Raw genomic sequence first — 44,875 nt, 5'->3', positions numbered from 1 at the left:
CGCCTTGTCCTGATTTAGTTAATCCACTATAAAAAACAGTCGGGTTTGATTTTCAGCCGCTCAAAGTCAGAAATACCTTTCAGTCAACCTGAATCAGTTGCGGCGGCTATTTGTTTTCGCCGTATTTATCGTGCAGATTTCGGATTTCTTCTTTCAACCATTCATCCCAATCGGGGCGTAAACAGCGGAGCTCTTTGTTCCAATACAGACAGTCCCAAGCCATGCTGCGCGAGGCTTCGGTATCGCGCTCGAACATTCGGGCGACAAAAGGTTCGAGCGTTTGCGCGCTTTTGAACATACCGCCGTATTCTCCGTAAGTGCGGCAGGTTTCGGGATGGAGCATTTCCATCAGCGTTTCAATGTCGCTCTGCAACGCAAGCCATGAACCGTTTGACTCGTCCAACCCAAGCACATCGCGCAGCCAATGTCTGATGTTTTCCAAAGCTTGAAAACGCGGGTCATGCCACAGCAGGCGCAGGGCGGCAAGCTGACTTTCGGCTTCCGTCCGACCTTGCGGGTTTTCATGATCAAAAAGGGAAACGAGTTCGTACAACGCACGATTGCGCTGCTTTTCCTGCAGCACAAGTAAGATGTCGCAGACTTGTTCGGGAGTCTGCCAAAGAGGAAGTTTGGAGAGGGTCATGGGCTCGGAGGTCGTCTGAAAGTCAATGAACATGACTAAAGCACTTGATTCATTTGATTTTCGCAATGAAATCGCTTTTGAATCGAAAGCATAAAAATCCGCCCAAGGTCGTCTGAAAACCGATTTCAGACGACCTCTCTGCCTTAAACCATCAACCGCAATATCGGCAGTCCAATATGTCTTTGCGGATGTCGTTCAACAGGAAGGCTGCGGTGTCTTCGTGTTCCGCCTGCACGAAGGTGAAGAGTCGGGCGATGATTTTGCCGATGAAGACTTTTTGCAAGGCACAGGCGTCGGTCAAGGTGCGTTCCTGCAGGAAGCTGCGGATGTCTTCGGGCAAAGTGTAGTCGCGGGCAACGGCGGCAAAGCGGGCGTCGGTTTGCAGACGGTCAAGCAGGGTTTGGTTTTTGTCCAACTTAATGCCTGCTTCTTTTTCTTCGGCGGTGGCGCGGACGAACTGGTCGTAAATTTCGGCATAAAGCATATCGTTCGGACCTTCGAAGATGGTGAAGGGGCGGATGTCGATAGCGATATTGCTGGCGGTGTGTCCGCGTTCAAAACCCTTTGCGCCCAAGAGTTTTTGCAACATTTGCGCGGCGGCGTATGTGTATTCTGTGGCGAGGGTTTTGATGATGTTTGCCTCCATCAGCTGATGGGCGACGGGGGCAACGGGCGAAACGCAATGGCAGACGTAGCGGTAAAGAATCTCGGAAACCTGATGGCGGCGTTGGATTTCGCGGCGTTCATAATCGACGAATTTGATGTCGTGGCGGACATATCGGTTCAGGTTGTCAATGATGTATTCCATGATGCCGTGCGTCATGCCGATCAGTTGCAGGCGGCTGCGGATAAAGATGTTTTGGAACGCGCGCAAACCGGCGGCGTCGCTCTGCGAGAGTTTCATGACGGCGGCAGCAGGCATTTCTGCATCAATGCGGTTGACGGCGTAACGGACGGCGCGCAGGCCTTCGGATGCGAGGGCTTCGTAGCGGATGTATTGCTTGGGAACGAGCAACAGGTTGATGACTTTGGAGAGTTTGCCGTTTTTGCGCTCTTTGGCGGCGACGAGGAGAAAGTCGCTTTGCGAGTTGCCCTGCCAATATTTCGCGGCGTTGACGTAAATCGTTTGTTCGTCGATGTATTCGTAGTAGGACTGCATTTCGCGGGCAATCGCCGCGCCGGAGGTTTCGGGTTCGGTAATGCCCAAACCGCCGCCCTCGCCTTTAAAAACCATGTCCAAACCTTGCGCGACTTGCGCTTCGTCGCCAAACTCTTGCAGAGGCTGCAACACCAGCGCGCCTTCGATGCCGGTACGCAGGGTAACGGGCACGCCGTAATGCCCCGCAATCCGCAGGACTTCTTGGATTTCAAACTGGCTGCCCTTGCGGCCGCCGTGTTTTTTGTCGAGGAAGGGCAACAGCAAACCCGCCTGCTTCAAGGCAAGCCATTTGTCTTCGGGCAGGTATTGCATGAGGTTGAGGTCGTCTGAAAAAATGCGGCGGAATGCGGATTCGATGTGCTTTAAAAAAGCAGCCGTGTCCATAGTTGACGGCTGCGCGCTTGATTCGGTGTGTGTCATCATGATTCTCGGTTAATCGGCAGTTATTAGAGTTTAGAGCTAAATTTCTAGGATTTATACCACAAACCCGTTTAAGCGACAATGATTATCAAGTGTGGACGGATTTTCAGCGTGCAAACGCATGATTACGCCGCCCCGATAAACCGATACGGTGCTACCATAGCGCAAAACACCGCCGGAACACTGCCATGTATTCACAACACAGCGAACGCCATTTCAGCAACCGCAACAACTGGCTGCGCGCGAGCGTATTGGGCGCGAACGACGGCCTGATTTCTACCGCCTCACTGCTGACCGGCGTTGCGGCCGCCGCCCCCGATTTCCAAACCCTGCTGCTGACGGGCGTTTCCGCCCTAATTGGCGGCGCAGTCTCGATGGCGGCGGGGGAATATGTTTCCGTATCCAGCCAGTCGGACACGGAAAAAGCCGACTTGCACAAAGAACGCTACGAATTGGAAGCCAATCCTGATGCCGAACTGGCAGAACTGACTGAAATCTACCGCCGCCGCGGTTTGTCCGACGCGCTTGCCGCCGAAGTCGCACAGGCATTGATGGAACACGACGCGCTCTCCGCCCATGCCCGCGACGAAATCGGCATCACCGAAACCTCCGCCGCCAAGCCCATGCAGGCCGCGCTTGCCTCCGCCGGTTCGTTCTGCGCCGGCGCGATACTGCCGCTGCTGGTCGCGCTGACCGCTCCCGCCGCCCTGATCCCTACGCTGGCGGCAACCACTTTATGCGGACTCGCCGCGCTGGGTTACGCCTCCGCCAAACTCGGCGGCGCACCTGTCGCTCCCGCCGTCTTGCGCGTGTGCCTGTGGGGTGTGGCGGCGTTGGTGGTTACGGGTATGATCGGCAAACTGGCGGGTGTAGCAGTTTGAACGGAGGTCGTCTGAAAACTTGTAGCCAAACCCGCCATACCGGTTTTCAGACGACCTTTTTGACAATCAGCGGTTCTCTATGTTTTTATAGAAAACGGCTTATGAAAAAAATCCTCTAAATTCTGTCGTAAGGAATTTAGAGGATTTTTGGTTTTAGGATAGCGTTTTACAAAATTCGCCTATACGGTTTATTCGTCTTCGAATTTTTCCAAAAACTCATCGCTCACTTCATTGAACTTATCGGTACTGTCCAAGATTTTCTCGTTGTTCTCGTCCAATTGCTCTTCATCTTCTTCCGAACCGTGTTTGCCGGAAGCGCGGATTTGGATCAGCTTTTTATAGCCGTCTTCCATCAAATCGCTAAAGAAACGCAGATGGCTTTTCAAAGCATTCAACAGGGAAGCATCGCCTTTGTATGCACCCAATTTATCGGCCTGTGCGATGTAATTGGGAATCGCGGCTATCCACTGCACACGGACTTTTTCGGCTTGGGCGTAATCGCGTTTGTCCATTGCCTGGTTCATGTCTTCCATATGGTAGAGCATAAAATTGGCAATGCACATCAACTCATTGTTGTACTCTACTGCGTTATCGTAGCTGCCTTTGGCGTAATACACGCCCTCTTCCTCATTCCAGCCGCCGCGTTTTGGCGAAGACGATGCGCCACCGGTAGCGCCAAACAGTTTTTTAATGAATTCTAAGATCATAATTTTGCTGCCTTTCTCATAAGTAAAGTACACAGACGGGGAAAAGTATAACGCAAATCTGAAATGCCTGCTGCCTGCACTTCTGCTGCGGCATACCCTTCCCCTCCGTTTTCAGACGACCTCGTTCCCAGAAATAGGTCCGTTTTATACCTTATCACAAACCCTTGCATGTCGTCTGAAAAAGCAGCCGCTGTCTTTGCCGGTTTGCATCCGTTAGAATAACTTCCTGCCGCCAAAGGTCGTCTGAAAACATCCGAACGAACAATCCCTTTTTCAGCAGATACATGGAGTTGAACCATTGAACAAACGCCCGATGACGGCAGACGAAACCAATTTGTTGAATCTTCTTCTGTCCAACAAAAAACCTCAATATGCCCGATTGGAAACCCGTTTTTCCAACAGCGTCACTACGCTCGACGACGGCGCGATGGGCAGTTTTCTGTTTTCCAGCGATACAAACCAAACGCGCCCGCTAAAAATCATCCCAATCGCCGAATACCTGTTTCACGATAAAGACGGCATTCCGGTTTTGGCAACCCTATATTCTTACAGCGACGGTCAACTGCATGAACTGGATATTTGGAAAGCGGACTTCAGCCCGTTATTGGCTTATCCGGACAAACCGTAATATTCAGTCTATCCATTTCAATCGGTTTTTACGGACAAGCATTTTCAGACGACCCTCTGGCATAAAAAGGCCGTCTGAAAACCAACCAAACCATCCTATCCCTTATACCCGCTTTTAATCTGCTAAAATTCCGCTTTTACAACCCACCACGGCAGCCCGAAATTTTTTCCGGCTGCCGCAAGCCATTGTCCCTACGCCATGAACTACCCTATCCCCAAACCCCGTGAAAAATCCCGTTGGCCCAATCTTTCGCAAGGCTCGCTGCCGCTGGCTTTGGCGCGTTATCTGCCGCATAAGCGGCTCAAAGTCGTGCTGACCCAAGATGCGGAACAGGCGTTGCGCCTTCAGACGGCATGGCGGTTTTTCCGTCCGCACGATACGGCGGTGTTCCTGCCGGACTGGGAAACGCTGCCTTACGAGCGTTTTTCGCCGCATCAGGATTTGGTGTCAGAGCGGCTGTCAGCGTTGTGGCAGATTAAGAGCGGCGCGGCGGACGTGCTGTTCGTACCGGTTGCCACAGCGATGCAGAAGCTGCCGCCCGTGCCGTTTCTGGCGGGGCGCACGTTCTGGCTGAAAACGGGGCAGACTCTGGATATAGGCCGTCTGAAAAGCGATTTGGTGGATGCTGGTTACAACCATGTTTCCCATGTCGTGGCGGCGGGCGAGTTTGCCGTGCGCGGCGGTATTGTCGATTTGTTCCCGATGGGCAGCGAGATGCCTTACCGCATCGATTTGTTCGACGATGAAATCGACAGCATTAAAACGTTTGACACCGACACGCAGCGCACCATTTCCCCCGTTTCCGAAATCCGCCTGCTGCCGGCGCACGAATTCCCCACCGACAGCGAGGCGCAAAAAATCTTCCGCAGCCGCTTCCGCGAGGAAGTCGATGGTAATCCGAACGATGCCGCTGTGTACAAAGCCGTCAGCAACGGCCATTTCGGCGCAGGCGTGGAATATTATCTGCCGCTGTTTTTTGAAAACGAGCTGGAAACGCTGTTTGATTACGTCGGCGAAGATGCGCTGTTTGTCTCTTTGGGCGACGTTCACGCCGAAGCCAACCGCTTTTGGAGCGATGTCAAATCGCGTTACTCCATGGCGCAGGGCGACGAAACTTATCCGCCTTTGCTTCCACAGCATTTGTATCTCTCTGCCGATGTGTTCGCAGGTCGTCTGAAAAACTACGGACAAGTGCTGCCCGATGTTTCCGGCAAGGAACACACCCTGCCCGACCTTGCCGTCAACCGCCAATCCGACGAGCCTTTGCAGGCATTGAAGGATTTTCAGACGACCTTTGACGGGCGGATTTTGCTGTGCGCCGAAAGTTTGGGACGGCGCGAAACCATGCTCGGCTTCTTGCAGCAAAACGGTTTGAAAGCCAAACCTGTGTCCGACTGGCAGGGCTTTTTATCGGCACACGAGCCACTGATGATTACAGTTGCGCCGTTGGCATACGGATTCAAACTGGGCGGGCTGAACTCTCCGAGCCAACAGCAACCCACTCCCACCTCCGAGGGAGAAGGCAAAACGGTTGCCGCTCAAACCAAATTTCCCGCAGCCGTAACAAACCCTCTCCCTAGCCCTCTCCCGCAGGAGAGGGAACAGAATGCAGCAGCCATTTCAGACGACCTGAAAACTGAAAGCAGCCTGCACCCCGTCGAAAGTAGTCTGCATGGGCAAATCCAACAGCAGCCTACTCCCTCCCCCGTGGGGGAGGGTTGGGGAGAGGGCAAAGCGGTTGCCGCTCAAAGTGCCATCGCCGTCATCACCGAATCCGACCTCTACCAATACGTCGCCCGTTCGCGCGTCCACAACCGCCGCAAGAAACACGCCGCCGTTTCAGACGGCCTGTTGCGCGACCTTGCCGAAATCAACATCGGCGATCCCGTCGTTCACGAAGAACACGGCATCGGGCGGTATATGGGCTTGGTAACGATGGACTTGGGCGGCGAAACCAACGAAATGATGTTGCTCGAATACGCGGGCGAAGCGCAGCTTTATGTGCCTGTTTCGCAACTGCATTTAATCAGCCGCTACTCCGGCCAGGCGCATGAAAATGTCGCCCTGCACAAGCTCGGCAGCGGCGCGTGGAACAAGGCGAAGCGCAAAGCCGCCGAAAAGGCGCGCGACACCGCCGCCGAGTTGCTCAACCTCTACGCCCAACGCGTCGCCCAATCGGGACACAAGTTTGAAATCAACGAGTTGGACTACCAGGCGTTTGCCGACGGCTTCGGCTACGAAGAAACCGAAGACCAGGCCGCCGCCATCGCCGCCGTGATTAAAGATTTGACGCAGGCGAAGCCGATGGACCGCCTCGTGTGCGGCGATGTCGGTTTCGGCAAAACCGAAGTCGCCCTGCGCGCCGCGTTTGTGGCGGTGATGGGCGGCAAACAAGTCGCCGTACTCGCCCCGACCACGCTTTTGGTCGAGCAGCACGCGCAAAACTTTGCCGACCGTTTCGCCGATTTCCCCGTAAAAGTCGCCAGCCTTTCGCGTTTCAACAACAGCAAAGCCACCAAAGCCGCGCTCGAAGGCATGGCGGACGGCACGGTCGATATCGTTATCGGCACGCACAAATTGGTGCAGGACGACATAAAATTCAAAAACTTAGGGCTAGTCATCATTGACGAAGAACACCGCTTCGGCGTGCGCCAAAAAGAGCAGCTCAAACGCCTGCGCGCCAATGTCGACATCCTCACCATGACCGCCACACCGATTCCGCGCACCCTCAGCATGGCGCTCGAAGGCCTGCGCGACTTCTCGCTGATTACTACCGCGCCCAGCCGCCGCCTCGCCGTCAAAACCTTTGTCAAACCCTTCAGCGAAGGCAGCGTGCGCGAAGCCGTATTGCGCGAACTCAAACGCGGCGGGCAGGTATTTTTCCTGCACAATGAAGTGGATACCATCGAAAACATGCGCGAGCGGCTGGAAACCCTGCTGCCCGAAGCCCGCATCGGCGTAGCGCACGGACAACTGCGCGAGCGCGAGCTGGAACAAGTCATGCGCGACTTTTTGCAGCAAAGATTCAACGTGTTGCTCTGTTCCACCATCATCGAAACCGGCATCGACATCCCCAACGCCAACACCATCATCATCAACCGCGCCGACAAATTCGGACTGGCGCAACTGCACCAGCTTCGCGGGCGCGTCGGCCGCAGCCACCACCAAGCCTACGCCTACCTGCTCACACCCGAATACATCACCAAAGACGCAGAAAAACGCCTCGACGCCATCGCGGCGGCAGACGAACTCGGCGCAGGTTTCACCCTCGCCATGCAGGATTTGGAAATCCGCGGCGCCGGCGAAATCCTCGGCGAAGGACAATCCGGCGAAATGATACAGGTCGGCTTCACGCTCTACACCGAAATGCTCAAACAAGCCGTGCGCGACCTCAAAAAAGGCCGCCAGCCCGACCTCGACGCACCGCTGGGCATCACCACCGAAATCAAACTGCACAACCCCGCCCTGCTGCCCGAAAGCTACTGCCCCGACATCCACGAACGGCTCGTCCTCTACAAACGCCTCGCCGTCTGCGAAACCGTGCAGCAAATCAACGCCATACACGAAGAACTCGTCGACCGCTTCGGCCTGCCCGAACAACCCGTCAAAACCCTCATCGAAAGCCACCACCTGCGGCTTGCCGCAAAAGAATTGGGCATAGACGCCATCGACGCCACCAGCGAAGCCGTCACCGTTACCTTCGGCAAACACCACCAAATCGACCCGACAGAAATCATCCTGCTGATTCAGACAGATAAAAAATACCGGCTGGCTGGAGCGGATAAGTTAAGATTTACAGCCGAGATGGAAAATATCGAAGTCAGGATTAACACCGTGAAGAATGTGTTGAAGACTTTGAAAGACAGGGTGATAGTTAAGTAAGGATGGAGGAAAAAAGGCCGTCTGAAAAAGGTGTAGGCTGCTTTTAAAGGCATTGAAACAGCAAAAAAGTAGTCTGCACTAGGCTGTATTATTAATTATTTTCTTATAATTTATGCATAAGGGGTGTATTATGGATAATTTACTATTTAATTTATTATTTTCTTTTTTATTATTCTTTATATCAAATTGGTTTGGTAAGAGATCAATAAAATTTGGATATTATCAATTGTCATTTGATAGTAGTGAAGAACAACCTATATTTAATATATTGTATCGATCTTTTACTCCTGTTGCTTTTATATTAGTATTGTCAGTTTTTCTAGATAAAATAAATCTTTTTTATTTAACAAAAAATATTTATATAACAACAATATTTTATTTCTTAATAAGATTTATTTTTATCTTAATTATAGGTAGATTAAAAATTACAAACTGGATAAAGCATATTCTAATAGCTTTTATTTCTATATTTGTATCATACATTGTTTATAAAAATTTTATTGAAAAAAGATACTTTCCCTTGCCGACGGAACAAGAAATTACAACGGCATTGTGGTTTGCGGTTATTGGTTACATATATAAAGTTATTAAAGATATTTCAATATCATCTTTAGATAATAATAGAAAATTAAATTATGTAAAGCATAAGCACAATCGTTTTTCTCATAAATATGGTTCTATTATTGAGGAAGCGATTGGGACTGGTATAGATAATAGCACTATTGAAAAGCAAAAAGCATTAATATATTCGATTTTAATTTATGAAGACTTTAATAGACATATATTGTATAGGCTTATGGAAAGATTATTTTTTTGGACTGGTAGAATTAAAACATCCGGCATCATGCAGGTAACTTCAGACGTATATTTATCTAATCAAGATAGCGTAAAAAAAGGGGCATGTATCTTAATTGAAAAATATAACGAAGTATACAAAGATAAATATAATAATACCCAAGATAAAAATCATAGCCTATATACAGCTAGAAGAGAGAGTATTAAATATTATAATTCTGATATATCATATATTAATGAAGTTGAATCTATTTATAATTTATTAGAAGTTATATATCCGAAATCTTCAGATATATATGGATGTGATGGTGAGTAATTAGCGAGCGTAGGTTGGGTTGACAAACCCAACAAAAACCTGAATGTTGGGTCACGACCCAACCTACATCTGCTTTAAGTATAAATACAGAAGCAGTATAAAAAGGTCGTCTGAAAATACCAAAAATGTCAGATTCGAGTACCGAATCCACGGCTGCTTTAATGTACCTATCAATGTAATCTGTTTTAAGCCTAAGAGATTTATTGGGAAAAATATCCAACAGATCGTTCCTCAATGACTCAAATTAAAACGAAGCAGTTCGGCAGCCTCATGCTTAGGCTGTTCTAATATCACCTGCATTGTATCGATTGTAAAACGGCACATCAAAGCCTGCTCTTCAGCTGTATATTGCTTTATTTCATCCTCATTCTCGTTATTGATTACCGCCAACTCCTGTTCACTATATTTCTTCCATAAAATCTGATTTACTTTATCTTGTGTTTGCGCTATTTCAGTTTCGTCCGGCATTTTTCGATGAATATCGGCAGATTGCAAAGCTCGTACTCTAGCTTGTTTTATAGAGGCGAAATAGGGCTTCATTTGCTTTGAAAAAAGCGAAATATCAGGAGCTAAATGAGGATACTCCAAATAAAAGCAGTTTACCGTGTCGTTTTCGTTCAGGAGTTTGGTACGCAACTGCATATCTTCCTGAAACATAGCAATTAAGTTGTCATCATCTGCATAAGGCAATTTTCTTAACATGATGTCTATTGTTTCTGAGAGAAAAAAACGCATATCTTGTTCATGATTTTTTGATTTCATAAAATCTTCGGCTTTCGCCACGATTTGGGCATAATCTTGCGGAAACTTGTCTTTGAATATTAAGAATATCATTCGGTTTCCTGGATCTTCCATCATCAATTCCTCCGCTGTATGCGTCGGACGCAAAGCTTTGTTTGCGAAATGGTAAACAGGGTTCAGGCCAAGAAACAGAAAGAATAAAATAGGTACGCCCAAAAATTTGGCCAGCCTGCTTTTACAATATTTTTTCACACAGATATAAGTTAACCATACTGATGATAATAGGCAAAATAGAAAAAGAATATAAGGCATTATATTGAACCCTTAATAAACAGCGAAATTTGGAGATTGAATGAATATCTAGATACCAAATCATTTATACTGCGCATAGACAAGCATAACGGGGGGTCACACCTGAATGCGATACCCTAAAACATAGCCTGGCAAAATTTTTAAACTGCTTCCCGCATTACTATAGTGGCTTAACTAAATCAGGACAAGGCGACGAAGCCGCAGACAGTACAGATAGTACGGCAAGGCGAGGCAACGCCGTACTGGTTTAAAGTTAAGCCACTATACCTATGGTAGCAAGCAAGCGTAGGTTGGGTTGGCAAACCCAACAAAAACCTGAATGTTGGATCACGACCCAACCTACATCTGCTGATCCAACAGCTTGCTATAAACTATAAAACTTGGTACCTTCGATTTTAAACCCTATCGAGTTAATATTAAAAATGAATCTTATAAAATATCTGGTTACTTTACTCTTCATATTCTTTATCCCGCAAAATACTATGGCTGATTCTTCTGAGATTTATAGATATTCGGGTAAAAAACTATCGATAGAAAAAGAATATTCCCAACCTCTATTCCTTTCCATGAAAGAAATAGAGGCTAGAGGATTAAACATCTCTGAATACAATATATCATGCAGCACTTACCTTGATAAAACAGAAAACAAATATTATGTTTTTACCTACTCTCCCCAAATATTAAATCCTCATCGCAGAGGAGGACATGGGATTATAGAAGTTCATATAAACGCTAAAACTCATGAAATCAAATCACATTTTTCAAGATAGCCCCTGCATTAGACACAAACAAGGCAAACTATATGAAAAATAACGATTCTCTGAGTTTTGATGCTTATTTGGCATGCAAGGATTTATCAGTTACTGAGTTACTCAATATCCTGCTGAATTCTAATACTCAAACTCAATATGAGGCAGCTAGAAGATTGCAATTTTTTCGGTATCGTGAAATTAGCGATATCGTCAAAAATGTCCTCTTAACAAGCCGGTATAGTCGACATAGGGAAATTGCTGTCTTTATTCTCGGACAGATTCAGAATAAACTTAACAAATCCGAACTTGAAGATGTTTTATCTCTTTTAATTGATTTTATAAGCAACGATAAAAGCATTAACGTAAAATCCTCAGCGATATCTTCTTTAGGGCATTTGTTTCATCATTATGACTTAGGAGAGGAAGAATTCTGCGCAATAGAGGAAAAAATTCAATTAATTTGGCGTATACATAGATATTCTATCGTTATGGCTACTGCTTTCAGCTCTGCATTTTTTGCCAAAAGAGATTATATTGAAGAATATCTGATAAAAAATTTAAATAGCAAGCATCCGAAAGTAATTTCTTGGATTGTGTATGCTCTAAAAGAAAAAAGCTATTACTCGAAATCGATTGAGACTTTACTATTGAATAAACTAGACCATTTTCGCATAGAATCATATATTTATAGCGAGATAACTGCCTATTTAATCTCAACCGGCTCTGAGAAAATTATTCCATATATTGAAAATATGATATTAACTCAAAATAAAATTGATGATGAAATTTATATGGCGCTTAAACATAATTCATCAAAAAAATTTTCATCCATAAGAAAAATCATGTTGGAAAAATTTCAATAAATTATCAGTATGCCTCATAATATCTCATCTTCTATGCAGGCAATTTTGTTTTATTCTTAAACTCTATTTAATAACAAGGATTTAAATGAAATCTTATTTTTTGATATTTTGCGCACTGCTTACATCAGCCAATATTGCCCGAGCCGATACGATGGAAACCATGCGTATGCACGATAAGTCTTTGTCTAAGGTCTTGGTAGAAGCTGCCCGCGATGGCAGTTTTATTGACTTGGATAAAATCGGTCGCAGCATTGATATCCCCGAACTGGCGCATGAAATCAATCGAACTGCTAACCATACTATAAAAAACGACAGACAATTCAACAGCACATACCATGTTAACCAAGATCCATATCAACAATACGGTATCCGTAGTATTTCGTTTGCTGAATGGTCGTCTGAAAAAGGCAAGATGAAGCAGCTTGAATTTGAACTTCACAATAACCGCTGTCCGTTGCCACCTACAAACTATGAAGAGTTCGCAGGCAGTCCCAGTTTTATCGGCCATTTAGACGGTAAAGACATATCCATTCTTACGTTACCCGCCCCGGCAAAGGCAAAACTGCTTTTTATGAAAAAACGTAAAGACAACTGCGCGGTCATGATTGTTCAAGAATTTGTCACAGCCGATTTCGGACCTGGAATTCATAAATAAAAAAGAACACTACAAACCACAGATAAAGCTTCGTTGCTATTGTTCTTTTGAACTGAGCCACGATAACTTCTAACTCAAGCAAAGGGTCGTCTGAAATCGTCAATTCGTCTTTCAGACGACCTTTCCTCCACTGGAATTTTTGATTTTTCAAAATCTCAACGTAACAAAAAACCTGCCCGAATCGTCGGGCAGGTTTGCTTATGGTTGAACCGAGTCGAATTAGTTTTTGTCCAAGTCGACCAGTTTGTTTTTGGCAATCCAAGGCATCATGGAACGCAGTTGTGCGCCGACTTTCTCGATTTGGTGATCGGCAGTCAGGCGGCGGCGGGCGGTCATGCTGGCGTAGTTGACGGCACCTTCTTGGATGAACATTTTGGCGTATTCGCCGGTTTGGATGCGTTTGAGGGCGTTGCGCATGGCTTCGCGGGATTTGTCGTTAATGACTTCCACGCCGGTAACGTATTCGCCGTACTCCGCGTTGTTGGAGATGGAGTAGTTCATGTTGGCGATGCCGCCTTCGTAAATCAGGTCAACGATGAGCTTCATTTCGTGCAGGCATTCGAAGTATGCCATTTCGGGCGCGTAGCCTGCTTCGGTCAGGGTTTCGAAGCCGGTTTTGATCAGTTCGACCACGCCGCCGCACAATACGGCTTGTTCGCCGAAGAGGTCGGTTTCGGTTTCTTCGCGGAAGTTGGTTTCAATCACGCCGCCTTTGGTGCCGCCGTTGGCTGCTGCGTAAGACAGGGCGATGTCGCGGGCTTTGCCGCTTTTATCTTGGTAAACGGCGATCAGCGAAGGTACGCCGCCGCCTTTCAGGAATTCACTGCGTACGGTGTGACCGGGGCCTTTGGGGGCGACCATAATCACGTCCAAGTCGGCACGCGGTACGATTTGGTTGTAGTGGACGTTGAAGCCGTGTGCGAAAGCGAGTACCGCGCCTTGTTTCAGGTTAGGCTCGATTTCGTTTTTGTATACGACGGGTTGGTTTTCGTCGGGCAGCAGAATCATCACTACGTCTGCTTTTTTGGTGGCATCGGCTACGGACAATACTTCGAAGCCGGCTGCTTCTGCTTTTTTCCAAGAGCCGCCTTGGCGCAGGCCGACTACTACGTTTACGCCTGAATCTTTCAGGTTGGCTGCGTGGGCGTGGCCTTGTGAGCCGTAGCCGATGATGGCGACGGTTTTGCCTTTGATCAGGGACAGGTCGGCGTCTTTATCGTAATAAACTTGCATTTGATTTCCTTTGGATAAAATGGGTTCCGGCTTTGTGTTGAGGATGCCGGACAGTTGGATTGAGGGTAAAGGGTTAAACGGAGAGTTCTTCCATCAAAACGATTTCGAGCGCGTCGGTTTTGCCGTCGATGGCTTTGACGAAACCTTGGAAATGTTCGCTGGCGTTATGCGCGTCGATGGCGGCTTGGGATTTCCAGTTTTCGACGAAGACGAAACGCTCGGGTTTGCCGATTTCCTGATGCAAATCGTAGCTGATGTTGCCTTCTTCCGCGCGGCTGGCTTTGACCAGGCTTTGGAACAAGGGTTTCAGCGTTTCCGTGTATTCGGGTTTGACGGTAACCAGCGCGACGATTTTAATGTTTGACATCAATCTCTCCTGCCGTTTCTGTTTTCAGACGACCTATCGGGTCGTCTGAAAACCTGACGGTGTTAAATTTTCAAAATACGCTCGCCGCGGCCGATGCCGGCTGCGCCTGTGCGTACGGTTTCCAAAATCTGGGCGCGTCCGACGGTTTCGAGGAAAGAGTCGAGTTTGTCAGTCGAACCTGTGATTTCGATGGTGTAGCTGCGGTCGGTTACGTCGATGATGCTGCCACGGTAGATTTCGGTCAGGCGTAAAAATTCGTCGCGGTCTTTGCCGACGGCGCGGACTTTTACCAACATCAGTTCGCGTTCGACAAAACGGCTTTCGTTCAAATCGACCACTTTGACCACCTCAATCAATTTATTGAGTTGCTTGGTGATTTGTTCGATGACTTGCTCGTCGCCATGGGTAACGATGGTCATGCGCGAAAGGGTTTTGTCTTCGGTCGGGGCTACTGCCAAGGAGTCGATGTTGTAGTCGCGAGCGGAGAAGAGGCCAACCACGCGGCTCATCGCGCCTGATTCGTTTTCCATCAGAACAGATAAGATATGTCGCATTGTCGTTCTCCTTACGCTTTAGGGTTTTCGCGCATATGCGGCGGCAGGACCATTTCGTCCAAACCTTTGCCGTTGCCGACCATGGGCAGCACGTTTTGTTTCTTATCGGTCAAGAAGTCGATAAATACCAGACGGTCTTTTTGTTTGACCGCTTCCAAAAGCGCGCCTTCAACATCGGATTTTTTGTCCACGCGGATGCCGATGTGCCCGTATGCTTCCGCCAGTTTGACGAAATCTGGCAGGGAATCGAAATAGGTTTCCGATTCGCGGTTGCCGTAATACAGCTCCTGCCATTGGCGAACCATGCCGAGGTAGCCGTTGTTGAGGGTAACGACGTTAATCGGGACATGGTATTGGAAGCAGGTGGACAATTCCTGGATGTTCATCTGAATCGAACCTTCACCCGTAATACAGAATACGTCTTGGTCGGGAGCGGCGAGTTTCGCACCCAACGCATACGGCAGACCTACGCCCATCGTACCCAAGCCGCCGGAATTGAGCCATTGGCGCGGGCGTTCGAACGGATAATATTGCGCCGCGAACATTTGGTGTTGTCCCACGTCCGAAGTGATGATGGCGGAATTACCGGTAACTTCGGCAAGTTTCTGCACGACATATTGCGGCTTGATGATTTCGCTGTCGTTGTCAAACCACAGGCAGTTGCGCGAACGCCATTCTTCGATGTTTTTCCACCATTTGTCCAAAGAGTCGGCGGCAGGTGCATCCTGCTTGCCCCACAAAGCAATCATTTCGGACAAGACGTTTTTCACGTCGCCGACAATCGGAATATCGACTTTGACGCGTTTGGCGATGCTGGACGGGTCAACATCAATATGAATGACTTTTTTGGCTTTTTCAAAGAATTTGGACGGAACGGAGACGACTCGGTCGTCAAAACGCGCGCCCACTGCCAACACGACATCCGCGTTTTGCATGGCGAGGTTGGCTTCGTAAGTGCCGTGCATACCCAGCATACCTAAGAATTGGCGGTCGCTTGAAGGGTACGCGCCCAGCCCCATCAGTGTGCCGGTACATGGTGCGCCCGTCATGCGGACAAACTTCGTCAGCTCTTCCGAAGCATTGCCCAATACCACGCCGCCGCCGAAATAAACGATCGGACGTTTGGCGGAAGCCAACATTTGGATGGCTTTTTTAATCTGCCCGATATGGCCTTGCACGACAGGTTGGTAAGAGCGGATAAAGATGTCTTCCTGCGGATAGCTGAATTTCGCCATCGCCTGCGTTACATCTTTGGGAATATCGACTACGACCGGGCCGGGTCGGCCGCTGGCGGCGATTTGGAATGCCTTTTTAATAGTCTCTGCAAGCTCGTTGACGTTGGTTACCAAGAAATTGTGTTTGACGCACGGACGGGTAATGCCGACCGTATCCACCTCTTGAAACGCATCCGTACCGATGAGCGAATTACCGACCTGTCCGCTGATGACCACCATCGGAATCGAATCGCTGTATGCGGTGGCAATGCCGGTCAACGCATTGGTCACGCCCGGTCCGGAAGTAACCAGCGCAACGCCAACTTTGCCGCTGACGCGCGCATACGCATCTGCCGCGTGTACCGCCGCCTGCTCGTGGCGTGCCAGGATGTGCTTGAATTTATTGAGTTGGAAAATAGCGTCGTAGATTTCGATGACTGCGCCGCCCGGATAGCCGAAAACATACTCTACACCTTCGGCTTTGAGACTTTGCACTATGATTTGTGCACCTGATAATTGCATAATGACCTCTTTTATACGGCTTCAAACCAATAGGGGCAACCCGCCTCGCCACAGCACCTGTAATGCAAGCCCTCCAAGCAGCGGTTTAGGGTACGCGCATTGAAGGAACACGGCGACAGTCAGACTGTCCAATCAATTGGAATGAAACACAGAGTTTATGAATGAAAGAATGCAAACGATAACGCAAACCGCCTGTTCAATCAAGACAAAATCTTTCATCTTTTAACGTTATCCGAATACCGAAAAGATTGAGTATTGATTTTTATAAGATAAATATGTAAGCATTCAAAATACATTAATGAAAATTGTTGACAGTTTTTATAGAAGGGGTCGTCTGAAACCCGTTTTACACTGTTTTCAGACGACCCTCAGGCTGCCATCCTTCTCCTCCGGTTTCACTTTCTCTATAAACTCATTTCTCCCGTTTTGTCTATGCCCTCCGGCATGTTTTCCAAAAAGAGATGCAGCAAATGATCAATTACCAAATCATTGGTGGTGCTGCAATAGGGTCTATTCGCGTAATGTTCCTTGTGATAATGGTATTGGCTTTTGATCACGGCGGCATCTTGAACCATCAGACGTTCAAGAAACGGGCGGAACAGATGGAATTTGATGGGCAACGGAAAGCGGCTTTTAGGGAAATGAACGCGGACATTCAAACTCATGCTGCCCTTGCTTTGAGGGATAAAGAAGGCGGAAATCCGATATTCATGACTGTTCGGTGTGAAGTAATCGATACGAACCAGCCCCGGGAATGTAAATGCCGCATTATTGACGGTAATGCCTTTATCGAACAGCTTATTAATCAATCCGTTTTGTTGTTGATTGAGGCGATACTGCGTTACGAAACCGCGTTCGTGGTGGCTCTGGCTGATTTGCATGCTTTGTTTGCCGTTGTTGCGCAGCAGTTTGGCATGAATATAGCGCGTATGGGTCGGATCAAGGAAGTTTTCGATGGCGTGGATAAAATCGCCTTCCATGTATCGGACGGCGTTGGCGGTTTCAAAACCTTCCGGTGCTTCAAAGTCGGCATACGGCTCAAACGGTATGCCGGAAACCAGGCAAACCCACACCCAATCGTCGTACTCTTGGCATGGAAACGTAGGAACATTCTCAGCTTCTTCACAAGCACACATCCCGCCGACAACCGTTAAAACTTTACCTTGCGCGTCAAACTCCCAGCCGTGATAACAACATTGGAGTTTACCCGAAACGATTTTGCCCGCACTCAGCGGCACATGCCGATGCGGACAACAGTCATCCATACAGGCTGCCTGTCCGTTCAGCCGTACCAATACCAGCTGCTGTCCCAACAATTCGCGATGAACGGGTTTGTCTTTCAGCTGCTTGCTCGGTATCAACGGATACCAAGCGCGTTTCATTTTTTCTATATTCATGGTTTGTGTCGTTTTATTTGATTGTGATGGCAAATCAACTTTTTTATGTTGATACACCTCTTTTGAAACTTACAGCATGGATTAACCTAGGCAGCTCTTGCGCTTATAGGGGCGGTAGGCTTTTCCATTAAAGCGGTAACGCGTCTCGGTGCAATATCCTGCATTGCCTTCTGTAACGGCGATATCGCGCAAACCGTTATGTTGTTGCGGCAAGATATTGATTCCATAGCCTCCGTCTTCCAACAAGACTTTTGATTTGCCGCGTTCGTTGGATAGGATTTGAAATTCTGTCGATGCGCTGCCGCCCATTGTGCAGACTGCGACGAAATATTTAGCGTCCTTTTTCGGAGAAAGCGAAACAGATGCAACGGCAAAATCACCGCATTCGTTTTGTATGGATTTGAACGCAGGCTCTACCTTTGCATTGGCGGAATATTGACGGAATGCCGGATTGTTCGATACTTCCAACGATATCGTTTCGGCGGATGCAGCCGCCGTAGCGGCAAGGCAGATGAGTAAAACCGTTTTTTTCATGATGTACTCCGTGTTACTATAGTGGCTTAACTAAATCAGGACAAGGCGACGAAGCCGCAGACAGTACAGATAGTACGGCAAGGCGAGGCAACGCTGTACTGGTTTAAAGTTAATCTACTATAAGTTCGATATTGCGTTTACAGTTTGTATTTAATTAGGATTTTTTTGTAATAGCCCTGACTCAACAGGTGCAACAGCTTCCAAATAAGCCGGCGCGCAGGTCGAAGGTGGGATGTATAGACCGCCATATATTCGATTTCAGGTACTGCGCCGCGTACCCTTTTGAAATCGGGTGCACCGGAACTGAAATTTAAAGGGACATTCGCTTCGATACAGGTTTGCATGGAACGCGTCATGCAGCGGCGGTATAAGGCATCACTTTGCGGCTTGGCATCATCGTAGCCGACGATGGGCGAAGTAGCGGTATTGCTGTCGATGACAACGCCTGATACTCCGGCACTTTCACCGGTTTTGCCGTCACGCAGTAGAAATAAATTCAAGATATCGCGCGATACGGCTTCGCGCATAAATTCAACGGTAAATTGTACGTTTTGCTTGGAATATTTGTTCAGATACAGGCGGTTGTACCAATGCACCGCCGCTTCAAAATCCGCATCAGGGCTGTCGGCACTCAAGCGCTCAAAAACATAACGTCCGTCATTAAATATCTTGCGGTCGCGTTTGGTATTGGTTTTTGCCATGACTGCCTGCCAATCGTCCATAATGTAAACCTGCCGCGTCACCACCATTTTCCAACCGAGCTGTTCCAGCCGTTCAATCAAATCCCTATGCTGGCGCGGATTCAGCGAACGGACGGACAAAGCATGTTTCGGCCATTTTGCGACGGCGGCTTGGGTCAGCTTCGACATTGGGGTCGTCTGAAAAGCCTCAGAGAAGCTATTGGTAGAAAGGCAATAATTGTTCAGCGTCACCATACGGTCGATCTGATTCAGCCGCAGAATGCCGCTTAACGCCGACAACAAACTCGCCGCAAGCATACGCTGCCCGCCGGGCAGTTTGACCAACTCGTCCTTCGCATAATCCACGATTGCCGAATGCGGCGACGCGGTATAGCAATTAGGCGTGATCCGGTTGATGACGGTACAGGGAATATCCAAACCGTCGATATTCAAAACCTCGGCGCGGGCATTCATATTGGCAAACAGGCGTTGCAGCGGAATGTCTCGGAACAATGCCGAAAATTCGTGGGACAGATCAGTTTTCATCGCCGTCAAACTCAATATCGAAAGTGCTGGCGCTGGTTAAAGGCTTATGATGCCGGATACTGCGCCACATCATCTCGCCCAATGCCAGCCATTGCGCATAGAAAGGCAAATCGGCAATCACATCATCGGCTCGGCGGAAGTCCTGCCAAAGCGCCGTCCATTTTCCCTCTTTCCAAGCCCGATAACCGAAAAGCAGCGGCAAGGTCGCACCGACCCGTAAAGGTTTGGACGGCGTGTTGTGTTTCCGTTGCTGCAAGCGCCCTGCTCCGTCAAATATCAAATCCTCGCGTAAAAGATGCAGGCCGCTGGTCGCGCGGGGGTTGCATTCCAACAGCCACAAATCGTTTCCGTCATCAATGAAGTCAAAAGCCGCCTGTCCGTGATACGCATTTTGCTCGGCAAATTTCGTCACAAATTCGTCCAAACGCGGGTCGGAAAGCGGCTCGAAATAGGTCGAGGCCGAATCGTTGAGCAGGTAGCGCGGGCGGTAGGCGGCATGCGCCAACACGCTGCCGTGTTCGCAAATCACATAATTGCACACCCCCTGCCCCGTAATGAAATCCTGCTGCACCCAAGGATAATCCGCACTGATATGGATGTTTTTCAGACGACCCTCCGTTACGCCGCGTATTACGGAACGACCGAAACGCGAATAAACAGGCTTCAATACCGTTTTCTTCACGCTGTCGTATCCGACCTCGCCGACCGACGTGATTCGGCGCGTAGCCGGAAAACGCACCGCCGTATCCTGCGGCATCCGCTCGAAAAAACGGAATTTGTCATGCAGGGTGAACAGCGTTTCATGATCCGGCATCCAACATTTGGCACGCTCCGATTCCGGCAAATCCAGCTTCGCCAAATAAAAAATATCTTCACAGGTCGGAATCACACAATCCGCCTGCGCCACCAATTCCGTCATAGCACGCGCATAGCCGGCGAAATCCAAACGCGGCGCGGGAATGCGGCGGTACTCGCCCAATCCGGCAAAAATGCCAACCGGGAAACGCAGGCTGTCGCAAAACACAACCTGATGTCCGCCGCGTTTGGCGAACCGCGCCCATTCCAGCGCAACGGGCGCGCGGGGAGAAGTAATGAGGATGTTCAATTTGTATTCCTGAAGCGTTTGGCTTTGCATCGATAATTTATGTCGTCAGAATGACAGTGTATCACATTGTCAAAAAAGGTCGTCTGAAAACGGGATGAACCGTTTTCAGACGACCTGCATACCTTACCCCAAACTCTCTGCCGCCTTTCCGATATGTCCTACGGAAAATAGGACGAATCAGTAAACAGCTTGCAAGCCGTTTCTTTGCTTCTCCACTCAAACTTTGCGGATAGTCAACTATGGTACTTATAGCCACTTGCCAGCATGTATGTTTTAAAACATAATGACCCCGCTTATCTATACCAGATGCTTCACAACAACAATACCATCCCTCAGCAAATCGCGCCCACCCTACTCTTCCGACAACATCCCCTGCGCGTTTTTACTGATGACACGTTACTCAAAACCGTCTGAAAACAAATGTTTGAACACTACGCTTTCTATCCGTGACAAGCGCGGAAAATGGTTTTATCCGACTGTTATCCAAGTGAGGACGCCTCCTCTTTAATTGAATTCCTTAAACAATTTCTTGCCGCTTCGCAGCCCGATGTCCCCTCCCAAACCGACTTCATCATAACGATGATTATGGTTTGACCGCTGCCTGCGTTACCGAAATTGCACCGATGGGGCTGAATTGCCCAAACTGTTGATTAAAAATAGCTTAGTGTGATGTGGACATCAGGTCGTCTGAAAACGTCTTCTGTCTTCGTTTTCAGACGACCCTTGACCCGCGCGACTCAACATCATGCGCTGTCACAACACGCCCCTTTTTATCGGTATCCATTGCTCAATGATGTTTACCGAAACCGGTTTTATTACAAAAAAACGAAAGGACTACCTCATGTCGGACAATACGCAACCCACGCGGCAGGGCTTGCCCTCGCTGCCGAAAAGCACGATTTGGATGCTCAGTTTCGGTTTTCTCGGCGTTCAGACGGCCTTTACCCTGCAAAGCTCGCAGATGAGCCGCATCTTCCAGACGCTCGGCGCCGACCCGCACAGCCTCGGCTGGTTCTTTATCCTGCCGCCGTTGGCGGGGATGCTGGTGCAGCCGATTGTCGGTTATTACTCCGACCGCACATGGAAGCCGCGCTTGGGCGGCCGCCGTCTACCGTATCTGCTTTACGGCACGCTGATTGCGGTCATTGTGATGATTCTGATGCCGAACTCGGGCAGCTTCGGTTTCGGCTATGCGTCGCTGGCGGCTTTGTCGTTCGGCGCACTGATGATTGCGCTGTTGGACGTGTCGTCGAATATGGCGATGCAGCCGTTTAAAATGATGGTCGGCGACATGGTCAACGAAGAGCAGAAAAGCTACGCCTACGGGATTCAGAGCTTCTTGGCGAATACGGGCGCGGTTGTGGCGGCGGTCTTGCCGTTTGCGTTCGCGTATATCGGTTTGGCGAATACTGCCGAGAAAGGCGTCGTGCCGCAGACCGTGGTTGTGGCGTTTTATGTGGGCGCGGCGTTGCTGGTGATTACCAGTGCGTTCACGATTTTCAAAGTGAAGGAATACGACCCGGAAACCTACGCCCGCTACCACGGCATCGATGTGGCAGCGAATCAGGAAAAAGCCAACTGGTTCGAACTCTTGAAAACCGCGCCTAAGGCGTTTTGGACGGTTACTTTGGTGCAGTTTTTCTGCTGGTTCGCTTTCCAATATATGTGGACTTATTCCGCTGGCGCGATTGCGGAAAACGTTTGGCACACGACCGATGCGTCTTCCGTAGGCTATCAGGAAGCGGGCAACTGGTACGGTGTATTGGCGGCGGTGCAGTCGGTTGCGGCGGTGATTTGTTCGTTTGTATTGGCGAAAATCCCCAACCAATACCATAAGGCGGGTTATTTCAGCTGCCTGGCTTTGGGCGCGCTCGGCTTTTTCTCCGTATTCTTCATCAGCAACCAATACGTGCTGGTGTTGTCTTACATCTTAATCGGTATTGCTTGGGCGGGCATCATCACTTATCCGCTGACGATTGTAACCAACGCCTTGTCGGGCAAGCATATGGGCACTTATTTGGGCTTGTTCAACGGCTCCATCTGTATGCCTCAGATTGTTGCTTCGCTGTTGAGCTTCATGTTGTTCCCGATGATGGGCGGTTTGCAGGCCAATATGTTCTTGGTAGGGGGCGTCGTCCTGCTGCTGGGCGCGTTTTCCGTGTTCCTGATTAAAGAAACACACGGCGGCGTATAATTTTCTTCATTTATCGGCAGGAGGGTCGTCTGAAACTTCTGCCGACGCTTTATTTGATTTAAGTAAGACGAACCGTATTTCAAAACGGTTTGCCATAAAACCATCAAAACAGGAGCTTTACGATGTATACAAGAATCATGGAAGTCAGCCCTTGGACGCTGCGTTCGGCAAAACTGGAAAAAGAACACAAACGGCTGCAAGAGAGCCTGACCAGCTTGGGCAACGGCTATATGGGTATGCGCGGCAGCTTTGAGGAAACCTATTCCGCCGACAGCCACTTGGGCACCTACATCGCCGGCGTGTGGTTCCCCGACAAAACCCGCGTCGGCTGGTGGAAAAACGGCTACCCCAAATATTTCGGCAAAGCCATCAACGCGCTCAATTTCAGTAAAGTCAGAATCTTTGTCGACGGGCAGGAAGTGGACTTGGCGAAAAACGACGTTGCCGGCTTCTCCGTCGAACTCGATATGCAGCACGGCGTGTTGCGCCGCTCGTTCACCGTATTCGGCGTGCGTTTCGATGTGTGCAAATTCCTGTCCGTCGCGCAAAAAGAGCTGGCGGTCATCCGCTGGGAAGCCGTATCCGTCGACGGCAAAACCCACCAAGTCCGCATCGATTCCATCATCGACGCCGACGTGAAAAACGAAGACTCCAACTACGAAGAAAAATTCTGGCAGGTATTGGACAAAGGCGTTTCAGACGACCGCTCCTACATTGCCACCCAAACCGTCGCCAATCCCTTCGGCGTGGAACAATTCATCGTCAACGCCGAGCAAACCTTCGCCGGCAGTTTCAAAGCCCTCGGCGGCAGCCAAACCGACTGGCAGGTCTCCAATTCTTTCGAAGCCGAAGTCGGCAGTACGCCCGAAACCTTTGAAAAACGCGTGATTGTTACCACCAGCCGCGATTATCAGGGCTTGGAAGCCGTGAAAGCCGCAGGTCGTGCCTTGTCGGAAAAAATCGCAGGCGTTGCGTTTGAAACCTTGCTGGACGCGCACAAAGCTGGCTGGCTGCGCCGTTGGGAAATTGCCGACGTGGTCATCGAAGGCAGCGACGAAGCGCAGCAGGGCATCCGCTTCAACCTGTTCCAACTGTTCTCCACCTACTACGGCGAAGACGCGCGCCTGAACATCGGCCCGAAAGGCTTTACCGGCGAAAAATACGGCGGCGCGACCTATTGGGACACCGAAGCCTACGCCGTGCCGCTCTACCTCGCACTGGCGGAACCCGAAGTTACCCGCAACCTGCTGCAATACCGCCGCAACCAACTGCCGCAGGCGCAACACAACGCGTGCGAACAGGGCTTGGCGGGCGCACTCTATCCGATGGTAACGTTTACGGGCATTGAGTGCCACAACGAATGGGAAATCACCTTCGAGGAAATCCACCGTAACGGCGCGATTCCTTACGCCATCTACAACTACACCAACTACACCGGCGACGAAAGCTATCTTGCCAAAGAAGGCTTGGAAGTCTTGGTCGAAGTGTCCCGCTTCTGGGCGGACCGCGTCCACTTCTCCAAACGCAACGGCAAATACATGATTCACGGCGTAACCGGCCCGAACGAATACGAAAACAACATCAACAACAACTGGTACACCAACACCCTCGCCGCATGGGTATTGGACTACACCCGCGAAGCCCTGGCGAAATACCCGCGTCCGGATTTGAACGTGAGTGCCGACGAGCTGGAAAAATGGGCGGACATCAGCGCCAATATGTACCGTCCGCATGACGAAGAACTCGGCGTATTCGTGCAGCACGACGGCTTCCTCGACAAAGATATCCGCCCCGTGTCCGCGCTTTCGCCCGACGATTTGCCGCTCAACCAGAAATGGTCGTGGGACAAAATCCTGCGTTCGCCCTTCATCAAACAGGCGGACGTGTTGCAAGGTATCTACTTCTTCGGCGACCGTTTCAACATGGACGAAAAACGCCGCAACTTCGACTTCTACGAACCGATGACCGTGCATGAAAGCTCGTTGTCGCCGTGTATCCACGCCATCCTTGCCGCCGAACTGGGCAAAGAAGAAAAAGCGGTGGAAATGTACCAGCGCACCGCCCGCCTGGACTTGGACAACTACAACAACGACACCGAAGACGGCCTGCACATCACCTCCATGACCGGCTCGTGGCTCGCCATCGTCCAAGGTTTCGCCCAAATGAAAACCTGGGGCGGCAAACTCAGCTTCGCACCGTTCCTGCCGAGTGCGTGGACAGGCTACGCCTTCCACATCAACTACCGCGGCCGTCTGATTAAAGTCGCCGTCGGCAAAGAAAACGTCGTCTTCACCCTGCTCAAAGGCGAGCCGCTCGATTTGCAGGTGTACGGCAAAGACATCACGCTCAACGGCAGCCACACCGCCGCGTTAAACAAATAAGGAGAATGCAAAATGACTTTTACCGCAGTGCTCTTTGACCTCGACGGCGTCATCACCGACACCGCCGAATACCACTACCGCGCATGGAAAAAGCTCGCCGAAGGGCTGGGCATCAGCATCGACCGCAAGTTTAACGAGCAGCTCAAAGGCGTGTCGCGCGACGATTCGCTCAAACGCATCCTCGCGCACGGCGGCAAAACCGTCGGCGAAGCCGAGTTCGCCGAACTGACCCGCCGCAAAAACGACAACTACTTGGAGATGATTCAGGCGGTCAAACCCGAAGACGTGTACCCCGGCATTTTGCCGCTGCTGGAAGCATTGAAAGCAAACGGCAAAAAAATCGCCCTCGCGTCCGCCAGTAAAAACGGCCCGTTCCTGCTCGAACGCATGGGGCTGACCCACTTCTTCGACGCCGTCGCCGACCCTGCCGCCGTCGCGCATTCCAAACCCGCCCCCGACATCTTCCTCGCCGCCGCCGAGGGCGTGGGCGCGGACATCCGCCGCTGCATCGGCATCGAAGACGCCGCAGCAGGAGTAGCCGCCATCAAAGCCTCCGGCGCCCTGCCCATCGGCGTGGGTAAAGCCGAAGACTTGGGCAGCGACATCGCGCTGGTCTCCGGCACCGCCGAGCTGACCTACGCCTACCTGCAAAACGTGTGGACACAGTCGGGCAGGTAAAGCGCGTCAGGTAAAGTGTTAAGGAAGTAAAAAGGTCGTCTGAAAACAGGATAAAACGTTTTCAGACGACCTTTCGTTTATCTTGCACACAAATAAAATTTGCCGCAACGGCTTCAGAATGTGCGTTCTCCTGTTGGAGCGACCTTTCAGAAGATTTTTTGCGAAACCTAGAAACCTAAATGTAAGCCTGCGGCTTACTGCCCTCTCCCTAACCCTCTCCCACGGGGAGAGGGGACAAATTGGCTGGAAATCCCAAACATGGTTGGGGTTCGGTATCCTCAATCCCCTCTCCCACGGTGAGGATGGACAAAATTGGCTGAAATCCAAAAATGGCTGGAGTTCGGTATCCTCAATCCCCTCTCCCCGTGGGAGAGGGCTAGGGAGAGGGCAGCAAACCGTCAGGTTTGCTTTTTAACAATCCTTGGCTGGATGACCTCAACCCTGACGTTCCAGCATCCCTTGAAACCGCAACAATGCCAGCCATAAGAATCCTACACCGATACAGCCCATGATCAGCATATGTCCCCAGACGATTTCAATCCCCGCGCCGCGGAACAGTATGTCTTGCGAGAATTTCACAAACTGCGTCAGCGGCCAATATTCGCTGATCAGTTGCGCCGCGTGCGGCATGTTGCTGCGAGGGGATGCGCCGCCGGCAAACAGGTTCATCACGATATACACCGGCAGCATCAGCATACCGAACTGCCCCATCGTTGATGCGAACGTGGCAATCATGATGCCCAGCGACGCCACCGAAAACAGGAACAACGCCAGCCCTACCGCATAAAGCGACACCGAGCCGATGAGCGGCACGCCTATGCTCAAATGCACGATAAACCACAGCGACGACAACGCCGCCACCCAAATCACGGCGGCATTTGCCAGCACTTTGCCCATCATCAGTTCGAACGCATTGACCGGCATCACCAGCAAATGCTCGATTGTGCCGCGTTCGCGTTCGCGGATAACCGCCGCCCCCGTCAATAAAATCAGCAACATACACGACATCGAGCCGATTTGCGAAGTCGGCATAAACCACGCGCTCTCGCCGTTGGGATTGTAATAAGTATTGATGACGGGGTTGATTAACTCCGGCCGCGTCACGCCGGTGAATTCGTAAATTTCGCGGTTGATAATTTGCGAAAGATAAGACGCGCCCACCCCCGCCTGCGTCATCGACGTCGCATCAACCAAAAGCTGCAAATCAGGATTGCGCCCCGCCGCCATGTCGCGCTGAAAATTGGGCGGCACTTCCAAAATAAAGGTGAACTCGCCCTTATCCATCAATTCGTCCGAATCCTCGCGCCGCACGTCCTCTACCGGTTTGAAAAACGGATGCTGCACGGCATCGCGGATACGCATGGACAAAACCGAACGGTCTTGGTCGATGATGCCGACGGTGGCGTTTTTCAAATCCGATCCGACCTGTGACATCTGATAAATCGTGGCGGTAAAGATATACCCAATCAGCACCATCAGCACCGGATCAGTCAGCACGCTGCGGAACTCTTTGAGCATCAGGGTCAGAATGTTTTTCAGGGTACGCATGGGGATTCCTGTTGGTAACTTGCCTTCTCAAAGGTCGTCTGAAAAATTGTCCGGCTGTTTTCGGCTTTACAGCCTCGGGTTTCCCATTAAAAGTCCGGCAGCAGGTTCGCCGTGTACACACAATAGAGTCTGCTTTTTCCTAAAAAATCCCGTCGAAACGCAGCAGATAAAGTCAACGCGTATGGAATCGGCTACCACGCTGCTTGGTCAATCCAACTCGTTTAGTCAGACCAACAATGTATAATTATGTTTTTCAAATAAGGTCATTTGGGATCAGCTTTGATTTCAGACGACCTATTTCATCAATCCAATCTAAGGAACTATGATGTCCGTCAAACCTTTACTGCTCTGCCTGCTTCTCACTTCCCCTGCCGCCTTTGCCGGCAATCTGTCCTGCCATGAAAGCTCGAAATCGACGGGCAACCCCGAACTCGATGCCATCGTGACCCGCTACGAATGCCGTTATACCGGTTCGCTGCAACAAGCCTATTCCGCCTTTATGAAGCAAGGTTACAACGGCGAAGCGCCCTACCCTAAAACCGTTCCTTCCACCCTGCCGCGCAAAAACCTGACTCTGAACGGTAAAGAAAAAATGGACTGCGGCAACACGGAAAACGCACAACCCGAAACCTTTGAATGGTCCTTCAAACTGCGCCGTAAAAATCCCAACCATATCGATATGAAATACCAAAGTTTGGATTGCGCTTCAGGCGCTCATACCGATACGGAATTTAACCGCAACGGAAAAACCGTCAAAATTATTCACAAAGTTTACTCTTCATAAGCGGATAACATCCATATCGTGAAATTTGGCGTTTGCCGCATCATGGGTGGGACTACGGATAAACTGATACGAAATGGCAAACCCACTCCGTAGCAGTTTAATCAGGAGTCCCACTTATTCCTCCAGCGCCGCATCCACCGCCGAGAACGCATGGATGGCGGTGCTGTCGAACACGGGCAGCGGGCTGTCGGTTTCGTTCACAAGCAGGCAGATTTCGGTGCAGCCGAGTATCACGCCCTGCGCGCCTTCGTTTTTCAGACGGCCTATCACGTCGTAAAAGTAGCGGGCGGATTCGGGGCGGATGTGGTTCAGGCACAGTTCGTCAAAAATAATGCGGTGGATTTCGTCTTGTTCGGCGGCGGTCGGAGCTATGGTTTTCACGCCCTGCGAACCCATGCGCTCAGTATAAAAACCGTCGCTCATGGTAAAGCGCGTGCCGAGCAGGCCGACGGCGGACAAGCCCTGCCGTTTGATGGCGGCGGCAGTGGCATCGACGACGTGCAGCAAGGGGATGCCGGCCGCCTGTTCGATGGCGGGGGCGACTTTGTGCATGGTGTTGGTGGCGAGCAGCAAAAAATCCGCGCCGCCCGCTTCCAGCTTCCGCGCGCTTTGCGCCAACACGTTTCCTGCCGCCGCCCAATCGCCGCTTTTCTGCAAACGGACGATTTCTTCAAAATCCACGCTGTCGAGCAGGATTTTGGCACTGCGGTTGCCGCCCAAGCGGCGGTTGGTCTCGCGGTTGATGATTTGGTAGTAGAGCACGGTGCTTTCGGGACTCATACCACCGATGATGCCTATGGTTTTCATGTTTTCTCCTGAAATTTAATAAATAAAGTCTGCAAAGCTCAAGACAAGGAAGCACATCCTACGGCTGTTGCGGCATTTCTTTTTCAAAACGGAAGAAATATTCAAACGCTTCATCTTGCCCCTCTGCTTGCGGTCTAGTGGTATCGGGGTGGTGCGGATTGAAAAACTCTACGATTTTAAAGCCGCATTTATTGACGTAGAAATGGATATTGCGCTTCTCAAAATACGGCGTATGCGTTTCCCACACGCGTACTTCGGGGTGCAGCCGCTCTATCGCCCGCCACGCTTTCCCGCCCAAGCTGCTCCCGTGTTTCTGCGGGAACATAAACAGTAAATCCAACGAACCGCACTCCGTTTCGGCATTGACGACAATTACCGCGCCGCCCGCTTTTTCGCCGTCGGCAACAATGTGATAACTCTCTGCTTTGGGTGCATTCATAGATTCTTCGATTTCTTCTCGGCTGATAACTTCTTCTCCGTCGTCCAAATCGTCTGCCACCGCCAATCTGAACGACTGCTGCAAGACGCGGATAAACTCGTCTTTTTCGTGTTCTTGAACGGGGATAAGGGTAATGTCAGTCATCATGTTCTCTTGTATCTAATGTGTGGAGTTAATCAATCCTAGCGCGTCAGCACGAAGCTGTCATCTATCAGCCGCCACACGTTTTCTGCGGGCGTTTGCGCCAATACGATGCTCAACCAATGTTCTTTGTTCATGTGGTAGGCGGGCAAGATGCCTGCCGTCGCGCGCCATGCGCCGATGTGTTCGGGGCGGCATTTGACGTTGACGATTTCCGTCAGACCGCCCTCGCCCATGCCCAGTTTTTCAGACGGCACGGGCATATACAGGCAGAACCATTTGCGGTTGCCCGTGTGGTGGAACACGGCAAAGTCGGGGAATTTCGCCCACGGATATTCTGCCACCGCGCCGTAGCGTTCGGCCAGTCCGTCAAACAGGGTTGTTCGGTTCATGGCGTTTCTTTCTTTAATAGTGGGCTAAGGTTCGGGGTGGACATCCATACGCGCCTGCTGAGTTTTCAGACGACCTCTCACTTCTCCTGCTTCTTCAACAACACACACGCCAGAATCAGGCTGGTGGCGGCAAAGGCGGCGATGGCGGCGTATTCGTGCAGCAGGTTGGCAGTGTGCAGCCCTTTGGTAAAGCTGCCGACGCTGACGGTGTAGTACCACGACGACGGGAAGGTTTTGCCGATAACCAGCGCGCCGCCTTCCATGGTGGACAGCGGGTAGATAAAGCCGGAATAGGTTTGCGCGGGAATCATGGTGATGATGGCGGTGGCGAAAATGGCGGCAAGCTGGGAGCGCACGAAGCAGGAAATCAAAAGCCCCAGCGCGGTGGTGGCGGACACCATCAAGAGTGTGCCGATGGCGAGTCCGATAAACGAGCCTTTGAGCGGCACGCCGAACAGGTAAATAATCATCAGCATCATGGCGGCGAAGTTGACCATGCCGACGGCGATATAGGGAAGCTGTTTACCGATCAGATATTGCGCCACGGCGGCGGGCGATGCGTAGAAATTGGCGATAGAGCCGATTTCGCGTTCGCGCACCACGCCGACCGCCGACATCATGGCGGGTATCATCATCAACACCAGCATCATCACGCCCGGGGCGATGGCGTTGATGCTGTCGAAATCCTGATTGTACATAAAGCGCGGTTCGATGCCGGCGGGGGCTTTGAGCGAAACGGGCAGCCCGCTATCGGCGATGCGGTCTTTGGTGTAGGCGGTGATCAGGCTGCCGATGTAGCCGCGGATGTTGGTGGCGTTAAACGGCATGGAGCCGTCCACATAAAAACCGACTTCGGGTTTGAGCCCGCGCGCCAAATCACGCCCGAAACCGCTCGGAATATCGATGACCAATATGGCGCCGGAGCTTTTGAGCACGGTGTCGATTTCGGCTTCGGACTGTATCGGCGGCTGTTGGAGGAAATAGCGCGAACCGTCGAAATACTCAACCAGCTCGCGGCTGGCGGCGGTTTGGTCGCGGTCATAAACGGCGAATTTCAGATTACGTACGTCAAACGAAATCCCCCACGATACCGACGCCATGATAATCAGCGGACCGAACACGGCAAAAAACAGGCGGATTTTGTCGCGCAGGAGTTCTTTGGCTTCACGGCGGGCAAAGGTCCAAATCATGGAGAAGCGGTATTTGAAGGTTTGGGTGTCGGGCGTTGCGGACGGGGTTTCAGACGGCCTCGGATGGTGTTTTTCAGGGTCGTCTGAAAACTGCGAATGCCCGTTATCCGATGCCACTTCCGCGTGCGTGGCTTGTGCCGAATACCCCACGGTCGGAATTTCCTCCGGTAGGGTGTGTGAACTTGGTTCACGCACGCCGTTTTGAGTTTCAGACGACCCTGTATCTTTTCCTTGAAGGTCGTCTGAAAGCTCAGAATGCCTGTCATCCGATGCCACTTCCGCGTGCGTGGCTTGCGCCACATACCCTACGGTCGGTTCGGACAATTCCGCTTTATTGTTCATAGGTAGCACGCCGTCTGTATTTTGGCGAAACTCGCGTTGATCACTTTCAGAGTGCGCAGCCTCCTGGCGGGATGACCTTTCCCCACCTTCCCCACCTTCTCCTCCTTCCGCTTCAATCAAATACTGCACAAACGCTTCTTCCAAATCCGGCGCATTCTGCCTTGCCGCCAGTTCGGCGGGCGTACCCACCGCCAGCACGCGGCCTTTGTGCATAAAGGAAATGCGGTCGCAGCGGGCGGCTTCGTTCATAAAGTGGGTGGAAACGAAAATGGTGATTTTGTCTTCGCGGGAGAGTTTCAGAAGATGCCGCCAGAACATATCGCGCGCGGCGGGATCGACCCCCGAAGTCGGTTCGTCCAGAATCAATACTTCAGGGTGATGCAAGCAGGCGGCGGCAAGTTGCAGGCGTTGGCGGATGCCCAGCGGCAGCGATGCGGGCGCAGTGTCGGCAACGTCCGCCAAATCAAACTGTTGCAGGGCTTCCTCCACCGCCGCCGCGCCTTTAGCGCCCATCTGGTAAAGTCTGGCGTGCAAATCCAGATTGCGGCGCACGCTCAGTTCTTCATACAGCGAAAACGCCTGCGACATATAGCCGACACGCATTTTCGTGTCCAAGCCGCCCGCGTCTATCGGCTTGCCCAACAGCGTGGCGTCGCCTTCGGTCGCTTCCAACAGGCCGGTCAACATTTTCATGGTGGTGGACTTGCCGCAGCCGTTGCTGCCGAGAAAGCCGAAAATCTCGCCTTTTTGAATGGTAAAGCTGACATGATCCACAGCAGTAAAATCGCCGAAACGCTTGGTCAATCCGTGCGCTTCCATCGCAGGCGGCGCATCGGGGTCGGGGACGAACGGCGTGATCTCCAAACCGCCCGAACCCTGCTGTTTCTCCGGCGGCAGCATTTTGACGTAGGCCTCTTCCAACACATCGGTGCCGTAGTCCGCCAGCACGTCGGCAGTGGGCTTGTTTTCCAGCAGCCTGCCCGCGTCCATCGCCAGCAGCCGCTCGAAACGCTGCGCCTCTTCAATATAGGCGGTCGCCACAATCACGGTCATGCCCGCGTGTTCCCGCCGCAAATCGTCCACCAGCGCCCAAAACTGGAGGCGCGACAAAGGGTCCACGCCCGTGGTCGGTTCGTCCAAAATCAACAAATCCGGGCTGTGCACCAGTGCGCAGCACAAACTCAGCTTCTGCTTCATCCCGCCCGATAGCTTGCCCGCCGCCCTGCCGGAAAACGGCGCAAGGCGGGTCGCCTCCATCAGCCGCGCAATCTGCCGCGTGCGTTCCTGCCCGTCCAAACCAAACAGCCGCGCGTGGAAATCGATATTCTCATACACCGACAAGGTAGGATACAGGTTGCGCCCCAAACCCTGCGGCATAAAGGCGATGCGGTGCGACAAGTCCCGCCGCACGTCCTTGTCCGCCATATCGCCGCCCAACACTTCCACCCGTCCGTCCTGAATCACCTTCACACCCGCCATCAGCGAGAGCAGCGTCGATTTGCCCACGCCGTCCGGCCCGATCAAACCGACCGTCGCGCCTTTCGGAATGTCCAGCGACACATCGTCAAGCGCAAGGGTCTTGCCGTAGCGGTGGGAAAGGTTTTGAATGGAAACGGTGTTCATGAAAACTTCTTTCGGGTCGGACAAGGGATTTTCAGACGGCCTCAAACGGGTACGAGGCCATCTGAAAACAGCTCGCGGGCTTCTTCGGGTTATAACGGATGATTTTGGCTGCGGTCGATTACTCTACCGTGTAACGCAAAATCGTTTTGAGCTTTTCCACGGCGGTGCGGTTCAGGTTGTTAAGATAAATTTCCCGATGGTAATCGCTGTTGCGTTTCAAGCCTTTCTCATTGCAGAAACCGTCCAATTTGGCAAAAGAGGCGGGTTCGTCGTCAAACGCGCCCTGATGCAGGATGCTCACGCATTTGCCTTCGGCCATCCGTTCAAACCGTATTTCGTCGTAAAGCGGATTCGGCTTTTTGACCCTGACCTTTTCCAATGCCGAAGCTACCATTTCTGCAGTAATAAAATCAGGCTGGCCTATCATAATGGTATAAACCAAGTCTTCTTTTACTAAGGTCCCCTGCGTTTTCCGGCGCCAAATCCCTTCCAAAGGATAAACGGTGAAATCATCGATCTCGCAACCGGCCGCCGCTTTCTTGTAATCCATTTTGACGGCGTAAGCCAAGGCATAAAGGGTCGAGACCCGTTCCGAGAAATCGGGAGCATTGGGATTTCCTTCTCCGTCTATCATGATGAAGGGCTGCGCGGGAACCTCCGTCAAAGTCGGAACCGCTTTGATGTTGTAACAAGCCTTTTGGGCTTTTTTCCATTCATATTTCATCTTGATTCACCTCCGTAAGCCAGGCCGCGTTTACTTGATCGGTTTCGGGCATCAGGCCGTTTAAAAAATGTAAAGCCGCCGTTTTTCAGACGGCCTTACTGGCAGGAAATTCGGGGCGTAAAACCAAAATTCGTAACTAAAATAAAATTCCACCACGTCTTTCGGCGAAAAATAACCGAATTCCCGCCCGTTTCCTTCAATTTCGCCGCTTACTGCATAACGCCAAAGCTGTTCCATCTCTTCGGGAATATAAAAATAATCGGGCAGCCGCAGGCCGGTGGCGGCAAATCTCTCCGCCACGCCTGCTTCAGGAAAAGCCTGCATCAAAACACGGATACCTTCATCGCCGATATGCTTGTCCGCCGTCTGGAAAAAACATGCCAAATCCTCATCGGATGCGGACGCTTCGCGGCTGAGAAAGTTAAACTCCTCGTGCCACATCTTTAAAAGCTTGTTCCCGGTCTTGCGCAATAGTTTGCCGTAAGTTTTTTGGTTTGGCGGACACCGTCTTTTTCCTCATGACCGATATGGTAAACCTCAATGTCGCATCCATCTTCCTCTGACAGATAGCGGACTTCATAAGCCTCGCCTGCCTTAGGTGTGAAAGAAGCGGCGACTCGGCAACTATAATGGTGATTTCTCGTTTGAGACGAAAATGCGCCGTCCAAAACCACAGGCTGATCCGCCGATACGACCATCTCGCGATAAGAATCACGGAAAACGAATCCGGTGTCTTTTTCCGTTTTACGGCTCAACTCGGTAGGCGGAATACCTATCGAAATATTCCTAACCTTACGCGGCAATCCGTTGACAAAACGACGGTTTACCGCGTTCCGTTTTGTTCCCTCCCATTTTGCGCAGTCCGTTTCAGGATAGATGCGGATCAAATCCGAACCATATGAACCATACGAGCGGATTTGTGCCTGACTGCCCGGATCAAAAACAACGTTTTTCTTCACAACCTGACTCTGCATCGAGCCACACGCCGACAACAGTAAAATAGAACCCCAAAGTACGACTGATTTCATTATTCTCTCCAAATTTTCAAAATATAGTGGATTAAATTTAAGTCAGGACAAGGCGACGAAGCCGCAGACAGTACAGATAGTACGGCAAGGCGAGGCAACGCCGTACTGGTTTAAAGTTAATCCACTATACAATTGTTGATAAACAAGATTCAAGCGTAGTCGGTTATCCCGAAAAGGTCGTCTGAAAAACCGTCCTACCTGTTTTCAGACGACCTCAATATCGCATATGCAATGACAAATACCGCCTGATTTATCTAAAGGATACAACGAACAAAGGTCGTCTGAAAACCGTTCCTGAAATTGAGGAAACCGATATTTTCAGACGACCTTAACGATATTGGAACCGATACGCTTAACAACGGCTTTTTTCAGTCAAATATCGGATACACGACTTGCCGCGCATTATTCCGCCAACCAAATCAGGCTGACCATGCGGCCGGTTTGTCCGTCGCGGCGGTAAGAGAAGAAAGTGTCGCGTTCCAAGACGGTGCAGTGTGTGCCGCCGTAGATCATGTCCACCCCTTCGCGGCGCAGAACCAAACGCGCCAGTGCGTAGATGTCGGCAAGATATTTACCGCCGCCGATGTCTTCGAATGCGTCCTCAGCTTCAGGCATGGGCGTACAAAATGCGTCGAACACGTCTTGTCCGACTTCAAACGCGTCCGCGCCGATGGCAGGGCCGAGATATGCCATGATTTCGACGGGCGCGACATTCATCGCGGCAATGGTGTTTTGCAGCACGCCGCCCGCCAAACCGCGCCAGCCGGCGTGTGCGGCAGCGACGACCGTACCGGCTTTGTCGCAGAACAAGACAGGCAGGCAGTCGGCAGTCATCGCGGCGCAGGCGGCTTTGCCCGTGTTGTCCACCGAAGCGTCTGCGTCGGGCGTGTTGCCCAATGCGTCGGCAGCGTTGACGACGATGGTGCTGTGGATTTGATTGAGGTAGGCAACAGGCAGCCCAACCTGTTCCTGCACGATTTCACGGTTGCGGCGCACTGCATCAGGATCATCGCCGACGTGCGAACCGAGGTTCAAACTTTGATACACGCCTTGGCTCACGCCGCCGTTGCGGGTGGTAATCAGGGTTTTCACGTTGGCGGGCGCAGGCCAATCGGCAGTCAGGAAATTTTTACCTTGCGGGGTGAGGTTTAAGGTTTCTGTGATGGTTTTCATGTTTTTATCTGAGTAAGGAAAGGTTTGAAAGAATGTGTCTATCGGCTTCGTATTAACGCATCTCTACGACTTCCAATAATTCTGTGTTTTCCAATCGGTAATAAAGGTCATAACCCCGACCATGCTTATCTTCTCCTTGATTGGGCAGGAAACTGATACAGGCAAATTCTTTATTCTCGGAAATATTGAACCAAATAGTATAGTTCCTCAAATCCGATTGATTCTGCAAATAACGATCAAATTCTTTTTTAGCCGCAGCCATTACCAATAACAAACTTCCATCTAATCTAAATAAATAATCAGATTCAAAAGCATCTCTCCAAACTTTTTCCTGATAACTCATGCCGGCACCTAAATCCTCTATCTTAAATTGACCATTCAGTATGGCAAGTAAGCTTTTTCAACCGTATCGCCTGAATATTCCCATCTGCCTTAGAAAGTAATCAAGGTCATTTAAATAATACAATTGCGTATTAACGCATCCCCACTACTTCCAATAATTCCGTATCTTCCAGTCGGAAATAAAAATTATAACCCCGACCATATTTATATAGTCCTCTATAAGGAATTTCAAAAAATATCCCGCCCACCATTTCATCTATTTTAGGTATCAAACTAATGCAGGCAAATTCTCCATTTTCGGAAATATTTAACCAAATAATATAGTTTTTCAGATCCCATTTACCTTGCGAATAACCATCAAATTCTTTTTTTGCAGCAGCAATTGCCAATAAAAAATTCCCGTCAATTTCAGATAAATCGTCTAATCTAAAAGCATCTCGCCAAACTTGCTCCTTATGACTCATCATCATCTCCTAAGTTATTTGTTTTCACGGGCAGTAAAATCATGGAAACGATGGCAGCTTTGGTGGCAAGTCGGTATGTTTTTTCAGACGACAAATTGCCGTAACCCGCCAGCCACTGCATTTCGCCGTCCATTTGTGCAAGATTTACCAAATCTGAAGAAGACATCTTAATCCCTCACATAAACCACTTCGACGTCGTAGTCGTCTTCGTTCCAATCATCATCGTCATCCGTGCCGAGTTTGTCCTGCCATTCTTCTTCGTTGCTCAAAGACGAATCCAACCCCGCTTCAAGGCGCAGGACGGAGAGCAGGTGGTAAATATCGTCGGGAATCGGGGCTTCAAAAGAGACGGTTTCGCCGGTTTTCGGATGGACGAAACTTAAGCGGTAGGCATGCAAAGCCTGACGCGCACCCAGACTTTTAACGGCTTCTTTTACCGGTTCGCTGCACGGATGGCGCAGGTTACCGTAAACAGGGTCGGCGGCAAGCGGGTGGTTGGCTTCGCGCATATGGACGCGGATTTGGTGCGTCCTGCCTGTTTCGAGCGAGCATTCGATGTAGCTGTGGGCAAGATAGCGTTCCAACACTTTGACATGTGTCACGGCAGGTTTGCCGCCGAATTTGACGACCGCCATTTTCAGGCGGTTGTGCGGATCGCGTCCGATTTGGGTTTCGATTTTGCCGTCAAAGGGAACAATGCCGTTGGCGACGGCGCGGTAAATGCGTTTGACCGTGCGTTCTTGAAGTTGCTGCACGAGGGAGTTTTGTGCGGGCAGGGTTTTGGCGACCACCATCAGGCCGCTGGTTTCTTTGTCTAGCCTGTGGACGATGCCCGCGCGCGGAATCTGGCTCAATTCGGGACAATGCGCCAATAAACCGTTGAGCAGCGTCCCCGTCCAGTTGCCTGCGGCGGGATGAACGACCAGTCCGGCAGGTTTGTTGACGACGATGACGGTATCGTCTTCGTACACAATATCCAAATCCATCGCTTCGGGTTTGAACGCGAGATTCTCTTCGCTCGGACGTACCGTTACGCTGATGGATTCCCCGCCTATCATTTTGTCTTTGGGTTGGGCGGGCTTATCGTTTACAATGACCGCGCCTTCTTTAATCCACGATGTCAGGCGGCTGCGCGAATAATCAGGCATGAGCTTTGCCAACACCGCATCCAGCCGCCCGCCCGCAAGCTCCAGCGGAACAGTCAAATTAACACAACTTTCTGCTTCGGGGGCTGACGTAAAGTCTAAATCGTCGCTATAATCGGCTTCATTATCAAAGGAAGTATTCTGCATGAAAAAAATTCTTTTAGTAGTTTCGTTAAGTCTGGCACTGGGTGCCTGTGCAAGCAATAAAGGTACGGTCGATAAAGACGCGCAAATCACACAAGATTGGAACGTGGAAAAACTCTATGCCGAAGCGCATGACGAGTTGAACAGCAGCAATTATACGCGAGCCATCAAGTTATACGAAATTTTAGAATCCCGCTTCCCCAACGGCCGCTACGCGCAACAGGCGCAGCTGGACACCGCATACGCCTATTACAAAGACGACGAGCCTGAAAAAGCCCTCGCCGCCATCGACCGCTTCCAGCGCCATCACCCGCAACATCCGAATATGGATTACGCGCTTTACCTCAAAGGCTTGGTTCTATTCAACGAAGACCAATCCTTCCTCAACAAACTCGCTTCACAAGACTGGTCCGACCGCGACCCTAAAGCCAACCGCAGCGCATACCAAGCGTTTGCCGAATTGGTACAACGCTATCCGGAGAGCAAATACGCCGCCGACGCAACCGAGCGCATGGCGAAACTGGTGGACGCATTGGGCGGTAACGAAATCTCCGTTGCCCGCTACTACATGAAACGCGGCGCCTACCTCGCCGCAGTCAACCGCGCCCAAAAAATCGTCGAGCGTTACCAAAATACCCGCTACGTCGAAGAATCGCTCGCCATGATGGAGCTGGCTTACAAAAAACTGGACAAACCCCAACTCGCCGCCGACACCCGCCGCGTCTTGGAAACCAACTTCCCGCAAAGCCCGTTCCTGCAACACCAATGGCAGCCGAACGACATGCCTTGGTGGCGCTACTGGCGTTAAGACTTGAAGTTTAAAGCATAGTGATACCGTATCGCCCTATGCTTTTCTGAAACCAAAGGTCGTCTGAAACTGAAAAATACAGTTTTAGACGACCTTTTTATGTTTCAAACAATCATTATTCGTGGGCAAAGCCCACGCTACCTTCCTGGTTATGATGGTTTTGGAGATCATTCATTGTATTATTTTGAACATACGAAAACCGGTTTGTTTTTTTTGATAGCAAACCAAAGCAAAGATAAGGTCATTCATAGTAATATTGATAATATGTGCTTTGACATTTAGATGAAGAGAAAGACGACTATGAAAATCTCAATAGATACAAGCAATCTAGATCAGTTTAAATTCTTGCTTAATACCTTGCTCCCAGGGAGAGTAACATCTCTATTGCAAAAGAAAGCAAATATTGACGATATAGAATATTTAATGTTTGGACCAAAGAGTATTGAACTTTTAAAATTGATTCCTATTGAATCCATATACTCAGATATTATTCACCAAGGCACGGAAATCGAAGATATAGCAAGTTTATTTCCTGATAAATTAGATGATTATTTGGAATCTATACAAAAAACAATATTAAATAACTATCAATCTATATCTCTATCCAAACAAGACCCAATTAACATTACCTTGTTGTTTGATAAGACTGAATATTTGGTTAAATGAATCATAGTAATCATATGGTAGCCGTAGCGTGGGCTTCGCCCACGAATCCCCAAACTAAAAAAGTCGTCTGAAACCCAACTTTCAGACGACCTTTTTATGTTTCAAGCAATCGTTATTCGTGGGCAAAGCCCACGCTACCGCTCCTACATCGCCTGACCGACTGCGACATTTCAAAAAATATAACGAATGCAAACAAAAGCCTCTATACCTCCATTCTCCGACCAAAGCTACAACCCGTAGCGTGGGATTCGCCCACGAATTCCAAAAATACAAAAAGGTCGTCTGAAACACAAACCTAGTTTTTCAGACGACCTCTCCACGACCTCACTCACTTCGGCAAATTTCAACGCAAACTTTACCAATCCAACCCATAATTACCTCCACCCGCGCAGGCAGGAATCCATCGGAAACCCTAAGAAACAGATATTCAAAAACAGTTGCCGAAATTCAAAAGTAGATTCCCGCCTGCGCGGGAATAATGGCAAACAAATATCCCGTCGGATACAGTTATCCCAACCTACACCGACAACCCAAAATCGTCTGAAATCCACCGTAGCGTGGGCTTTGCCCACGAACCCCACAAATATAGTGGCTTAACTTTAAACCAGTACGGCGTTGCCTTGCCTTGCTGTACTATCTGTACTGTCTGCGGCTTCGTTGCCTTGTCCTGATTTAAATTTAATCCACTATACAAAAAGGTCGTCTGAAACCCAACTTTCAGACGACCTTCTTTCTAATCCCATCTACTTCATCGCAGCCTTCAACGCAAACGCTGCCAGCAGTGCGCCGAAGCGGTATTTGCGCGGAATGGCGAGCCCTGCCGTTTTATACAGCAGGTTTGTCTGCGTCAGCTCGTTGCCCAAATCCAGCAGCTTCATCAGCGTGTCCGACTTGCGCTCTTCCTGTTCCTTCAATTTACGCTGTTTCAAATACGATGCCTCAATCCTCAGGCGGACGAGTTTGGCTTCCAGTTGCAGCAGTTCGCGTGCTTCATCGCGTTCCGTTTTATTCATCGTCCCCTCCTTCCTGCATATCTTGACCGCGCAGGCAGGCGATGTCTGCCCGGATGTCCTGCAAGGTTGCCGCGATTTGGTTGTTTTGGCTGCGCCAATCTTTTGACACTTTACCGAACAAAATTGCAATGACAATTAGGCTGAGGGCGGTTATCCCGAAAAATACCCATATCGCCGCGGTATCCGACAACGCGCGGTTTAGCCCGAACAATAGGCTGATGAATGCAATCAGCAGCAATATGCCCGATACGACCAGCCATATGATGATGCGGAACACGTTTTCCGCCTGCTCCGCCAAATCCAGATTCAAAATCTGCAACCGCAGCAAAAGCAAATCAATACCTTGATTCAGCAGCGTTTTCGTATGTTCGATATTTTGTCTGATACCCATATTCCGATTTCCCTGATTGCTCCGAAACGGACAATCCGAAGGCTTTTGGGTCGTCTGAAACCTTTGCCGACCCGCATAAGCAAACGCCGCCGGAACAAGATTTCGGAAAATCGTGTCCGGACGGCATTCATGTTTGACCGATTATCGGCGGTTCAGCAATACGCCGACGACCAAGCCTGCCAATGCGGCAAAGCCCATTGCGTAATATGGTTTGTCGTGTACGGCTGCATCAGCTTGGCGCGCGCCGCGTTTGATGCGGTCGCCCGCTTCTTCTCCAAACTCGGCAAAGCGTTTTTTGCCTTCTTGGAAACGCTCTTCTGCCAATTCTTCAAATTCGTCGTATTTTTCGCGTGCGCGGTCGGCATGATGTCTAATGCGCTCGCCCGCTTCGTCTTCAAAACGATATAAACGCTCTTTGGCGGCTTCGAGTTTTTCCTGCAATTTGGCTTTGGCTTTTTTACCTTCTTCCGAGCCGGCTTCCACGCCTTTGGTGTACAGTTCTTCGACATCGTTCATTACATCTTGAATGTCTTTCAACAAAGCTTCTTTGCGGGATTCAAAATCATGTTTTTTCATTACCTTCTCCTTGATGTCCTTACCGTTGAAATAACAGATTGTTCATCTGTTAATCGATTATAACCCTTTTACACTTCTGCTCAAGTCAATTCGGCTAAAGGTGGTTTGAAAACATGTAAAGATTAACGCGGGAGATAAAAGGTCGTCTGAAAACTTTCAGACGACCTTTGGGCCCCTTTAAAACTTTTCCGTCATGTAAACTGCTTCTTGGAGGAAGGGCTCCGTCCAAACAGCCTACCACTTTATTCTCAAGGCAACGGAGGCATTGCGCGGTTTGCCGTAAAAATTGCTGCGGGAGTTGGTGTAATAGCGTTTATTGGTCAGGTTACCGACGTTGACCGCCAGTGCGGCGTGTTTGTTGATTTTATAGCGCGCCATGACGTTCCATATCGAATAGGAAGGCTGCCACAGTGCTTTGGGTTTGTCGGAAACGTAATATTGCCCGTTGGAAAGACCATGCCCCCAAGGTTTGGGCTTGGTACCACTGACCCAGCGCATCCCCACCCCCATCGTCAGCTTGGGGGTAAAGTCGTAGCTGGTGAAGAATTTGAAGGTTTTATCCGGCGCGGTATAGGTGCCGCCGTACTCCAGATTCATGTCGTCCCCCAAGTCGTTGGAGGAGTTGGGCGCATCGTAAGGTTTGTCTATCTTCAGTTTGACAAAGCCCGCCTGCATCCGCCATTTCGGGGTAATCTGTCCGGCAAGGTTGATGTCGAACCCCCTGCTGGTATAGCCCTTACCCGTACCGTATTCCCAATCGCCTTGGAAGCACCACGGTTCGTTGCCGTTTTCCCCGCCGTATTTCCATTCGTAACAACGCGAGCCTGTAGGTTCGAGCGTGGGGTAATTTTTCTGAGTCATGGTGAAGTAAGACAGGGCGAAATTCAGCTTGTCGTTCCACAAGCCGCCTTTGATGCCGACTTCTTTGGAATTGCCGGTAATCGGCGGCAGCCATCCGCCGCCCTCGCCATAGGCCGGCCGATTCCTTAAAACATTGTTGGTTTTCAGGATGCCGGTATAGCTGGCGTAGGCATTGATGGTCGGCGTCAGCTCTACAATCACGCCGCCGTACGGGACGAATTTGCGCACCGTATCGTGATACATCCTGCTTTTATTGTGATCGGGGGCGTACCCTTCGTCGGGCATTTCGACCGTATCGTCCGTTATCACGTTGTTTTTGTTTTTATAAAACGACCATTTCCCGCCCCCTTTGTCCCGCCATGTCAGCCAACGCCCGCCTATCACCGCCGTCAGCCACTTGGCCGGCTTGAGTTTCAGGGCAAAATAGGGACCGTATTGTTCCGAAGCCAAATGATCACGGGAAATCAACCCGTCCGGTCCCAATTTTTTCTCCCAAGCCCGGTTGTACCCCAACATGGGATAGCTGCCGTTATTCCAGTAATCAAGCGGAATCGCCTGCCATAAATAGAAGTTACGGTCTATCGGTTCCCCCGTCATGGCCGCAATACCTGTAGGCTTGGCATCATCGACATTCAATTCGCCGCTGCTGCTGAAATTATAATCGTCCCTCGTCTGGGTATGGCGGATGCCGCTAAAACCGACAATAAACTGCTGGTCCTGGTCAAAAAGTTTGAAACGGCTGTCCAGATGGATATCGAACGCCTTGTCGTCGTATTTGTCGCGTTCGCGGCCGAAATCGTAAGTTGCCGCGTTAAATTGCGGCGCGTAGCCGTTTACCCCCATATCGCCGTAACGCAGGTCGCTTTTGGTGCGGCTGCGGGTATAGGCGGTTTGCAGCTTGATATGGTCGTTGAAATGATGTTTGTATTCGGCAAACATATTGTCGCTGGTGGCTTTGTTAAACGCCCATTCCGCCCCGTTGTTGAAGCTCGGCGGAACGTCTCGGGCATCTATCCAATGCGTCGGGGAATCCCCCAATTCGAAATCATAGTCCTGGGTAACTTTCGAATAACGCATCAACCCCTTGGTCGGCGCGCCGGTGATGTTGCGGTACTGACGGCTGAAGCCCAGCGTAAAGCTGTCTTTGTCGGTTGGCGTCCAATCGAATACAGTGTATAAGGCATGGGATTTGCGTTTGATTCTGTCCATAAAGCTGTCGCCGTCCTCCCATGTTCCGACGATGCGGCCACGCAGGGTTTGGGATTTGTTCAACGCACCGCCGTAATCGAATTCGACACGTTTGTTGTTCCAAGAACCGTATTTCAGGTTCAATTCCCCCGCACTTTTCGCTATTGGGCGTTTGCGCACAAAATTGACGCTGGCCGCCGGATCACCCACTCCGGTGCTCAGCCCGTTCGAACCACGGATGATTTCCACCCTGTCGTAAAGATAGCTGTCCTGTGCGGCAATAAAGCGCGGTCCGCCAAGCAGGTATTTATTGGCCAGCACACCGTCAAGCTGGTAATTGTCGACGGGAAAGCCGCGCGAATAATACTGGGCTTCGCCCATGCCGGTAACGGAGTCCTGCAAGACGGTAATACCCGGCGTTTCTTCCAGCACCTGATCAAGATTCTGCAAATTCTGATCCTGCATCTGCTGCTGGGTGAAAACGGTTACACTTTGCGGGGTTTCTTTGAGTTTCAAGTCAAGTTTGGTGGCCGAGGTGCTGCCTTTGACGGTGTAGTTGCCATTACTCTGGGCGGGTGTATTTCTTGCCCCCTTTACGGTAATTTCGTTCAGATTGACTTTATCGGGTACAGTTTGAGCATATGCGGATGAAAATGCAAAAGCGATGACGATACTCAAACAGTTAGGCTGCCACAGGCTGTTCATAACTGCTCCTTAATGGGAAATGAATTCAGATATGAGTAAGGTCGTCTGAAAAAGTAAGATAGGAAGATGTTGATATGATTGATTTGTTTTTGAGAATGATTATATATTGAATAAAAATTAAAGATAACACTGCAAAGTATAGAATATCCGACAATTTATGTAGCTTATGCGACAATCTGTACGATATAGTGGATTATAGTGGATTAACTTTAAACCAGTACG

The 44,875-nt window shown here is 50.3% G+C and carries 44 protein-coding genes and 3 pseudogenes; 16 read left to right on the top strand and 31 right to left on the bottom strand.

What is annotated here, in order from left to right; all coding sequences use genetic code 11:
* Positions 1 to 106 precede the first annotated feature (106 nt).
* Together HMPREF2726_RS11820 and HMPREF2726_RS11815 are read right to left on the bottom strand one after the other, a co-directional pair.
* Entirely contained in the window at positions 107 to 676 is a 570-nt protein-coding gene (locus HMPREF2726_RS11820; protein WP_009312002.1) for a hypothetical protein, read from the bottom strand.
* 118 nt (positions 677 to 794) lie between these two features.
* Positions 795 to 2,222 (bottom strand): acyl-CoA dehydrogenase family protein, encoded by a 1,428-nt coding sequence (locus HMPREF2726_RS11815; protein ID WP_009312003.1) that lies wholly within the window; start codon positions 2,220 to 2,222, stop codon positions 795 to 797.
* Between the two features lie 188 nt (positions 2,223 to 2,410).
* On the opposite strand from HMPREF2726_RS11815, the gene HMPREF2726_RS11810 reads away from it, so the two are divergent.
* Positions 2,411 to 3,103, top strand: coding sequence for a VIT1/CCC1 transporter family protein (locus HMPREF2726_RS11810; RefSeq protein ID WP_009312004.1), 693 nt, complete (start codon positions 2,411 to 2,413; stop codon positions 3,101 to 3,103).
* Positions 3,104 to 3,291: 188 nt separating this feature from the next.
* On the opposite strand, the gene HMPREF2726_RS11805 is transcribed toward HMPREF2726_RS11810, so the two are convergent.
* Both HMPREF2726_RS11805 and HMPREF2726_RS14025 read right to left on the bottom strand, forming a co-directional pair.
* The gene (locus HMPREF2726_RS11805; protein WP_009312005.1) at positions 3,292 to 3,810 is read right to left on the bottom strand and encodes an LIC11966 family surface protein; all 519 of its coding nucleotides are present in this window, start codon (positions 3,808 to 3,810) and stop codon (positions 3,292 to 3,294) included.
* Positions 3,807 to 4,109: a hypothetical protein gene (locus HMPREF2726_RS14025; protein ID WP_148132520.1), complete on the bottom strand. Its 303-nt coding sequence runs from the start codon at positions 4,107 to 4,109 to the stop codon at positions 3,807 to 3,809. The genes HMPREF2726_RS11805 and HMPREF2726_RS14025 overlap by 4 nt, the downstream gene beginning before the upstream one ends.
* Here HMPREF2726_RS14025 and HMPREF2726_RS11800 point away from each other — a divergent pair.
* The 3 genes from HMPREF2726_RS11800 (at position 4,109) to HMPREF2726_RS14760 (ending at position 9,431) form a co-directional block, all read left to right on the top strand.
* Positions 4,109 to 4,438 (top strand): DUF6984 family protein, encoded by a 330-nt coding sequence (locus tag HMPREF2726_RS11800; RefSeq protein WP_232203811.1) that lies wholly within the window; start codon positions 4,109 to 4,111, stop codon positions 4,436 to 4,438. The two genes, HMPREF2726_RS14025 and HMPREF2726_RS11800, sit on opposite strands and share 1 nt — an antisense overlap.
* 198 nt (positions 4,439 to 4,636) lie before the next feature.
* Positions 4,637 to 8,320 carry a transcription-repair coupling factor gene (gene mfd, locus HMPREF2726_RS11795; protein ID WP_070603470.1) on the top strand — a complete coding sequence of 1,228 codons (3,684 nt, stop codon included), beginning with the start codon at positions 4,637 to 4,639 and terminating at the stop codon, positions 8,318 to 8,320.
* 130 nt (positions 8,321 to 8,450) lie between these two features.
* Positions 8,451 to 9,431, top strand: a complete 981-nt coding sequence (locus tag HMPREF2726_RS14760; RefSeq protein WP_009312009.1) for a hypothetical protein — start codon at positions 8,451 to 8,453, stop codon at positions 9,429 to 9,431.
* Positions 9,432 to 9,662: 231 nt separating this feature from the next.
* Here the strand turns inward: HMPREF2726_RS14760 and HMPREF2726_RS11785 are convergent, their stop codons facing one another.
* Positions 9,663 to 10,484, bottom strand: a complete 822-nt coding sequence (locus HMPREF2726_RS11785) for a hypothetical protein (protein ID WP_009312010.1) — start codon at positions 10,482 to 10,484, stop codon at positions 9,663 to 9,665.
* A gap of 161 nt (positions 10,485 to 10,645) precedes the next feature.
* Here HMPREF2726_RS11785 and HMPREF2726_RS14545 point away from each other — a divergent pair.
* From HMPREF2726_RS14545 to HMPREF2726_RS11775, 4 genes and pseudogenes are all read left to right on the top strand, one after another.
* A pseudogene (locus HMPREF2726_RS14545) lies at positions 10,646 to 10,754 on the top strand (IS5/IS1182 family transposase); the annotation flags it as partial.
* Between the two features lie 212 nt (positions 10,755 to 10,966).
* The gene (locus HMPREF2726_RS13500) at positions 10,967 to 11,254 is read left to right on the top strand and encodes a hypothetical protein (protein ID WP_231286281.1); all 288 of its coding nucleotides are present in this window, start codon (positions 10,967 to 10,969) and stop codon (positions 11,252 to 11,254) included.
* A 32-nt stretch (positions 11,255 to 11,286) separates the two neighbouring features.
* Positions 11,287 to 12,099 carry a hypothetical protein gene (locus HMPREF2726_RS11780; RefSeq protein ID WP_070603468.1) on the top strand — a complete coding sequence of 271 codons (813 nt, stop codon included), beginning with the start codon at positions 11,287 to 11,289 and terminating at the stop codon, positions 12,097 to 12,099.
* A gap of 85 nt (positions 12,100 to 12,184) precedes the next feature.
* Positions 12,185 to 12,754 (top strand): hypothetical protein, encoded by a 570-nt coding sequence (locus tag HMPREF2726_RS11775; protein WP_009312012.1) that lies wholly within the window; start codon positions 12,185 to 12,187, stop codon positions 12,752 to 12,754.
* Between the two features lie 219 nt (positions 12,755 to 12,973).
* Here HMPREF2726_RS11775 and ilvC read toward each other — a convergent pair whose 3' ends face one another.
* The 8 genes from ilvC to HMPREF2726_RS11735 form a co-directional block, all read right to left on the bottom strand.
* Positions 12,974 to 13,987, bottom strand: coding sequence for a ketol-acid reductoisomerase (gene ilvC / locus HMPREF2726_RS11770; RefSeq protein WP_003755457.1), 1,014 nt, complete (start codon positions 13,985 to 13,987; stop codon positions 12,974 to 12,976).
* Between the two features lie 73 nt (positions 13,988 to 14,060).
* Positions 14,061 to 14,354 carry a putative quinol monooxygenase gene (locus HMPREF2726_RS11765; protein WP_003674893.1) on the bottom strand — a complete coding sequence of 98 codons (294 nt, stop codon included), beginning with the start codon at positions 14,352 to 14,354 and terminating at the stop codon, positions 14,061 to 14,063.
* A gap of 62 nt (positions 14,355 to 14,416) precedes the next feature.
* Positions 14,417 to 14,908, bottom strand: coding sequence for an acetolactate synthase small subunit (gene ilvN, locus HMPREF2726_RS11760; protein WP_003766119.1), 492 nt, complete (start codon positions 14,906 to 14,908; stop codon positions 14,417 to 14,419).
* Positions 14,909 to 14,919: 11 nt separating this feature from the next.
* The gene (gene ilvB / locus HMPREF2726_RS11755) at positions 14,920 to 16,644 is read right to left on the bottom strand and encodes a biosynthetic-type acetolactate synthase large subunit (protein WP_070603467.1); all 1,725 of its coding nucleotides are present in this window, start codon (positions 16,642 to 16,644) and stop codon (positions 14,920 to 14,922) included.
* 404 nt (positions 16,645 to 17,048) lie between these two features.
* Positions 17,049 to 18,041, bottom strand: coding sequence for a Rieske 2Fe-2S domain-containing protein (locus HMPREF2726_RS11750; RefSeq protein ID WP_070603465.1), 993 nt, complete (start codon positions 18,039 to 18,041; stop codon positions 17,049 to 17,051).
* A gap of 81 nt (positions 18,042 to 18,122) precedes the next feature.
* Positions 18,123 to 18,575: a hypothetical protein gene (locus HMPREF2726_RS11745; RefSeq protein WP_070603463.1), complete on the bottom strand. Its 453-nt coding sequence runs from the start codon at positions 18,573 to 18,575 to the stop codon at positions 18,123 to 18,125.
* A 137-nt stretch (positions 18,576 to 18,712) separates the two neighbouring features.
* The gene (locus HMPREF2726_RS11740) at positions 18,713 to 19,801 is read right to left on the bottom strand and encodes a GNAT family N-acetyltransferase (RefSeq protein WP_070603461.1); all 1,089 of its coding nucleotides are present in this window, start codon (positions 19,799 to 19,801) and stop codon (positions 18,713 to 18,715) included.
* Positions 19,791 to 20,906, bottom strand: coding sequence for an ATP-grasp domain-containing protein (locus HMPREF2726_RS11735; protein ID WP_232203813.1), 1,116 nt, complete (start codon positions 20,904 to 20,906; stop codon positions 19,791 to 19,793). The genes HMPREF2726_RS11740 and HMPREF2726_RS11735 overlap by 11 nt, the downstream gene beginning before the upstream one ends.
* A gap of 841 nt (positions 20,907 to 21,747) precedes the next feature.
* Here HMPREF2726_RS11735 and HMPREF2726_RS11730 point away from each other — a divergent pair.
* The 3 genes from HMPREF2726_RS11730 (at position 21,748) to pgmB (ending at position 26,159) form a co-directional block, all read left to right on the top strand.
* Positions 21,748 to 23,100 carry an SLC45 family MFS transporter gene (locus HMPREF2726_RS11730; RefSeq protein ID WP_070603459.1) on the top strand — a complete coding sequence of 451 codons (1,353 nt, stop codon included), beginning with the start codon at positions 21,748 to 21,750 and terminating at the stop codon, positions 23,098 to 23,100.
* Positions 23,101 to 23,222: 122 nt separating this feature from the next.
* Positions 23,223 to 25,481, top strand: a complete 2,259-nt coding sequence (locus HMPREF2726_RS11725; RefSeq protein ID WP_070603457.1) for a glycoside hydrolase family 65 protein — start codon at positions 23,223 to 23,225, stop codon at positions 25,479 to 25,481.
* Between the two features lie 12 nt (positions 25,482 to 25,493).
* Positions 25,494 to 26,159, top strand: coding sequence for a beta-phosphoglucomutase (gene pgmB / locus HMPREF2726_RS11720; protein WP_070603455.1), 666 nt, complete (start codon positions 25,494 to 25,496; stop codon positions 26,157 to 26,159).
* A 435-nt stretch (positions 26,160 to 26,594) separates the two neighbouring features.
* On the opposite strand, the gene HMPREF2726_RS11715 is transcribed toward pgmB, so the two are convergent.
* On the bottom strand, positions 26,595 to 27,707 hold the full coding sequence (locus tag HMPREF2726_RS11715; RefSeq protein WP_070603453.1) for an ABC transporter permease: 1,113 nt from the start codon (positions 27,705 to 27,707) through the stop codon (positions 26,595 to 26,597).
* Between the two features lie 325 nt (positions 27,708 to 28,032).
* Between HMPREF2726_RS11715 and HMPREF2726_RS11710 the strand changes: the two genes are divergently transcribed.
* On the top strand, positions 28,033 to 28,491 hold the full coding sequence (locus tag HMPREF2726_RS11710) for a phage tail protein (RefSeq protein ID WP_070603452.1): 459 nt from the start codon (positions 28,033 to 28,035) through the stop codon (positions 28,489 to 28,491).
* 114 nt (positions 28,492 to 28,605) lie between these two features.
* Here the strand turns inward: HMPREF2726_RS11710 and HMPREF2726_RS11705 are convergent, their stop codons facing one another.
* From HMPREF2726_RS11705 to HMPREF2726_RS11675, 7 genes are all read right to left on the bottom strand, one after another.
* Positions 28,606 to 29,298 carry an aspartate/glutamate racemase family protein gene (locus HMPREF2726_RS11705; protein WP_070603449.1) on the bottom strand — a complete coding sequence of 231 codons (693 nt, stop codon included), beginning with the start codon at positions 29,296 to 29,298 and terminating at the stop codon, positions 28,606 to 28,608.
* A 58-nt stretch (positions 29,299 to 29,356) separates the two neighbouring features.
* Positions 29,357 to 29,884, bottom strand: a complete 528-nt coding sequence (locus tag HMPREF2726_RS11700; protein WP_049249513.1) for a hypothetical protein — start codon at positions 29,882 to 29,884, stop codon at positions 29,357 to 29,359.
* 35 nt (positions 29,885 to 29,919) lie between these two features.
* The gene (locus HMPREF2726_RS11695) at positions 29,920 to 30,270 is read right to left on the bottom strand and encodes an MmcQ/YjbR family DNA-binding protein (protein ID WP_070603446.1); all 351 of its coding nucleotides are present in this window, start codon (positions 30,268 to 30,270) and stop codon (positions 29,920 to 29,922) included.
* Positions 30,271 to 30,347: 77 nt separating this feature from the next.
* Complete coding sequence (locus tag HMPREF2726_RS11690; protein ID WP_070603444.1) at positions 30,348 to 33,425, bottom strand: ABC transporter ATP-binding protein/permease; 3,078 nt, start codon at positions 33,423 to 33,425, stop codon at positions 30,348 to 30,350.
* A 118-nt stretch (positions 33,426 to 33,543) separates the two neighbouring features.
* On the bottom strand, positions 33,544 to 34,149 hold the full coding sequence (locus tag HMPREF2726_RS11685) for a GyrI-like domain-containing protein (RefSeq protein WP_009312029.1): 606 nt from the start codon (positions 34,147 to 34,149) through the stop codon (positions 33,544 to 33,546).
* 60 nt (positions 34,150 to 34,209) lie between these two features.
* Entirely contained in the window at positions 34,210 to 34,590 is a 381-nt protein-coding gene (locus HMPREF2726_RS11680) for a hypothetical protein (protein ID WP_009312030.1), read from the bottom strand.
* A 2-nt stretch (positions 34,591 to 34,592) separates the two neighbouring features.
* Positions 34,593 to 35,177, bottom strand: coding sequence for a hypothetical protein (locus HMPREF2726_RS11675; RefSeq protein WP_009312031.1), 585 nt, complete (start codon positions 35,175 to 35,177; stop codon positions 34,593 to 34,595).
* A 4-nt stretch (positions 35,178 to 35,181) separates the two neighbouring features.
* On the opposite strand from HMPREF2726_RS11675, the pseudogene HMPREF2726_RS14540 reads away from it, so the two are divergent.
* Positions 35,182 to 35,313, top strand: a pseudogene (locus HMPREF2726_RS14540) (IS5/IS1182 family transposase); the annotation flags it as partial.
* A 266-nt stretch (positions 35,314 to 35,579) separates the two neighbouring features.
* Here the strand turns inward: HMPREF2726_RS14540 and pgeF are convergent.
* From pgeF to rluD, 5 genes are all read right to left on the bottom strand, one after another.
* Positions 35,580 to 36,350, bottom strand: coding sequence for a peptidoglycan editing factor PgeF (gene pgeF, locus HMPREF2726_RS11670; RefSeq protein WP_009312032.1), 771 nt, complete (start codon positions 36,348 to 36,350; stop codon positions 35,580 to 35,582).
* Between the two features lie 52 nt (positions 36,351 to 36,402).
* A complete protein-coding gene (locus HMPREF2726_RS11665; protein WP_003755517.1) occupies positions 36,403 to 36,693 on the bottom strand; it encodes a hypothetical protein in 291 nt (96 codons plus the stop codon).
* Between the two features lie 130 nt (positions 36,694 to 36,823).
* Complete coding sequence (locus HMPREF2726_RS11660; protein WP_246827894.1) at positions 36,824 to 37,162, bottom strand: hypothetical protein; 339 nt, start codon at positions 37,160 to 37,162, stop codon at positions 36,824 to 36,826.
* Positions 37,146 to 37,322, bottom strand: coding sequence for a hypothetical protein (locus HMPREF2726_RS14200; protein ID WP_009312034.1), 177 nt, complete (start codon positions 37,320 to 37,322; stop codon positions 37,146 to 37,148). The genes HMPREF2726_RS11660 and HMPREF2726_RS14200 overlap by 17 nt, the downstream gene beginning before the upstream one ends.
* 1 nt (position 37,323) lies before the next feature.
* A complete protein-coding gene (gene rluD, locus HMPREF2726_RS11655) occupies positions 37,324 to 38,448 on the bottom strand; it encodes a 23S rRNA pseudouridine(1911/1915/1917) synthase RluD (RefSeq protein ID WP_036529295.1) in 1,125 nt (374 codons plus the stop codon).
* Here rluD and HMPREF2726_RS11650 point away from each other — a divergent pair.
* The 3 genes from HMPREF2726_RS11650 to HMPREF2726_RS11640 all read left to right on the top strand — a co-directional run bounded on the left by HMPREF2726_RS11650 (position 38,447) and on the right by HMPREF2726_RS11640 (position 39,919).
* Entirely contained in the window at positions 38,447 to 39,253 is an 807-nt protein-coding gene (locus HMPREF2726_RS11650; RefSeq protein WP_003755523.1) for an outer membrane protein assembly factor BamD, read from the top strand. The two genes, rluD and HMPREF2726_RS11650, sit on opposite strands and share 2 nt — an antisense overlap.
* A 99-nt stretch (positions 39,254 to 39,352) precedes the next feature.
* A complete protein-coding gene (locus HMPREF2726_RS14535; protein ID WP_036529298.1) occupies positions 39,353 to 39,535 on the top strand; it encodes a hypothetical protein in 183 nt (60 codons plus the stop codon).
* Between the two features lie 18 nt (positions 39,536 to 39,553).
* Positions 39,554 to 39,919 carry a DUF3969 family protein gene (locus HMPREF2726_RS11640; protein WP_070603440.1) on the top strand — a complete coding sequence of 122 codons (366 nt, stop codon included), beginning with the start codon at positions 39,554 to 39,556 and terminating at the stop codon, positions 39,917 to 39,919.
* Positions 39,920 to 40,499: 580 nt separating this feature from the next.
* Here HMPREF2726_RS11640 and HMPREF2726_RS14530 read toward each other — a convergent pair.
* The 5 genes and pseudogenes from HMPREF2726_RS14530 to HMPREF2726_RS11620 all read right to left on the bottom strand — a co-directional run.
* Positions 40,500 to 40,610 (bottom strand): annotated as a pseudogene (locus HMPREF2726_RS14530) (IS5/IS1182 family transposase); the annotation flags it as partial.
* A 52-nt stretch (positions 40,611 to 40,662) separates the two neighbouring features.
* The gene (locus tag HMPREF2726_RS11635; RefSeq protein WP_009312037.1) at positions 40,663 to 40,932 is read right to left on the bottom strand and encodes a hypothetical protein; all 270 of its coding nucleotides are present in this window, start codon (positions 40,930 to 40,932) and stop codon (positions 40,663 to 40,665) included.
* Positions 40,925 to 41,323 carry a phage holin family protein gene (locus HMPREF2726_RS11630; RefSeq protein ID WP_009312038.1) on the bottom strand — a complete coding sequence of 133 codons (399 nt, stop codon included), beginning with the start codon at positions 41,321 to 41,323 and terminating at the stop codon, positions 40,925 to 40,927. The genes HMPREF2726_RS11635 and HMPREF2726_RS11630 overlap by 8 nt, the downstream gene beginning before the upstream one ends.
* A gap of 141 nt (positions 41,324 to 41,464) precedes the next feature.
* Positions 41,465 to 41,899 carry an ElaB/YgaM/YqjD family protein gene (locus tag HMPREF2726_RS11625; protein ID WP_009312039.1) on the bottom strand — a complete coding sequence of 145 codons (435 nt, stop codon included), beginning with the start codon at positions 41,897 to 41,899 and terminating at the stop codon, positions 41,465 to 41,467.
* A gap of 234 nt (positions 41,900 to 42,133) precedes the next feature.
* A complete protein-coding gene (locus HMPREF2726_RS11620; RefSeq protein WP_009312040.1) occupies positions 42,134 to 44,653 on the bottom strand; it encodes a TonB-dependent siderophore receptor in 2,520 nt (839 codons plus the stop codon).
* Positions 44,654 to 44,875 lie beyond the last annotated feature (222 nt).

Origin of the sequence: Neisseria sp. HMSC074B07, assembly GCF_001810355.1 — a bacterium.
Lineage (GTDB): Bacteria > Pseudomonadota > Gammaproteobacteria > Burkholderiales > Neisseriaceae > Neisseria.
The sequence above is the reverse complement of the archived record's forward strand: the minus strand, read 5'-3'. Positions and strand labels throughout refer to the sequence as shown.

What these genes read in the sequence shown, in the direction of transcription:
- ilvN (WP_003766119.1), bottom strand. Translation starts at nt 14,908, where the DNA reads ATGCGACATATCTTATCTGTTCTGATGGAAAACGAATCAGGCGCGATG.
- HMPREF2726_RS14760 (WP_009312009.1), top strand. Translation starts at nt 8,451, where the DNA reads ATGGATAATTTACTATTTAATTTATTATTTTCTTTTTTATTATTCTTT.
- HMPREF2726_RS13500 (WP_231286281.1), top strand. Translation starts at nt 10,967, where the DNA reads ATGGCTGATTCTTCTGAGATTTATAGATATTCGGGTAAAAAACTATCG.
- HMPREF2726_RS11710 (WP_070603452.1), top strand. Translation starts at nt 28,033, where the DNA reads ATGTCCGTCAAACCTTTACTGCTCTGCCTGCTTCTCACTTCCCCTGCC.
- HMPREF2726_RS11765 (WP_003674893.1), bottom strand. Translation starts at nt 14,354, where the DNA reads ATGTCAAACATTAAAATCGTCGCGCTGGTTACCGTCAAACCCGAATAC.
- HMPREF2726_RS14535 (WP_036529298.1), top strand. Translation starts at nt 39,353, where the DNA reads ATGTTTCAAACAATCATTATTCGTGGGCAAAGCCCACGCTACCTTCCT.
- HMPREF2726_RS11695 (WP_070603446.1), bottom strand. Translation starts at nt 30,270, where the DNA reads ATGAACCGAACAACCCTGTTTGACGGACTGGCCGAACGCTACGGCGCG.
- HMPREF2726_RS11700 (WP_049249513.1), bottom strand. Translation starts at nt 29,884, where the DNA reads ATGATGACTGACATTACCCTTATCCCCGTTCAAGAACACGAAAAAGAC.
- HMPREF2726_RS14025 (WP_148132520.1), bottom strand. Translation starts at nt 4,109, where the DNA reads ATGGTTCAACTCCATGTATCTGCTGAAAAAGGGATTGTTCGTTCGGAT.
- HMPREF2726_RS11640 (WP_070603440.1), top strand. Translation starts at nt 39,554, where the DNA reads ATGAAAATCTCAATAGATACAAGCAATCTAGATCAGTTTAAATTCTTG.
- HMPREF2726_RS11630 (WP_009312038.1), bottom strand. Translation starts at nt 41,323, where the DNA reads ATGGGTATCAGACAAAATATCGAACATACGAAAACGCTGCTGAATCAA.
- pgeF (WP_009312032.1), bottom strand. Translation starts at nt 36,350, where the DNA reads ATGAAAACCATCACAGAAACCTTAAACCTCACCCCGCAAGGTAAAAAT.
- ilvB (WP_070603467.1), bottom strand. Translation starts at nt 16,644, where the DNA reads ATGCAATTATCAGGTGCACAAATCATAGTGCAAAGTCTCAAAGCCGAA.
- HMPREF2726_RS11820 (WP_009312002.1), bottom strand. Translation starts at nt 676, where the DNA reads ATGTTCATTGACTTTCAGACGACCTCCGAGCCCATGACCCTCTCCAAA.
- HMPREF2726_RS11675 (WP_009312031.1), bottom strand. Translation starts at nt 35,177, where the DNA reads ATGAAATCAGTCGTACTTTGGGGTTCTATTTTACTGTTGTCGGCGTGT.
- HMPREF2726_RS11740 (WP_070603461.1), bottom strand. Translation starts at nt 19,801, where the DNA reads ATGAAAACTGATCTGTCCCACGAATTTTCGGCATTGTTCCGAGACATT.
- HMPREF2726_RS11620 (WP_009312040.1), bottom strand. Translation starts at nt 44,653, where the DNA reads ATGAACAGCCTGTGGCAGCCTAACTGTTTGAGTATCGTCATCGCTTTT.
- HMPREF2726_RS11745 (WP_070603463.1), bottom strand. Translation starts at nt 18,575, where the DNA reads ATGAAAAAAACGGTTTTACTCATCTGCCTTGCCGCTACGGCGGCTGCA.
- HMPREF2726_RS11775 (WP_009312012.1), top strand. Translation starts at nt 12,185, where the DNA reads ATGAAATCTTATTTTTTGATATTTTGCGCACTGCTTACATCAGCCAAT.
- HMPREF2726_RS11815 (WP_009312003.1), bottom strand. Translation starts at nt 2,222, where the DNA reads ATGACACACACCGAATCAAGCGCGCAGCCGTCAACTATGGACACGGCT.
- HMPREF2726_RS11650 (WP_003755523.1), top strand. Translation starts at nt 38,447, where the DNA reads ATGAAAAAAATTCTTTTAGTAGTTTCGTTAAGTCTGGCACTGGGTGCC.
- HMPREF2726_RS11680 (WP_009312030.1), bottom strand. Translation starts at nt 34,590, where the DNA reads ATGTGGCACGAGGAGTTTAACTTTCTCAGCCGCGAAGCGTCCGCATCC.
- HMPREF2726_RS11690 (WP_070603444.1), bottom strand. Translation starts at nt 33,425, where the DNA reads ATGAACACCGTTTCCATTCAAAACCTTTCCCACCGCTACGGCAAGACC.
- HMPREF2726_RS11725 (WP_070603457.1), top strand. Translation starts at nt 23,223, where the DNA reads ATGTATACAAGAATCATGGAAGTCAGCCCTTGGACGCTGCGTTCGGCA.
- ilvC (WP_003755457.1), bottom strand. Translation starts at nt 13,987, where the DNA reads ATGCAAGTTTATTACGATAAAGACGCCGACCTGTCCCTGATCAAAGGC.
- HMPREF2726_RS11750 (WP_070603465.1), bottom strand. Translation starts at nt 18,041, where the DNA reads ATGAATATAGAAAAAATGAAACGCGCTTGGTATCCGTTGATACCGAGC.
- HMPREF2726_RS14200 (WP_009312034.1), bottom strand. Translation starts at nt 37,322, where the DNA reads ATGTCTTCTTCAGATTTGGTAAATCTTGCACAAATGGACGGCGAAATG.
- HMPREF2726_RS11635 (WP_009312037.1), bottom strand. Translation starts at nt 40,932, where the DNA reads ATGAATAAAACGGAACGCGATGAAGCACGCGAACTGCTGCAACTGGAA.
- HMPREF2726_RS11730 (WP_070603459.1), top strand. Translation starts at nt 21,748, where the DNA reads ATGTCGGACAATACGCAACCCACGCGGCAGGGCTTGCCCTCGCTGCCG.
- HMPREF2726_RS11705 (WP_070603449.1), bottom strand. Translation starts at nt 29,298, where the DNA reads ATGAAAACCATAGGCATCATCGGTGGTATGAGTCCCGAAAGCACCGTG.
- HMPREF2726_RS11810 (WP_009312004.1), top strand. Translation starts at nt 2,411, where the DNA reads ATGTATTCACAACACAGCGAACGCCATTTCAGCAACCGCAACAACTGG.
- rluD (WP_036529295.1), bottom strand. Translation starts at nt 38,448, where the DNA reads ATGCAGAATACTTCCTTTGATAATGAAGCCGATTATAGCGACGATTTA.
- HMPREF2726_RS11685 (WP_009312029.1), bottom strand. Translation starts at nt 34,149, where the DNA reads ATGAAATATGAATGGAAAAAAGCCCAAAAGGCTTGTTACAACATCAAA.
- HMPREF2726_RS11715 (WP_070603453.1), bottom strand. Translation starts at nt 27,707, where the DNA reads ATGCGTACCCTGAAAAACATTCTGACCCTGATGCTCAAAGAGTTCCGC.
- HMPREF2726_RS11625 (WP_009312039.1), bottom strand. Translation starts at nt 41,899, where the DNA reads ATGAAAAAACATGATTTTGAATCCCGCAAAGAAGCTTTGTTGAAAGAC.
- HMPREF2726_RS11805 (WP_009312005.1), bottom strand. Translation starts at nt 3,810, where the DNA reads ATGATCTTAGAATTCATTAAAAAACTGTTTGGCGCTACCGGTGGCGCA.
- pgmB (WP_070603455.1), top strand. Translation starts at nt 25,494, where the DNA reads ATGACTTTTACCGCAGTGCTCTTTGACCTCGACGGCGTCATCACCGAC.
- mfd (WP_070603470.1), top strand. Translation starts at nt 4,637, where the DNA reads ATGAACTACCCTATCCCCAAACCCCGTGAAAAATCCCGTTGGCCCAAT.
- HMPREF2726_RS11785 (WP_009312010.1), bottom strand. Translation starts at nt 10,484, where the DNA reads ATGCCTTATATTCTTTTTCTATTTTGCCTATTATCATCAGTATGGTTA.
- HMPREF2726_RS11780 (WP_070603468.1), top strand. Translation starts at nt 11,287, where the DNA reads ATGAAAAATAACGATTCTCTGAGTTTTGATGCTTATTTGGCATGCAAG.
- HMPREF2726_RS11660 (WP_246827894.1), bottom strand. Translation starts at nt 37,162, where the DNA reads ATGATGATGAGTCATAAGGAGCAAGTTTGGCGAGATGCTTTTAGATTA.
- HMPREF2726_RS11665 (WP_003755517.1), bottom strand. Translation starts at nt 36,693, where the DNA reads ATGAGTTATCAGGAAAAAGTTTGGAGAGATGCTTTTGAATCTGATTAT.